The sequence below is a fragment of the Serratia sp. CY33525 genome (assembly GCF_052169115.1).
GTDB classification, from domain to species: Bacteria; Pseudomonadota; Gammaproteobacteria; order Enterobacterales; family Enterobacteriaceae; genus Serratia; species Serratia sarumanii.
On the sequence record NZ_JBJNLK010000013.1, the window covers coordinates 1 to 55,738 of the forward strand.

54 protein-coding genes and 2 rRNA genes (1 of these 56 cut by a window edge) are annotated in these 55,738 nt (G+C 59.4%); 26 read left to right on the forward strand and 30 right to left on the reverse strand.

Translation table 11 applies throughout. The annotated features are described in order from the left end of the window. Both ACJ8IM_RS22790 and rrf read left to right on the forward strand, forming a co-directional pair. A 23S ribosomal RNA gene (locus ACJ8IM_RS22790) occupies nt 1-89 on the forward strand; the annotation flags it as partial. Between the two features lie 104 nt (nt 90-193). Further along, nucleotides 194-309, forward strand: a 5S ribosomal RNA gene (rrf, locus tag ACJ8IM_RS22795). 72 nt (nt 310-381) lie between these two features. On the opposite strand, the gene mobB is transcribed toward rrf, so the two are convergent. Both mobB and mobA read right to left on the reverse strand, forming a co-directional pair. Then, the gene (gene mobB, locus ACJ8IM_RS22800; protein WP_033654511.1) at nt 382-900 is read right to left on the reverse strand and encodes a molybdopterin-guanine dinucleotide biosynthesis protein MobB; all 519 of its coding nucleotides are present in this window, start codon (nt 898-900) and stop codon (nt 382-384) included. Then, the gene (gene mobA, locus ACJ8IM_RS22805; protein ID WP_033649755.1) at nt 897-1,487 is read right to left on the reverse strand and encodes a molybdenum cofactor guanylyltransferase MobA; all 591 of its coding nucleotides are present in this window, start codon (nt 1,485-1,487) and stop codon (nt 897-899) included. The genes mobB and mobA overlap by 4 nt, the downstream gene beginning before the upstream one ends. Before the next feature lie 148 nt (nt 1,488-1,635). On the opposite strand from mobA, the gene ACJ8IM_RS22810 reads away from it, so the two are divergent. From ACJ8IM_RS22810 to dsbA, 3 genes are all read left to right on the forward strand, one after another. Next, the gene (locus ACJ8IM_RS22810; protein WP_033638631.1) at nt 1,636-1,905 is read left to right on the forward strand and encodes a YihD family protein; all 270 of its coding nucleotides are present in this window, start codon (nt 1,636-1,638) and stop codon (nt 1,903-1,905) included. A 98-nt stretch (nt 1,906-2,003) separates the two neighbouring features. Further along, nucleotides 2,004-2,990, forward strand: coding sequence for a serine/threonine protein kinase (locus tag ACJ8IM_RS22815; RefSeq protein WP_033654512.1), 987 nt, complete (start codon nt 2,004-2,006; stop codon nt 2,988-2,990). 29 nt (nt 2,991-3,019) lie between these two features. Beyond that, nucleotides 3,020-3,643: a thiol:disulfide interchange protein DsbA gene (gene dsbA, locus ACJ8IM_RS22820; RefSeq protein WP_004931264.1), complete on the forward strand. Its 624-nt coding sequence runs from the start codon at nt 3,020-3,022 to the stop codon at nt 3,641-3,643. A 47-nt stretch (nt 3,644-3,690) separates the two neighbouring features. On the opposite strand, the gene ACJ8IM_RS22825 is transcribed toward dsbA, so the two are convergent. Beyond that, nucleotides 3,691-4,587, reverse strand: coding sequence for an acyltransferase (locus ACJ8IM_RS22825; RefSeq protein WP_033636498.1), 897 nt, complete (start codon nt 4,585-4,587; stop codon nt 3,691-3,693). A 497-nt stretch (nt 4,588-5,084) separates the two neighbouring features. Here ACJ8IM_RS22825 and polA point away from each other — a divergent pair, with 497 nt between their 5' ends. Further along, the gene (gene polA / locus ACJ8IM_RS22830; RefSeq protein ID WP_033654513.1) at nt 5,085-7,889 is read left to right on the forward strand and encodes a DNA polymerase I; all 2,805 of its coding nucleotides are present in this window, start codon (nt 5,085-5,087) and stop codon (nt 7,887-7,889) included. 191 nt (nt 7,890-8,080) lie between these two features. Then, on the forward strand, nt 8,081-8,128 hold the full coding sequence (locus ACJ8IM_RS22835; RefSeq protein WP_071892919.1) for a spot 42 RNA, inhibition of DNA synthesis: 48 nt from the start codon (nt 8,081-8,083) through the stop codon (nt 8,126-8,128). Nucleotides 8,129-8,406: 278 nt separating this feature from the next. Here the strand turns inward: ACJ8IM_RS22835 and yihA are convergent, their stop codons facing one another. Beyond that, entirely contained in the window at nt 8,407-9,051 is a 645-nt protein-coding gene (yihA, locus tag ACJ8IM_RS22840) for a ribosome biogenesis GTP-binding protein YihA/YsxC (RefSeq protein ID WP_019452177.1), read from the reverse strand. Nucleotides 9,052-9,785: 734 nt separating this feature from the next. Between yihA and yihI the strand changes: the two genes are divergently transcribed. Further along, nucleotides 9,786-10,325: a Der GTPase-activating protein YihI gene (gene yihI, locus ACJ8IM_RS22845; RefSeq protein ID WP_049234118.1), complete on the forward strand. Its 540-nt coding sequence runs from the start codon at nt 9,786-9,788 to the stop codon at nt 10,323-10,325. Nucleotides 10,326-10,507: 182 nt separating this feature from the next. Next, a complete protein-coding gene (gene hemN / locus ACJ8IM_RS22850) occupies nt 10,508-11,881 on the forward strand; it encodes an oxygen-independent coproporphyrinogen III oxidase (protein WP_033654515.1) in 1,374 nt (457 codons plus the stop codon). Between the two features lie 34 nt (nt 11,882-11,915). Here the strand turns inward: hemN and ACJ8IM_RS22855 are convergent, their stop codons facing one another. From ACJ8IM_RS22855 to glnA, 4 genes are all read right to left on the reverse strand, one after another. Further along, nucleotides 11,916-12,038, reverse strand: coding sequence for a YshB family small membrane protein (locus ACJ8IM_RS22855; RefSeq protein WP_144337652.1), 123 nt, complete (start codon nt 12,036-12,038; stop codon nt 11,916-11,918). A gap of 113 nt (nt 12,039-12,151) precedes the next feature. Continuing rightward, entirely contained in the window at nt 12,152-13,564 is a 1,413-nt protein-coding gene (gene glnG, locus ACJ8IM_RS22860; RefSeq protein ID WP_015379452.1) for a nitrogen regulation protein NR(I), read from the reverse strand. Between the two features lie 8 nt (nt 13,565-13,572). Further along, nucleotides 13,573-14,622 carry a nitrogen regulation protein NR(II) gene (gene glnL, locus ACJ8IM_RS22865; protein WP_004931246.1) on the reverse strand — a complete coding sequence of 350 codons (1,050 nt, stop codon included), beginning with the start codon at nt 14,620-14,622 and terminating at the stop codon, nt 13,573-13,575. Between the two features lie 193 nt (nt 14,623-14,815). Next, entirely contained in the window at nt 14,816-16,225 is a 1,410-nt protein-coding gene (gene glnA / locus ACJ8IM_RS22870) for a glutamate--ammonia ligase (RefSeq protein WP_004931244.1), read from the reverse strand. Between the two features lie 370 nt (nt 16,226-16,595). On the opposite strand from glnA, the gene typA reads away from it, so the two are divergent. The 5 genes from typA to fabY all read left to right on the forward strand — a co-directional run bounded on the left by typA (nt 16,596) and on the right by fabY (nt 21,524). Beyond that, the gene (gene typA, locus ACJ8IM_RS22875) at nt 16,596-18,419 is read left to right on the forward strand and encodes a ribosome-dependent GTPase TypA (RefSeq protein ID WP_004931243.1); all 1,824 of its coding nucleotides are present in this window, start codon (nt 16,596-16,598) and stop codon (nt 18,417-18,419) included. A gap of 166 nt (nt 18,420-18,585) precedes the next feature. Continuing rightward, nucleotides 18,586-19,176 (forward strand): glucose-1-phosphatase, encoded by a 591-nt coding sequence (yihX, locus tag ACJ8IM_RS22880; RefSeq protein ID WP_033636494.1) that lies wholly within the window; start codon nt 18,586-18,588, stop codon nt 19,174-19,176. A gap of 51 nt (nt 19,177-19,227) precedes the next feature. Beyond that, entirely contained in the window at nt 19,228-20,121 is an 894-nt protein-coding gene (locus ACJ8IM_RS22885; protein WP_033636493.1) for a virulence factor BrkB family protein, read from the forward strand. Beyond that, nucleotides 20,118-20,555, forward strand: coding sequence for a D-aminoacyl-tRNA deacylase (gene dtd, locus ACJ8IM_RS22890; protein WP_033654516.1), 438 nt, complete (start codon nt 20,118-20,120; stop codon nt 20,553-20,555). Before ACJ8IM_RS22885 ends, dtd begins: the two co-directional genes overlap by 4 nt. 21 nt (nt 20,556-20,576) lie before the next feature. Further along, nucleotides 20,577-21,524 (forward strand): fatty acid biosynthesis protein FabY, encoded by a 948-nt coding sequence (gene fabY, locus ACJ8IM_RS22895; RefSeq protein WP_033636491.1) that lies wholly within the window; start codon nt 20,577-20,579, stop codon nt 21,522-21,524. A 34-nt stretch (nt 21,525-21,558) separates the two neighbouring features. Here the strand turns inward: fabY and ACJ8IM_RS22900 are convergent, their stop codons facing one another. Together ACJ8IM_RS22900 and ACJ8IM_RS22905 are read right to left on the reverse strand one after the other, a co-directional pair. Then, entirely contained in the window at nt 21,559-23,220 is a 1,662-nt protein-coding gene (locus ACJ8IM_RS22900; protein WP_033654517.1) for an AsmA family protein, read from the reverse strand. Between the two features lie 128 nt (nt 23,221-23,348). Then, the gene (locus tag ACJ8IM_RS22905; protein WP_019452186.1) at nt 23,349-24,749 is read right to left on the reverse strand and encodes a nucleobase:cation symporter-2 family protein; all 1,401 of its coding nucleotides are present in this window, start codon (nt 24,747-24,749) and stop codon (nt 23,349-23,351) included. A 240-nt stretch (nt 24,750-24,989) separates the two neighbouring features. On the opposite strand from ACJ8IM_RS22905, the gene gltS reads away from it, so the two are divergent. Beyond that, nucleotides 24,990-26,201, forward strand: a complete 1,212-nt coding sequence (gltS, locus tag ACJ8IM_RS22910; protein WP_033649747.1) for a sodium/glutamate symporter — start codon at nt 24,990-24,992, stop codon at nt 26,199-26,201. Nucleotides 26,202-26,243: 42 nt separating this feature from the next. On the opposite strand, the gene recG is transcribed toward gltS, so the two are convergent. The 6 genes from recG to ACJ8IM_RS22940 form a co-directional block, all read right to left on the reverse strand. Then, nucleotides 26,244-28,325 (reverse strand): ATP-dependent DNA helicase RecG, encoded by a 2,082-nt coding sequence (recG, locus tag ACJ8IM_RS22915; protein WP_033654518.1) that lies wholly within the window; start codon nt 28,323-28,325, stop codon nt 26,244-26,246. Next, nucleotides 28,322-29,017 carry a tRNA (guanosine(18)-2'-O)-methyltransferase TrmH gene (trmH, locus tag ACJ8IM_RS22920; RefSeq protein ID WP_033654519.1) on the reverse strand — a complete coding sequence of 232 codons (696 nt, stop codon included), beginning with the start codon at nt 29,015-29,017 and terminating at the stop codon, nt 28,322-28,324. The genes recG and trmH overlap by 4 nt, the downstream gene beginning before the upstream one ends. A 5-nt stretch (nt 29,018-29,022) precedes the next feature. After that, a complete protein-coding gene (gene spoT, locus ACJ8IM_RS22925; RefSeq protein ID WP_019452189.1) occupies nt 29,023-31,134 on the reverse strand; it encodes a bifunctional GTP diphosphokinase/guanosine-3',5'-bis pyrophosphate 3'-pyrophosphohydrolase in 2,112 nt (703 codons plus the stop codon). Between the two features lie 18 nt (nt 31,135-31,152). Beyond that, the gene (rpoZ, locus tag ACJ8IM_RS22930) at nt 31,153-31,428 is read right to left on the reverse strand and encodes a DNA-directed RNA polymerase subunit omega (RefSeq protein ID WP_004931221.1); all 276 of its coding nucleotides are present in this window, start codon (nt 31,426-31,428) and stop codon (nt 31,153-31,155) included. A 54-nt stretch (nt 31,429-31,482) separates the two neighbouring features. Then, the gene (gene gmk, locus ACJ8IM_RS22935) at nt 31,483-32,106 is read right to left on the reverse strand and encodes a guanylate kinase (protein WP_033636481.1); all 624 of its coding nucleotides are present in this window, start codon (nt 32,104-32,106) and stop codon (nt 31,483-31,485) included. 211 nt (nt 32,107-32,317) lie between these two features. Next, nucleotides 32,318-32,935, reverse strand: coding sequence for a trimeric intracellular cation channel family protein (locus ACJ8IM_RS22940; RefSeq protein ID WP_025304704.1), 618 nt, complete (start codon nt 32,933-32,935; stop codon nt 32,318-32,320). Between the two features lie 253 nt (nt 32,936-33,188). Here ACJ8IM_RS22940 and ACJ8IM_RS22945 point away from each other — a divergent pair, with 253 nt between their 5' ends. Beyond that, nucleotides 33,189-33,623, forward strand: coding sequence for a DUF3574 domain-containing protein (locus tag ACJ8IM_RS22945; RefSeq protein WP_033636480.1), 435 nt, complete (start codon nt 33,189-33,191; stop codon nt 33,621-33,623). A 34-nt stretch (nt 33,624-33,657) separates the two neighbouring features. On the opposite strand, the gene ACJ8IM_RS22950 is transcribed toward ACJ8IM_RS22945, so the two are convergent. Then, entirely contained in the window at nt 33,658-34,842 is a 1,185-nt protein-coding gene (locus ACJ8IM_RS22950) for a NupC/NupG family nucleoside CNT transporter (RefSeq protein WP_004931212.1), read from the reverse strand. A 361-nt stretch (nt 34,843-35,203) separates the two neighbouring features. On the opposite strand from ACJ8IM_RS22950, the gene ACJ8IM_RS22955 reads away from it, so the two are divergent. Continuing rightward, nucleotides 35,204-35,593: a hypothetical protein gene (locus ACJ8IM_RS22955; RefSeq protein ID WP_033654520.1), complete on the forward strand. Its 390-nt coding sequence runs from the start codon at nt 35,204-35,206 to the stop codon at nt 35,591-35,593. Between the two features lie 55 nt (nt 35,594-35,648). Here ACJ8IM_RS22955 and ACJ8IM_RS22960 read toward each other — a convergent pair whose 3' ends face one another. Continuing rightward, a complete protein-coding gene (locus ACJ8IM_RS22960) occupies nt 35,649-36,512 on the reverse strand; it encodes a YicC/YloC family endoribonuclease (protein ID WP_015379441.1) in 864 nt (287 codons plus the stop codon). Between the two features lie 126 nt (nt 36,513-36,638). Here ACJ8IM_RS22960 and rph point away from each other — a divergent pair, with 126 nt between their 5' ends. Together rph and pyrE are read left to right on the forward strand one after the other, a co-directional pair. Then, entirely contained in the window at nt 36,639-37,355 is a 717-nt protein-coding gene (gene rph, locus ACJ8IM_RS22965; protein WP_025160305.1) for a ribonuclease PH, read from the forward strand. Nucleotides 37,356-37,451: 96 nt separating this feature from the next. Then, nucleotides 37,452-38,093, forward strand: coding sequence for an orotate phosphoribosyltransferase (gene pyrE / locus ACJ8IM_RS22970; protein ID WP_004931204.1), 642 nt, complete (start codon nt 37,452-37,454; stop codon nt 38,091-38,093). Between the two features lie 31 nt (nt 38,094-38,124). Here pyrE and slmA read toward each other — a convergent pair whose 3' ends face one another. The 3 genes from slmA to coaBC form a co-directional block, all read right to left on the reverse strand. Next, a complete protein-coding gene (slmA, locus tag ACJ8IM_RS22975; RefSeq protein WP_004931203.1) occupies nt 38,125-38,721 on the reverse strand; it encodes a nucleoid occlusion factor SlmA in 597 nt (198 codons plus the stop codon). 250 nt (nt 38,722-38,971) lie between these two features. Next, on the reverse strand, nt 38,972-39,430 hold the full coding sequence (gene dut / locus ACJ8IM_RS22980) for a dUTP diphosphatase (protein ID WP_033636478.1): 459 nt from the start codon (nt 39,428-39,430) through the stop codon (nt 38,972-38,974). Then, nucleotides 39,408-40,625, reverse strand: a complete 1,218-nt coding sequence (gene coaBC / locus ACJ8IM_RS22985; RefSeq protein ID WP_033654544.1) for a bifunctional phosphopantothenoylcysteine decarboxylase/phosphopantothenate--cysteine ligase CoaBC — start codon at nt 40,623-40,625, stop codon at nt 39,408-39,410. The genes dut and coaBC overlap by 23 nt, the downstream gene beginning before the upstream one ends. A 183-nt stretch (nt 40,626-40,808) precedes the next feature. On the opposite strand from coaBC, the gene radC reads away from it, so the two are divergent. The 4 genes from radC to mutM all read left to right on the forward strand — a co-directional run bounded on the left by radC (nt 40,809) and on the right by mutM (nt 43,067). Further along, nucleotides 40,809-41,492, forward strand: coding sequence for a RadC family protein (gene radC / locus ACJ8IM_RS22990; protein ID WP_033654522.1), 684 nt, complete (start codon nt 40,809-40,811; stop codon nt 41,490-41,492). Between the two features lie 262 nt (nt 41,493-41,754). Next, nucleotides 41,755-41,991, forward strand: coding sequence for a 50S ribosomal protein L28 (gene rpmB, locus ACJ8IM_RS22995; RefSeq protein ID WP_004931195.1), 237 nt, complete (start codon nt 41,755-41,757; stop codon nt 41,989-41,991). An 11-nt stretch (nt 41,992-42,002) separates the two neighbouring features. Continuing rightward, a complete protein-coding gene (gene rpmG / locus ACJ8IM_RS23000; RefSeq protein WP_002442576.1) occupies nt 42,003-42,170 on the forward strand; it encodes a 50S ribosomal protein L33 in 168 nt (55 codons plus the stop codon). Between the two features lie 81 nt (nt 42,171-42,251). Then, entirely contained in the window at nt 42,252-43,067 is an 816-nt protein-coding gene (gene mutM / locus ACJ8IM_RS23005) for a bifunctional DNA-formamidopyrimidine glycosylase/DNA-(apurinic or apyrimidinic site) lyase (protein ID WP_033649742.1), read from the forward strand. Between the two features lie 3 nt (nt 43,068-43,070). Here mutM and coaD read toward each other — a convergent pair whose 3' ends face one another. From coaD to waaA, 3 genes are read right to left on the reverse strand one after another with little or no spacing between them, the layout of a single operon-like run. Next, a complete protein-coding gene (coaD, locus tag ACJ8IM_RS23010) occupies nt 43,071-43,556 on the reverse strand; it encodes a pantetheine-phosphate adenylyltransferase (protein WP_033631353.1) in 486 nt (161 codons plus the stop codon). Between the two features lie 3 nt (nt 43,557-43,559). Further along, nucleotides 43,560-44,333 carry a glycosyltransferase family 2 protein gene (locus ACJ8IM_RS23015; RefSeq protein WP_033654523.1) on the reverse strand — a complete coding sequence of 258 codons (774 nt, stop codon included), beginning with the start codon at nt 44,331-44,333 and terminating at the stop codon, nt 43,560-43,562. Beyond that, nucleotides 44,334-45,611: a lipid IV(A) 3-deoxy-D-manno-octulosonic acid transferase gene (gene waaA, locus ACJ8IM_RS23020; protein WP_025304695.1), complete on the reverse strand. Its 1,278-nt coding sequence runs from the start codon at nt 45,609-45,611 to the stop codon at nt 44,334-44,336. A gap of 125 nt (nt 45,612-45,736) precedes the next feature. Between waaA and ACJ8IM_RS23025 the strand changes: the two genes are divergently transcribed. Further along, the gene (locus tag ACJ8IM_RS23025; RefSeq protein ID WP_033654524.1) at nt 45,737-46,750 is read left to right on the forward strand and encodes a glycosyltransferase family 9 protein; all 1,014 of its coding nucleotides are present in this window, start codon (nt 45,737-45,739) and stop codon (nt 46,748-46,750) included. 44 nt (nt 46,751-46,794) lie between these two features. On the opposite strand, the gene ACJ8IM_RS23030 is transcribed toward ACJ8IM_RS23025, so the two are convergent. The 3 genes from ACJ8IM_RS23030 to rfaQ are packed head-to-tail and all read right to left on the reverse strand — an operon-like array spanning nt 46,795 to nt 50,104. After that, nucleotides 46,795-47,895: a glycosyltransferase gene (locus ACJ8IM_RS23030; RefSeq protein ID WP_033654525.1), complete on the reverse strand. Its 1,101-nt coding sequence runs from the start codon at nt 47,893-47,895 to the stop codon at nt 46,795-46,797. A 2-nt stretch (nt 47,896-47,897) separates the two neighbouring features. Then, nucleotides 47,898-49,025 carry a glycosyltransferase family 4 protein gene (locus tag ACJ8IM_RS23035; RefSeq protein WP_033649737.1) on the reverse strand — a complete coding sequence of 376 codons (1,128 nt, stop codon included), beginning with the start codon at nt 49,023-49,025 and terminating at the stop codon, nt 47,898-47,900. After that, nucleotides 49,022-50,104 carry a putative lipopolysaccharide heptosyltransferase III gene (rfaQ, locus tag ACJ8IM_RS23040; RefSeq protein ID WP_033649736.1) on the reverse strand — a complete coding sequence of 361 codons (1,083 nt, stop codon included), beginning with the start codon at nt 50,102-50,104 and terminating at the stop codon, nt 49,022-49,024. Before rfaQ ends, ACJ8IM_RS23035 begins: the two co-directional genes overlap by 4 nt. A gap of 210 nt (nt 50,105-50,314) precedes the next feature. On the opposite strand from rfaQ, the gene ACJ8IM_RS23045 reads away from it, so the two are divergent. Together ACJ8IM_RS23045 and ACJ8IM_RS23050 are read left to right on the forward strand one after the other, a co-directional pair. Next, nucleotides 50,315-51,271, forward strand: a complete 957-nt coding sequence (locus ACJ8IM_RS23045) for a polysaccharide deacetylase family protein (protein WP_033636469.1) — start codon at nt 50,315-50,317, stop codon at nt 51,269-51,271. An 8-nt stretch (nt 51,272-51,279) separates the two neighbouring features. Continuing rightward, complete coding sequence (locus tag ACJ8IM_RS23050; protein WP_033654526.1) at nt 51,280-52,374, forward strand: glycosyltransferase family 9 protein; 1,095 nt, start codon at nt 51,280-51,282, stop codon at nt 52,372-52,374. Between the two features lie 36 nt (nt 52,375-52,410). Here the strand turns inward: ACJ8IM_RS23050 and ACJ8IM_RS23055 are convergent, their stop codons facing one another. The 3 genes in view from ACJ8IM_RS23055 to ACJ8IM_RS23065 are tightly spaced (at most 28 nt apart) and all read right to left on the reverse strand, a layout consistent with a single transcriptional unit that may run on beyond the window. Further along, a complete protein-coding gene (locus ACJ8IM_RS23055; protein ID WP_033654527.1) occupies nt 52,411-53,388 on the reverse strand; it encodes a glycosyltransferase in 978 nt (325 codons plus the stop codon). After that, nucleotides 53,385-54,626 carry an O-antigen ligase family protein gene (locus ACJ8IM_RS23060; protein WP_033649733.1) on the reverse strand — a complete coding sequence of 414 codons (1,242 nt, stop codon included), beginning with the start codon at nt 54,624-54,626 and terminating at the stop codon, nt 53,385-53,387. The genes ACJ8IM_RS23055 and ACJ8IM_RS23060 overlap by 4 nt, the downstream gene beginning before the upstream one ends. Before the next feature lie 28 nt (nt 54,627-54,654). Further along, nucleotides 54,655-55,738, reverse strand: the 3' portion of a protein-coding gene (locus ACJ8IM_RS23065; protein WP_033654528.1) for a glycosyltransferase. 83 nt of this gene lie beyond the right edge of the window; the window shows 1,084 of its 1,167 coding nt (coding positions 84-1,167); the start codon falls outside the window, past its right edge; the stop codon is at nt 54,655-54,657.

Below are 55,738 nucleotides of genomic sequence, written 5' to 3' on the forward strand. Positions count from 1 at the left end.
GTTTAAGACTAAGACGTTGATAGGCTGGGTGTGTAAGTGCAGCGATGCATTGAGCTAACCAGTACTAATGATCCGTGAGGCTTAACCTTACAACACCGAAGGTGTTTTAGAGACGAAGAGATTTTCAGCGAAGTTCCGAGATTGGTTCTGATGGCGACACGAGAGTGAAGCGGTTGGAATGAAACAGAATTTGCCTGGCGGCAATAGCGCGGTGGTCCCACCTGACCCCATGCCGAACTCAGAAGTGAAACGCCGTAGCGCCGATGGTAGTGTGGGGTCTCCCCATGCGAGAGTAGGACACTGCCAGGCATCAAATAAAGCCGAAAGCCCTGAACTGACGTTCAGGGCTTTTTGCTATGCGTAAAACGCAAAAAAGCGCAGCTACGCTGCGCCTTTCAACCACTCGACAATAAAGTCGGCGATGCTTTCCGGTTGATTGAGATCCAACTGCTTAGCCGCGATGGATAGCGGCTGGTCGCTGGCTACCGCCACGACAAATTTATCCAGCATGTCTTCCAACGGTCTGCCGATCTCGGCCCGATAAAGCAGGATCTTGCTGACCGGTTCATGTTTGAACCCTTCCACCAGAATCAAATCGACCTTATCGGCGTCAAAACGCCCTGCCAGGTAGCGTAGATCCAAAGGTTGTTGCTCCGGCGTTTCGGTCATCAATGCCCAACGGCGATCGCTGGCGACCAGCGTTTGGTCGGCACCCGCTTTGCGCAGCTCATAGCTGTCTTTACCCGGCGTATCCACATCCATGTCGTGATGCGTATGCTTTATCAGCCCAACCCGCACCTGACGCTGTTTCAGCATTGGGATCAATTGCTTGAGCAGGGTGGTTTTCCCCGTCCCGCTGTAGGCGCCGATGGCCAGCAAAGGGGGCAATGAACGATTCATGTTTTTAGCTCTCGTGCTTGCTGCCAGTGCAGGCAGTCTTCCGGCGTATTCAGGTTATGAAATGCCGTTTGCTGCCCGCTGAACACCACGCGTTGTGCGTTAATCTGATGCAAGAACAGCATCAGCTTGCGTTCACCGCGCGCCAGATAGTCGGCCAGCTGCGGCGCTATTTGGGTATGCAATAATGCCAGCGTAGGGTGATCTCGTTCACCATCGCTGGCAAAGGCTGCTGGCGCCGCGCCTTTTTGCCGCCATAGCTGCGCGACTAAGTCGGCGGGAAAGTCGGGGACGTCACAAGGGACAAAAGCCACCCACTCGCTAGGAGATTGCTTGAGCCCGGCGAGCATCCCGGCCAACGGCCCGGCGAAATCGGGCGTCAGATCGCCAATCACCGGCAAACCGCTCGCCTGGTAACGTGCCTGATTGCGATTGGCGCTGATGGCGACGGAAGCCACTTGCGGCCGTAACCGAGCCAATACGTGTTGATAGAGTGCGATACCGGCAATTGACACCAGGCCTTTGTCTTCACCGCCCATACGCGTGGCCCGTCCGCCGGCCAAAATGACGCCGCTGATTTCTTTATGCATCTCGTTTATCCCGCCTTGTCGATGCGCTGATTGTAGCGCTAAAGCCGGCGCGACATCAGGATTTACCTTTATTGACAAGCCGGTTCTTTCACTGCGTGGGTAAGCCTGTTACTTTGTGAGTTTATTCATGCTATTGGACGATATTGAGATGAAAACGCATCGCGTAAACGAGTTGATCGAGCTGTTGCACCCGGCCTGGCAGGAAGATCCCGATCTCAATTTGATGCAGTTTTTGCAAAAGCTGGCGCAGGAAGCGGGCTTCCAAGGCGAGTTGTCCGAACTGAGCGACGACATTCTTATTTACCATCTGAAAATGCGCGGCAGCGCCGGCACGGATCAGATCCCGGGCCTGAAGAAAGATTACGAAGAAGATTTTAAAACGGCGCTGTTGCGCGCTCGCGGCGTTATCAAGGACTGATCCTCGCGCGGTGCGAGAAAGCATAGCTCGTGAAAGGCGCCATTAATGCTACTATTTCTCATTCCCGGCACCGTGCTGTCAGCGATCAAACGAACGTTATGAATAACTCTGCTTTTAATTTCGACACCCTGTCGCCCGATTTGATTATGGACGCGCTAGAAGGGGTTGGCCTGCGCGTCGATTCCGGCCTGACGGCGCTGAACAGCTATGAGAACCGCGTCTATCAGTTTATAGACGAAGATCGCCGGCGCTACGTAGTGAAGTTTTACCGCCCGGAGCGCTGGAGCGCCGCACAAATCGGTGAGGAACATCAGTTCGCTCTGGATCTGGCCAGCGCGGAAATTCCGGCGGTGGCGCCGCTGGCGCTGCAAGGCGCTACGCTGCATACGCACTGTGGATTCTTCTTTACCCTGTTTCCCAGCGTGGGCGGGCGCCAATATGAGATAGACAACCTGGATCAGTTGGAATGGGTGGGTCGTTTCCTGGGCCGTATCCATCAGGTCGGCGGCGAGCGTTTGTTCGCCGAACGGCCGACGATGGGGGTTGAAGAGTATCTCACCGCCCCGCGTCAGGTGTTGGCCGATTGCGGGCTGTTGCCGGCAGCACAGCGTGACGCGTTCCTGCTGGCAACGGACAACCTGATTGCGGCGATCAAGGCGCACTGGCATCTGGACTGGCAGCCGCGCCGTTTGCACGGTGATTGCCATCCGGGCAATATTCTGTGGCGCGACGGCCCGCTGTTCGTCGATCTTGATGACGCGCGTAACGGCCCGGCGGTGCAGGACTTGTGGATGCTGCTGCACGGTGAGCGGCGCGATCAATTGATGCAGCTGGACGTCTTGCTGGAAGCGTACGGCGAATTTGCCGAGTTCGACCAACGCGAGCTGGCGTTGATTGAGCCGCTGCGGGCGATGCGCATGGTGTATTACCTGGCTTGGGTCGCCCGCCGTTGGCAGGATCCGGCCTTCCCTAAGAGTTTTCCGTGGATGGCGGAGTCTGATTTCTGGTTGTCTCAGACTGCGGCCTTCACCGAACAGGTTAAGCTGTTGCAGGAGCCCCCTCTGCAGCTGACGCCAATGTATTGAAGCTTTAACACAATGGAGAGTTTAGTCTTATGAAAAAAATATGGTTGGCGCTCGTTGGCATGGTGATGGCCTTCAGTGCCTCGGCGGCACAGTTTAGCGATGGCGCTCAGTACGTGACCCTGGACAAGCCGGTGACCGGTGAGCCTCAGGTGCTGGAGTTCTTCTCCTTCTACTGCCCGCACTGCTACCAGTTCGAGCAGGTCTATCACGTGTCCGAGAACGTGAAGAAGGCGCTGCCTGCCGGCACCAAAATGACCAAGTACCACGTTGAGTTCCTGGGGCCGCTGGGCAAACAGCTGACTCAGGCATGGGCGGTGGCGATGGCGCTGGGCGTGGAAGACAAGGTAAGCCCGTTGATGTTTGAAGCGGTGCAGAAAACCCAGACCGTGCAAACGCCGGATGATATCCGTAACGTCTTCGTGAAAGCGGGCGTGACCGCCGCAGATTATGACGCGGCATGGAACAGCTTCGTGGTGAAATCTCTGGTGGTTCAACAGGAGAAAGCCGCGGAAGATCTGCAACTGCGCGGTGTGCCGGCGGTATTCGTGAACGGCAAATACATGGTTAAAAACGATGGCCTGGACACCAGCTCGATGGACGCTTACGTGAAGCAGTTCGCCGACGTGGTTAAATTCCTCAGCCAGCAGAAATAAGCCAGATTCAACATGAAAAACGCCGGCGTTCGTTGCCGGCGTTTTTTTTATCCGTATTGCCGCTTCAATTTATCCAGCAGCCGGTCTTTTTCCTGCCACAGCGTATTCAGCCACAGTTGGAAACGCCGCTTGAACTGCTTGTCGTTGAAATAGTCCCCGTGCAGGGTTTCATCGATCGGTAGCGTCTCTATTCTTACCACGATGCGCGTCAAACGACCGCACAGCATATCCAGAAAAGGCCGTTGGTTATTTTCCGGATAGAGCAGGGTGACGTTCAACACTTTGTCGAACTGATTGCCCAGCGCGCTAAGGGTAAACGCGATGCCGGCGGCTTTGGGCGCCAGCAAATTGCGATACGGCGAATTGCTTTTAATTTTCTTGGCTTCGGTGAAGCGCGAACCTTCGACGAAATTGACGATGGTGGTTGGACGTTGACGGAATTTTTCGCAGGAACGGCGCGTGGTTTCGATATCCTTGCCGCGCTTCTCCGGATGCTTGAGCAAATAGGCGCGGGAGTAACGCTTCATGAATGGCATATCCAGCGCCCAGCAGGCCAGGCCGACAAAAGGCACCCAGGCGAGCTGTTGCTTGAGGAAATACTTATTCATTGGAATATGATTTCTGAACAGCACGCACAACACGACAATGTCTGACCAGCTTTCGTGGTTGCTGATCAGCAGATACCAGTTTTTGCGATCCAGCCCTTCCAGCCCTTCAATATCCCAACGCAATTGCCCGTTAATGCGCAATAACAGCGCCAGCCCCTGACACCAACACCACATCATGAAATCGGCGAAAGCAGAGATATATCGCCAGACGGCGGGAATGGGCACCAGGAGTTTCACGATGCCGGCCAGCGTGATGGGGATAGAACACAACACCGTCACCAGAATGGTGAGTATGACGGAAATGATAAAGATAACAGGCGTTAACAATCTTGGCATGGTTATGGGCTGACGGTTGTTGGGAACATCGTTGCATGCCGAAGCGCATGAACAAAAGCCTATTTTAACAGAGAATGTCGGGGTAAAGCGCCGCTAAAAATCACTGTTTTTGGCCTCGCCGGATAACCATTTGCCGAGTTTTTGTGCAACTTGTCCAGCTTGTGCTAAGGTAATTGAGGCGCCGAATTTGATTAATAGTGCGATTAAAATCCGGCGAAAGTTATATCCACAAATCCAATAAAAGCCAGTAATAAAGCGTCGCCGGAATTCGTTCTTTTAACGCGGTGATTTAAATAGGAATTTTATTCGCCATTATAACGATAATCACAACGTTATAATTCGGTCTCTTTTCTATGCACAAAGTTATCCACAGGTAAGATCTTGCGGATCCTCGCGCACAATCTCATCATTTTCGTCCGCAATGCACGCTAAGGTTCGTCTCCGGCGGCCAGCTATGGCATGCTTACCCCTATGTCCGATCACGATAAAGAAACGCTATGGCCCAGATTGCAGAAAACCCACTAATCCTGGTTGACGGTTCCTCCTACCTCTACCGCGCTTATCACGCCTTCCCGCCGCTGACCAACTCGGCGGGCGAGCCGACCGGCGCGATGTACGGCGTGCTGAATATGCTGCGCAGCCTGCTGCTGCAGTATCAACCGAGCCACGTTGCCGTGGTGTTTGATGCCAAAGGTAAGACCTTCCGCGATGATCTCTTCGCCGAATACAAATCGCACCGGCCACCGATGCCGGACGATCTGCGTGCGCAGATCGAGCCGCTGCACAACATGGTCAAGGCGATGGGCCTGCCGCTGCTGGTGACGCCCGGCGTTGAGGCGGACGACGTCATCGGTACGCTGGCGCTGGAGGCCGAAAAAGCTGGCCACGCGGTGCTGATCAGCACCGGCGACAAAGACATGGCGCAGTTGGTGACGCCGAACGTCACCCTGATCAACACCATGAACAACACCATCCTCGGCCCGCAGGAAGTGTGCGACAAGTACGGTATTCCGCCGGAGCTGATCATCGACTTCCTGGCGCTGATGGGCGATTCATCGGACAACATTCCCGGCGTGCCGGGCGTGGGTGAGAAAACCGCTCAGGCGTTGCTGCAGGGTATCGGCGGGCTGGATGCGCTGTACGGCAATCTGGAGAATATCGCCACGCTGAGCTTCCGCGGCGCCAAAACCATGGCGGCCAAGCTGGAGCAGAACAAAGAGGTCGCGTACCTCTCCTATAAGCTGGCGACGATCAAAACCGACGTTGAGCTGGATCTGACCTGCGCGGATCTGACGGTCTCTGCACCGGATGTCGATACGCTGCAGCAGCTGTTCAAACAGTACGAATTCAAACGCTGGCTGGCGGACGTGGAAGCCGGCGTATGGCTGGAAAACAAGAAAGGCGCGGGAGCGAAAGCTGCCGGCGGCGCCAAACCGGCCGCCGCCGCCGCCGCGGAAGCGCCGAAGGCGCTGGCGGAGGCCAAGCTGTCCCAGGACGGTTATGTCACCATTCTGGATGAAGCGGCCTTTACCGACTGGCTGGCGCGGCTGAAAAAGGCCGATGTGTTTGCCTTCGATACCGAAACCGACGGTCTGGATACCCTGACCGCCAACCTGATCGGCCTGTCCTTCGCGATCGCGCCGGGCGAAGCGGCTTATTTGCCGGTGGCGCACGATTATCTGGACGCTCCGCCACAGTTGGACCGCGCCTACGTGCTGGAAGCGCTCAAGCCGCTGCTGGAGGACGATAAGGCGCTGAAGGTCGGGCAAAACCTGAAGTTCGACATGAGCCTGCTGGCGCGCTACGGCATTGAGATGCGCGGCATCGCCTACGACACCATGCTGGAGTCCTATGTGCTGGACAGCGTCGGCGGCCGTCACGATATGGACAGCCTGGCCGATCGTTATCTGAGCCATAAAACCATCACCTTCGAAGAGATCGCCGGCAAGGGCAAAAACCAGCTGACGTTCAATCAGATCGCGCTGGAGCAGGCGGCGCCTTACGCCGCCGAAGACGCCGATGTCACGCTGCAGTTGCACCTGGCGATGTGGCCGCAGTTGAAACAGAGCGCAGAGCTGCTGACGGTGTTCAACGAGATTGAAATGCCGCTGCTGCCGGTGCTGTCGCATATCGAACGCACCGGGGTGCTGATCGATCCGGCCATTTTGTCGGCCCACTCCCAGGAGCTGGCCAAGCGTCTGGCTGAGCTGGAGGCGCAGGCCCACGAGCTGGCGGAAGAGCCGTTCAACCTGGCATCGACCAAGCAGCTGCAGGCTATCTTGTACGAGAAACAAAAGTTGCCGGTGCTGAAGAAAACCCCAGGCGGTGCGCCGTCCACCAACGAAGAAGTGCTGGCCGAGCTGGCGCTGGATTACCCGCTGCCGAAGGTGATCCTGGAATACCGCGGCCTGGCGAAGCTGAAGACCACCTATACCGACAAGCTACCGCTGATGATCAACCCGGTCAGCGGCCGGGTACACACCTCGTACCATCAGGCGGTGACTGCGACCGGCCGTCTCTCCTCGAGCGATCCGAACCTGCAGAACATCCCGGTGCGCAACGAAGAAGGGCGGCGCATCCGCCAGGCTTTCATCGCGCCGGAAGGCTACCGCATCGTCGCGGCCGACTACTCGCAGATCGAGCTGCGCATCATGGCGCATCTGTCACAGGATGAAGGGCTGCTGAAGGCCTTCGCCGAAGGGAAAGACATTCACCGCGCCACGGCGTCGGAAGTCTTCGGTGTGCCGTTGGATAAAGTGACCGGCGAACAGCGCCGCAGCGCCAAGGCGATTAACTTTGGCCTGATTTACGGCATGAGCGCCTTCGGCCTGGCGCGCCAGTTGGGGATCCCGCGTGGGGAAGCCCAGCGCTATATGGATCTGTACTTCGAGCGTTACCCGGGCGTGCTGGACTACATGGAGCGCACCCGTCAACAGGCTTCCGAACAGGGCTATGTCAGCACGCTGGACGGGCGCCGCCTGTACCTGCCGGACGTCCGCTCCAGCAACGCCATGCGCCGCAAGGCGGCCGAGCGCGCCGCCATCAACGCCCCGATGCAGGGCACCGCGGCCGATATCATCAAGCGTGCGATGATCGAGGTCGACGCCTGGCTGCAAGGGCAGGAGAAGCCGTTGGTGCGCGCGATCATGCAGGTGCACGATGAATTGGTATTTGAGGTGCATGAGTCGGTGATCGAAGAAGCCAGCCAACGCATCCGCCAATTGATGGAAGGCAGCATGACTCTGGCGGTGCCGCTGAAGGTCGACGTGGGCGTCGGCATGAACTGGGATGAGGCGCACTGATTACCGGGTTATCGCCGGATGCGCTAACTGGCGATAACCTAAGCACTTTTCGTAATTAAGCTACAAGATGCGGCGATAGTTTCCCCAACTTCGCCGTTCTTGCGCCGCAAATTGTGTAAGTAAACTACAAAAAATTCTTTTGCCCTGCGAAAAAATAAGGTAGAGTTACAGGCGTAGGGTACAGAGGTAAGATGTTCTATCTTTCAGACCTTTTACTTCACGTAATCGGATTTGGCTGAATATTTAGCCGCCCCAGTCAGTATTGACTGGGGCGTTTTTTATTGTAAAAACAGCAGCAAACCATACGTTTTTCCTATCGCTCCGCACCGCTTTTCGTTCCTGCTTTCCTCCTTTCGACTCGCGTAATCCGGCGAGATAAGCCAGCCCTGGCGATAAGTTTTTATGATGGCTTTATTTCAGAACTGTAATTAGATAACAAAAAATCCCGCCTGCGGCTGAACTGCGGGTATAAAAAAGCCGATGCGGCGAGGCATCGGCTCTGGCGTTCGGCCTGGGCTTATTCGCCGGCTTCGTCTTCCGGCAGCACTTCCGGTGGGATCTCGTTAAACCAGGTGTCCAGCTTCTGGCGCAGCTTGTCGACGCCGATCTTCTTCAGCGACGAGAAGGCTTCAACCTGGATATCCCCCATAAACGGCAGCACCGCTTCACGCACCATATTGAGCTGCGCCTTGCGTGCGCCGGAGGCCAGCTTGTCGGCCTTGGTCAGCAGCACCAGCACCGGCGTGCCGACGTCGACCGCCCACTGGATCATCTGCTGGTCGAGATCTTTCAGCGGATGGCGAATATCCATCAGCACCACCAGGCCTTTCAGGCTGTTGCGCATCTGCAGGTATTCGCCCAGCGCGCGCTGCCATTTGCGCTTCATCTCTTCCGGCACTTCGGCGTAGCCGTAACCCGGCAGGTCGACCAGGCGGATGCCGTCTTCCACTTCGAACAGGTTGATCAGCTGGGTGCGCCCCGGCGTCTTACTGGTGCGCGCTAGGCTTTTTTGGTTGGTCAGCGTATTCAGCGCGCTGGATTTCCCGGCGTTGGAACGGCCGGCAAAGGCGACTTCAATTCCTGCATCCCCCGGCAGATGGCGAATATCGGGTGCGCTGGTGACGAAATGGGTCACATGATAGTTGTAGTTCTTGCTGGTCAAAATTTTTCGTCTCCGTGAGGATGGCTAACTGGTTGGCGATTATAACTGCATCAGCGGTAAAAATGGCGTGTTTCTCGGTTTTTAAGCGGCGGGACGCGATAAAACGACAGTTATGCCGCGCGTACGTTGTGAGACATTTGCCATTCGAATCGCGGGTAATGTCGCTTTATTCGAAAGTGATGTTTCTGTTTTTATTTTAAAAACAATATGTTGTTTTTTCGTTGTAGGGAAATGTCGTCCAAATCGGCGTCAGGTGCCTTGAGCCTTGGCAACAATAACGTAAAGTAGTCGTTAACGCAGGGTTGCGCAGGATTAAGGAACATCCGGGAAGGATGACAAATCTCAGGGAATGCACAGGGCGTGCAATGAGTGCCAGGATGAACGCAACAGGAAGTGACCCTTTCGCACCGGAACAGGCGGCAGGCACATCGGATGGTGAAGTATTGGCAGTTTGGATGCCGGCAGGAAGCTCGCTCGGGAAGAGCGGATGCGAATGGATTGCGCCATGGACGATTTTTCTTTCAGGATGAAGGACGTAGTGGCAGGGAATGCGGTTATAGCAGAAGGAAAAACCGGGATGTTGCATGTGCGCAAGGAGCGCGTAACTGGAATACCCTTCGCAAGAAGGTGCGAAATAGGCGGCAGGTTTAACCTGCCGCCTTTTTTCTTTGTCCGCTTTCTGCTAGATTCCGCCGCAATTCTATACTGAATCTACATACCTAAGAGCACACGCTATGAACCAGCCATCAAAAGCACCTCGCGGCAGCGCGGCGAAGTCAAAAACGAAAAAGAAAAGCCGTATGGAGCTCGATCAGGAAGCGCGCGAGCGCAAACGCCTGAAAAAGCGCCGCGGCCACGCTTCCGGTTCGCGCACCCAGGTCGAGTCCGGCAGCCAGAAGAACAAATCGGCGGCGGAAGCCAAAGATCCGCGTATCGGCAGTAAAGTGCCGGTAGCGCTGGTGGTCGACGAAACCAAAGTGAAGGCCAAACCGCAGCCGAAGCCAAAGGCCGAAGCGAAACCGCGCCTGTCGCCGGAAGAAGAGCTGGCGAAGCTGGAAAATGACGAACGCCTGAACGCGCTGCTGGATCGCATCGACGATGGCGAAACGCTGAACGCGGAAGAGCAGACCTATGTCGACAAAACGTTGGATCGCATCGATGTGCTGATGGACGTGTTGGGCATCGAACTGGGTGAAGACGACGAAGAAGAAGAAGAGAAGCAGGAAGATATTCTGAAGCTGCTGAAAGGCGGCAACCCGAAAGACGCTTTTTAACGCGCTATGTGGCTAATCCCGGCAATAGCCCTACTCTTGATGTGTTATCTGCTGTGGTTATTCGGTAAACTATGGCGGCTGTCTAAGCGCAAAGCGCGTTTTCGCAGCGCTTCCGTGGCCAGACAGCGCAGACAACCGCCTCTCTCCAGGCCCGGTAGAAAAAGATATCGGAAGGAGTGAGCATGTCAGAGCAGACGATTGTCTGGGATTTGGCCCTGATCCAAAAATATAACTACTCAGGGCCGCGTTATACTTCATACCCCACGGCGCTGGAGTTTAACCAGCGCTACGACGAAGCGGCGTTTCAACGCGCCGTTGCGCGTTACCCTGAGCGGCCGCTGTCGCTGTATGTGCATATCCCTTTCTGTCATAAGCTGTGTTACTTCTGCGGCTGCAACAAGCTGGTGACGCGCCAGACCCACAAGGCCGACGAGTACCTGAACGTTTTGGCGCAAGAGATCGCCAGCCGTGCGCCGCTGTTCGCCGGCCGCAAGGTCGGCCAGATGCACTGGGGCGGCGGTACGCCGACCTACCTGGATAAAGCGCAAATCAGCCGGTTGGTGGCGTTGCTGCGCGAACACTTTGATTTCCTGCCCGATGCGGAGATGTCGATCGAGGTCGATCCGCGCGAGATAGCGCTGGATGTGCTCGATCATTTACGCGTCGAAGGCTTTAACCGTCTGAGCATGGGGGTGCAGGATTTCAACAAGCAGGTGCAGCAGTTGGTCAACCGCGAGCAGGACGAAGCCTTTATCTTCGCCCTGATTGAGCGGGCCAAAGCGCTGGGCTTCCGCTCGACCAATATCGATCTGATCTATGGCCTGCCGAAACAGACGCCGGAAAGCTTCGCTTTCACGCTGCAGCGGGTGGCTGAACTGAATCCCGATCGCCTCAGCGTGTTCAACTACGCGCATATGCCAAACTTGTTCGCCGCCCAGCGCAAAATCAAAGACGCCGATCTGCCCAGCGCCCAGCAGAAGCTGGATATTCTGCAGCAGAGCATCGCTTTCCTGACCGGCGCCGGCTATCAGTTCATCGGCATGGATCACTTTGCGCGCCCGGACGACGAGCTGGCAATCGCCCAACGCGAAGGCAAGCTGCACCGCAATTTCCAGGGCTATACTACCCAGGGCGACAGCGATCTGCTGGGGCTGGGCGTGTCGGCCATCAGCATGCTCGGCGACAGCTATGCGCAGAACCAGAAAGAGCTGAAGCATTACTATGAGAGCGTACCGGCGCAGGGCAACGCCCTATGGCGCGGGCTGGCGCTGACGGACGACGATTGCCTGCGGCGCGATCTGATCAAAACCCTGATCTGCAATTTCCGGTTGGCGTATCAGCCGCTCGAACGGCAATACGGCATCGATTTCACCGCCTACTTCGCCGAAGACCTGCAGCTGCTGGCGCCGTTTGAACGCGATGGGCTGGTGGAGCGCGACGAGCAGGGCATTCGCGTCACGCCGCGCGGGCGCTTGCTGATCCGCAATATCTGCATGTGTTTCGACCGCTATCTGCGGCAACAGGCGCGCAGCCAGCAGTTCTCACGGGTGATCTGAGGATGAAAAAACAGCCGCTGATGCGGCTGTTTTTTTAACTGAAGAAGTTAATCAGCGCGGCGCACAATACCGCGGCAACCGCCGCCTGCGGGGTGTGGCTGGCGGCGGAGCCCAGCTCCGTGCCCTGAGAAATGAATACGATGAATGAGTCCAGCATCGTCAACCTCCAGAGTGTGCGACACGATCATACTGCGCCCGCACCGGCTGTAAAGCCTGCGGTTGGCGTTTTTTTGTGCGCCGGACGGCGTTTTTCATCATCCATCCCCGTTCCTATTCCATACCCAGCTCTTTGAGCTTGCGGGTCAGGGTATTGCGCCCCCAGCCCAGCAGGCGCGCGGCTTCCTGTTTGTGCCCTTGGGTGTGGCGCAGCGCGGTGGTGAGCAGCGTGCGCTCCATTTCCGGCTGTGCTTCCGACAGCAGGTTTTGATGACCGGAACGCAGCGCGCGATCGGCCCACTGCGCCAGCAGCGTGGCCCAGCTGTCCGGCAGACTGTGGCTGGGGCTTTCCGGCGCGGCGGTTTCGAACAGCTCACCCGGCAGATCCTGGATCAGCACTTCCTGCCCGGCGGCCATCACCGTCAGCCAGCGGCAGGTGTTCTCCAGCTGGCGCACGTTGCCCGGCCAGGGCAGGCGGGTCAGCGCGGTTTCGGTTTCCGGGTGCAGGTTCTTGGCCTCGACGCCTAACTCTTTGGCGGCGATCTGCAGGAAGTGGCGCGCCAGCCGCGGGATGTCTTCACGGCGCTCGCGCAGCGGCGGCAGGTGTACGCGGATCACGTTCAGGCGGTGGAACAGATCCTCGCGGAACTTGCCTTCCTGCACCCGCAGCTCCAGATTCTGGTGCGTGGCGGCGATGATGCGCACGTCGACCTTCACCGGCGCATAGCCGCCGACCCGGTAGAACTGGCCGTCCGCCAGCACCCGCAGCAGGCGCGTTTGCACGTCGAGCGGCATATCGCCGATCTCGTCGAGGAACAGCGTGCCGCCGTCAGCCTGTTCAAAACGGCCCTGACGAATTTGGTTCGCGCCGGTGAAGGCGCCTTTCTCGTGGCCGAACAGCTCGGACTCGATCAGATCCTTGGGGATGGCGGCCATGTTCAGGGCGATGAACGGCGACTTGGCGCGCGGGCTGTGGCGGTGCAGCGCATGCGCCACCAGCTCCTTGCCGGTGCCGGATTCGCCGTTGATCAGCACGCTGATCGACGAACGCGACAGCCGGCCGATGATGCGAAACACGTCCTGCATCGCCGGTGCCTCGCCGATGATGTCCGCCGCCGGATCGCTGGCCGGCTGGCTGCGCACCGGCTGCTGCTGCTCCTGATAATGGCTGATGGCGCGCTCGACCAGCGCCACCGCTTCGTCGATGTCGAACGGCTTCGGCAGGTAGTCGAAGGCCCCTTGCTGATAGGCGCTAACGGCGGCGTCCAAATCCGAATGCGCGGTCATGATGATCACCGGCAGCATCGGGTGGCGCTGTTTGATCTGTTTGAGCAGCGCCAGGCCGTCTATGCCCGGCATGCGGATATCGGACAGCAGCACGTCGGGGGTTTGCGTGGCCAAGGCTTCCAGCACGTCATTGCCGCCTTCGAAGGTGGCGCAGCTCAGGCCCGCGCCGGTGAGCGCGCGCTCAAGCACCCAGCGGATGGAGCTATCGTCATCGACGATCCAGACTATCCCTCGTTGCATAGCAAACCTCACTGACGAATGGGCAGGTAGACCGAGAATTCGGTATGACCTGGCCAACTGTTGAATTCAATTTTTCCGCAATGCTGATCGATAAGATTGCGGGCGATGGATAATCCCAGGCCGGTGCCGCCCTCGCGGCCGCTGACCATCGGGTAGAACAGCGTGTCCTGCAGCTGCGCCGGCACGCCGGGGCCGTCGTCTTCAACGTCGATGCGCGCCGCCAGCCGGTAGCGGGTGCCGTGCAGCGTAATCTGAAACGCGGTGCGGGTGCGCAGTGTGATGGTGCCGCCCGCTTCGCCCAGCGCCTGCAGCGCGTTGCGGGTAATGTTCAGCAGCACCTGTTCTATCTGATCCGGGTCGTGGGCCATTTCCGGCAGGCTCGGATCGTAATCGCGCACCAGCGTGACGTTATCCGGCATTTCCAGCGACACCAGTTGGCAGACGCGCTCCGCGACCTGATGGATGCTCTGGGTGATGTGCTGGCCGGGCCGCTGCGGGCCGAGCAGGCGATCCACCAGATTGCGCAGCCGATCGGCCTGCTCGATGATCACCTTGGTGTATTCGGTCAGCGCCGGATCGGGCAGCGCCTTGGCCAGCAGCTGTGCCGCGCCGCGCAGACCGCCCAGCGGATTTTTAATCTCGTGCGCCAAACCGCGCACCAGATCGCGGGCCGCCACCTGTTGGGCATGCTGCAGCTGTTCCTGGCTCAGGCGGCGCTGATTGTCCATCGGCGCCAGCTCGACCAGAATATAGCCTTCCGGCAGCGCCTGAGCGGTCAGGGAAAGGATATGCGCACGGCCGTCGACCACCAGGGTCACTTCGTTGTCGGTGAAGCCCTGACCGGCGCGCAGGCTTTCACGCATCAAAGAGACGTTCAGCGAAAAATAACCGAGCAAATCGGGCAGCGGCGTGCCGAACAGCTTGCGGGAGCTTTGCGCCAGCAATTGCTGTGCCGCAGGGTTGGCGTAGTGAACCGCCAGAGAGTCATCCAACAGCAGGATGCTGTTGATGAGTGAATTGAGGATCTGCCCAGCATCGGGCAGCTTGCCAGTTGCCATACAGCAGACTCCTGCACCTTTTTAGTGCATCTATCCTACTCCATCCGGGATCGGCGCGGTATGGAATAGTTTTGCAGAAAATACGGTGGAGAAAAAAACCCATCCGAAGATGGGCTGAAAGTTTCCACGGCAACAAAAAAGCGATAACAAAAATGTGGGCGCCGTCCGCCTGCGCAGACGGCGCGGGTAGGGCTTAGACGCTGTAGTACAGTTCGAACTCAACCGGGTGTGGCGTCATGCGAATGCGGTCCATCTCTTCTTTGCGCAGTTCGATGTAGGCATCGATCGCATCGTCGGTGAACACGCCGCCGCGGGTCAGGAACTCGCGGTCTTCGTTCAGTGCGGCCATCGCCTCGTCCAGCGAGCCGGCCACTTTTGGGATCTCGGCTTCTTCTTCCGGCGGCAGGTCGTACAGGTTTTTGTCCATGGCGTCGCCAGGGTGGATCTTGTTGATGATGCCGTCCAGGCCGGCCATCAGCAGCGCGGCGAAGCACAGGTATGGGTTAGCCGCCGGATCCGGGAAGCGGGCTTCGATGCGGCGCGCTTTCGGGCTGGCGACCACCGGGATGCGGATGGACGCGGAGCGGTTACGGGCGGAGTAAGCCAGCATCACCGGCGCTTCGTAACCCGGCACCAAACGTTTGTACGAGTTGGTGGTCGGGTTGGCCAGGGCGTTGATCGCCTTGGCGTGCTTGATGATGCCGCCGATGTAGAACAGCGCGGTTTCAGACAGGCCGCCGTATTTGTCGCCGGCGAACAGGTTGGTGCCGTTCTTGGACAGCGACATGTGGCAGTGCATGCCGGAACCGTTGTCGCCGAACATAGGCTTCGGCATGAAGGTCGCGGTTTTGCCGAAAGCGTGCGCCACGTTGTGCACCACGTATTTGTAGATCTGAATTTCGTCGGCTTTCTTGGTCATGGTGTTGAAGCGGGTTGCCACTTCGTTCTGACCGGCGGTCGCCACTTCGTGGTGGTGCGCTTCAACCACCAGGCCCATCTCTTCCATGGTCAAGCACATGGTGGAACGCAGATCCTGCGAAGAGTCGACCGGTGGAACCGGGAAGTAACCGCCTTTCACCGCCGGACGGTGGCCTTTGTTGCCGCCGTCGTATTTTGTACCGGAGTTCCAGGCGCCTTCGATGTCGTCGATGGCCACGTGGGAACCGCGGATGCTGCTGCCGAAGCGGATGTCGTCGAACAGGAAGAACTCAGGCTCTGGCCCGAACAGCACGGTATCCGCGATGCCGGAGGAGCGCAGGAAGTCTTCGGCGCGTTTGGAGATGGAGCGCGGGTCGCGATCGTAGCCTTGCATGGTGCCCGGCTCGAGAATGTCGCAGCGAATAATCAGGGTAGGTTCTTCGAAGAACGGATCCAGAACCGCCGTGCTGGCGTCCGGCATCAGCACCATGTCAGATTCGTTGATGCCCTTCCAACCACCGATAGAGGAGCCGTCAAACATTTTGCCTTCTTCGAAGAAGTCGGCGTTTACCTGGTGAGCCGGGATAGTCACGTGCTGTTCCTTACCCTTGGTGTCAGTGAAACGCAGGTCTACGAATTTCACTTCATGCTCATTCAGCATCGTCAAAACGTGTTCAGCGGACATACTTAACTCTCCCGGTTTATCATTGTCGTCGTCGTGGAACGAATCTGTGGAACTGGCTTTTTTTCGCCTTGAAAAGACTAAAGCGAAAAGCGTGCCAACTTTTTAAAAAGGCGTTCATCGCCTTTCTGCGCGGGTTTTACCCAGCCACAGTATGCACCATCAACGATAAATTGCACTTTTATGGTGCAATAAGGGTGGGCTCAGGCACCGAAATGGTGCAAAAGTGCAGCGATTGCGGCTTTTTGCACCGTGAAAGGGATCACAAACTGACCGGTACGCGGTTGTTTATAAGAGATGGTTGTGATCTTGTTTAGTCCCTCGCTTAATACGTGTACAATAGCGCGCTATTTCTAATGCCCGAGGCAAAGCTGTGATCGAAAATTTGCGTAACATCGCCATTATTGCCCACGTTGACCATGGTAAAACCACCCTGGTTGATAAGCTGCTGCAACAATCCGGTACTTTCGGAGAGCGTGCGGAAGCCACCGAACGCGTAATGGACTCCAACGATTTGGAGAAAGAGCGTGGGATTACCATCCTCGCAAAAAACACCGCCATTAATTGGAACGGTTACCGTATCAACATCGTGGATACCCCGGGACACGCCGACTTCGGCGGCGAGGTAGAACGCGTGATGTCGATGGTTGACTCGGTGCTGCTGGTTGTGGATGCAATGGATGGCCCTATGCCGCAAACCCGCTTCGTGACCAAGAAGGCCTTCGCCAACGGTCTGAAGCCGATCGTGGTCATCAACAAGGTTGACCGTCCTGGCGCGCGCCCTGACTGGGTTGTGGATCAGGTGTTCGACCTGTTCGTGAACCTCGACGCGACCGACGAGCAGCTCGACTTCCCGATCATCTACGCTTCTGCGCTGAACGGCATCGCCGGCGTCGACCACACCGACATGGCGGAAGACATGACCCCGCTGTATCAGGCGATCGTCGACCACGTGTCTGCGCCGCAGGTTGAGCTGGAAGCGCCATTCCAGATGCAGATCTCCCAGTTGGACTACAACAACTACCTGGGCGTTATCGGCATCGGCCGCATCAAGCGCGGTAAAGTGAAGCCGAACCAGCAGGTCACCATCATCGACAGCGAAGGTAAAACTCGCAACGGTAAAGTGGGCAAAGTGCTGGGCCACCTGGGTCTGGAGCGTATCGACAGCACCCTGGCGGAAGCGGGCGACATCATCGCCATCACCGGCCTGGGCGAGCTGAACATCTCCGACACCATCTGCGACACCAACGCCGTAGAAGCGCTGCCGGCGCTGTCCGTCGACGAACCGACCGTCACCATGTTCTTCAACGTCAACACCTCGCCGTTCTGCGGTAAAGAAGGCAAGTACGTGACGTCGCGTCAGATCCTTGACCGTCTGAACAAAGAGCTGGTGCACAACGTGGCGCTGCGCGTTGAAGAAACCGACGATGCGGACGCCTTCCGCGTTTCCGGCCGTGGCGAGCTGCACCTGTCGGTGCTGATCGAAAACATGCGTCGCGAAGGTTTCGAGCTGGCGGTTTCCCGTCCGAAAGTTATCTTCCGCGAAATCGATGGCCGCAAGCAGGAGCCATTCGAGAACGTGACGCTGGATATCGAAGAGCAGCATCAGGGTTCCGTGATGCAGGCGATGGGCGAGCGTAAAGCCGACCTGAAAAACATGGATCCGGACGGTAAGGGCCGCGTGCGTCTCGACTACGTGATCCCAAGCCGCGGTCTGATCGGCTTCCGTAACGAATTCATGACCATGACTTCGGGCACCGGTCTGCTGTACTCCACCTTCAGCCACTACGACGACGTGCGTCCGGGCGAAGTGGGCCAGCGTCAGAACGGCGTGTTGATCTCCAACGGCCAGGGCAAAGCAGTCGCGTTCGCGCTGTTCGGCCTGCAGGATCGCGGCAAGCTGTTCCTGGGCCACGGTGCGGAAGTGTATGAAGGCCAGATCATCGGTATTCACTCGCGTTCCAACGACCTGACCGTAAACTGCCTGACCGGTAAGAAGCTGACCAACATGCGTGCTTCCGGTACTGACGAAGCGACTACCCTGGTTCCGGCCATCAAAATGACCCTGGAGCAAGCTCTGGAGTTCATCGATGACGACGAACTGGTAGAAGTGACGCCAACCTCGATCCGTATCCGTAAGCGTCACCTGACGGAAAACGATCGTAAGCGTGCCAGCCGCGGTCCTAAAGACGCTTAATCGCTGATTGAGTGCCTCATGCTTAGGGCGCGGTTCTCGCGCCCTGAGTTTTTTCCTCTGTTGTTCCCCGTTTGTGCGGCGCGCTATGCGCTTTTCCGTTCGCTCCCTGTTCAGCTGTTCCTTTTCCCGCTACAGTGAAATCTCACCGGCCCATCAGGAGAGGACTATGCTGTATATCTTTGATTTAGGTAATGTGATCGTCGATATCGATTTCAAGCGTGTGCTGGGCGTGTGGAGCAATTTGAGCGGCACGCCGTTGGCGGTGCTGTCCGATCGTTTCACTATGGGTGAGGTGTTCCAGCAGCATGAGCGCGGTGAAATCAGCGACGAAGACTTCGCCGGCAAGCTGTGCGATGAAATGGGCATCGCGCTCAGCTTCGAGCAATTCGCCACCGGCTGGCAGGCGGTATTCGTCGCGCTGCGCCCGGAAGTGATCGACATCATGCAGCGCCTGCGCAACGAGGGCCACCGGGTGGTGGTGCTGTCGAACACCAACCGTCTGCACTGCAACTACTGGCCGCAGCACTATCCTGAAGTGGCCGCCGCCGCCGATCATCTCTATCTGTCGCAAGATCTCGGCATGCGCAAGCCGGAGGCCGAGATCTACCAGCATGTGCTGGCCGCGGAAAACACCGCCGCCGCCGACGCGGTGTTCTTCGACGATCACCCAGCGAACGTCCTCGCCGCGCAGGCGCTGGGGATCAAGACGGTGCACGTCACCGATCGCGACGTGGTGCCAGCCTATTTTGCTCAATGAGCGCAGGGCGCGTTAAGCTTAAGGCGTATCAACGGACATCAAGGAGTGACCATGTCGTTTTTCCGCCGAAAGAAGCTGCCCTCTGCGATTAAGCCCGGCGTCACCTTCGGACGGCTGCTGTACCAGCGTATCGATCACGATGGCCTGACGATGTTGGCGGGCCATCTCGCCTATGTTTCCCTGCTGTCGCTGGTGCCGCTGGTCACCGTGGTGTTCGCGCTGTTCGCCGCTTTCCCGATGTTTTCCGACATCAGCGAACAGCTGAAGAGCTTCATCTTTTCCAATTTCGTGCCGGCCGCCGGCAACGTCATACAGAACTACCTGGAACAGTTCGTCGCCAACTCCAACAAGATGACCGCCGTCGGCACCTGCGGGCTGATCGTCACCGCGCTGCTGTTGATCTCCTCGGTGGACAGCGTGCTGAACACCATCTGGCGCAGCAAGAACAAGCGGCCGATCGTCTTCTCCTTCGCCGTGTACTGGATGGTGCTGACGCTGGGGCCGCTGCTGGTGGGTGCCAGCATGGCCATCAGCTCCTACCTGCTGTCGCTCAACTGGCTGGCGCAGACCGGCGTCAACGGCCTGGTGGATCAGGTGCTGCGCATCTTCCCGCTGATTTTGTCGTGCGCTTCCTTCTGGCTGCTGTATTGCATCGTGCCGACGGTGCGGGTGCCGCCCAAAGACGCGCTGATTGGCGCGCTGGTGGCCGGATTGCTGTTCGAGCTGGGCAAGAAGGGATTCGCGCTGTACGTCACCATGTTCCCCTCCTATCAGCTGATTTACGGCGTGCTGGCGGTGATCCCGATTTTATTCCTGTGGGTCTACTGGAGCTGGTGTATCGTGTTACTCGGCGCGGAAATCACCGTGACCATCGGCGAATACCGCGACTACCGCCGGCAGAAGGCGGAGCAACAGGAACAGAAACCAGAAGGGCAGCAGGAATGATTGCGTTGATTCAACGGGTGTTAAACGCCAGCGTCACGGTGGGTGGCGAGACGGTAGGCAAGATTGGCCCCGGTTTGTTAGTGTTATTGGGCGTGGAGCAGGGCGATAACGAGCAAAAAGCGCAGCGCCTGTGCGAACGCGTGTTGGGATACCGCATTTTCGGCGACGAGAACGACAAGATGAATCTCAACGTCCAGCAGGCCGGGGGCAGCGTGCTGGTCGTTTCGCAGTTCACCCTGGCGGCGGACACCCAAAAGGGCATGCGGCCCAGCTTCTCGCGCGGCGCCGCACCTTTGGTCGCCGATCGGTTGTATCAATATTTTGTTGGCCAGTGCCGCGAACGCGGCGTAGAGACCCAGACCGGCGAATTCGCCGCCGACATGCAGGTGGCGCTGCTCAACGATGGTCCGGTGACATTCTGGCTACAGGTCTAAGCATTCGGAGAACAGGCGTCTATGTATCACCTACGAGTACCCGTAACAGAGCAAGAACTGAAGGAGTATTACCAGTTTCGCTGGGAAATGCTGCGCAAGCCGCTGCACCAGCCGGTGGGTTCGGAAAAGGATGCCTATGACGCCATGGCCCACCACCAAATGGTGGTGGACGAGGCCGGTAAAATCGTCGCCATCGGGCGGCTGTACATCAATGCCGACAACGAGGCGGCGATCCGTTTTCTGGCGGTAGATCCGACGCTGCAGGATAAAGGGCTGGGGACGCTGGTGGCGATGACGCTGGAGTCCGTCGCGCGGCAGGAGGGCGTGAAGCGGGTGGTGTGCAGCGCCCGTGAAGACGCGGTGGACTTCTTCGCCAAGCTGGGGTTCGTCAATCAGGGGGAGATCACTGCGCCGCAGACCACCCCGATCCGCCACTTTTTGATGATCAAACCGGTAGCGACGCTGGACGATATTCTGCATCGCCCCGACTGGTGCGGCCAATTGCAGCAGGCCTGGTATGAACACATCCCGCTGAGCGAAAAGATGGGCGTGCGCATCAGCCAATACACCGGCCAGCGCTTCGTCACCACCATGCCGGAGACCGGCAACCAGAATCCGCACCACACGCTGTTCGCCGGCAGCCTGTTCTCGCTGGCGACGCTGACCGCCTGGGGGCTGATTTGGCTGCTGCTGCGCGAGCGCCACCTCGGCGGCACCATCATTCTGGCGGACGCGCACATTCGCTACAGCAAACCGATTACCGGCAGGCCGCGAGCGGTGGCGGATCTCGGCTCGCTGAGCGGCGATTTGGCGCGTCTGGCGCGCGGCCGCCGCGCGCGCGTGCACGCCGAAGTGCATCTGTTCGGCGACGAGGATAAAGGTGCGGTGTTCGAAGGCACCTACATGGTGCTGCCGGCCGAGCCGGATGTGCCGCTGGATCAGGGCGGCTCTGAGGCGCTGGAAGAGTAAGACGGCGGCCTGCCTGAGGGCGCCGCGCAGGGCATTACGGCAGTTGCTGGTTCACCGCTTGGCCGTCGCCGGCGGTGGCCTGCAGATTTCCCTTCAACGAGGCTTTGAACGGCCCGTCGCTGTTCAGCAGCCCTTTCAACTGCAGCTCAAGGTTGCCGTCGCCCGTCAGCGGCACCGGCTGCCATCCCCATTGCTGCAAGGTGTTGATCGGTACCGAACGGCCGCGCAGCGTCAGCTGGAACGGCTTGCCCGGCAGCTGATCGACGGTCGCTTTGGCCTCAAGCAACCCATTAGGCATAAAGGCGCTGAGCTCGGTGACGTTAATCTGATTGGCGTCGGCGTTCAGCGCCAGCGAAGGGCGCCGCACGTCTATCTTGTTGAAGGTCGCCTCGCTGCCGTTCAGGTTGAGCGATCCGGACCATATGCCCCACTGGCGATCGCGCGCCAGCAGCAGGTTGCTGCCGTAGCCGTCCAGCGCGGTGATCTGGAACGGGAATGCCGGGTTGATATCGATGATCAGATTGCGGTTGGTGGTCAGCTTGGTGACGTACACCTCCGCCAGCCAGTCCGGCAGCGGTTTCAGCCACAGTTCGCGCCAGTCGCTCGGCAGGGTGTACTCCAGCGCCGCCATGGCCACTTCATCCAGCTGCAGGCGTTTGCCGGCGCGCAGCCAGTTGCCGGAGGTGCGCAGCAGCCCGCCTTCCCAGCGGGTGGTGAACTGTTGAATGGCGATGCCGGCGGAGGAGAGCCGCAGGGTGGCGATCGGATCGATCAGGTGGAAGCCGCCGTTGATCACGTCGCTGGCGTTGACGTTGAGCGAGCCGTCTTCGCTGCGCCAGTCGCCTTTTTCGACGCTGACGTTTTGCAGCGACAGATCGAGATCGTTAAACGCCCATGCCTTGCCTTCCAGGCGCGCGTCGATCAGATCGAAACGCTTGAGGGTGACCGGCGGCAGGGTGGTAAAGCGCTGCATGAATTCCGCCAGCGTCAGCGGGGTCTGCATGCGCACGCCGCTCAGCCGCAGGCGATCCACCTGCCAACTGCCGTCGGCGGCGCGGCTGGCCACGCCGGTCAGGTCGCCCTGCGCCAGATCGGCGCCGAAGTTGTTCAACAGCAGCTGGCCCTGCTTCTGCTCCCCCTGCACCAACACCTTCGAGGCGGGGATGCCGTTCAGCGTCATCGAACCGGCGCTGAACTGGAACTGGTTGTTATCCCCTAGCAGATGGCCGGCCAGCGGGCGCCACGGCGTGATGCCGGCAGTGACCTGCTGCGCGTTGAGCTGCCACTCGTTATCGTTGGACTGCAACGCCATGTTGCTCAGCTGCAGCACGTCGGCCTGTACAGGCAGCGCCGCCGCCTGCGGCTGCACGTTCAGCGTGCCGTCGCGCAGCGTGACGCTGTGAAAATAGCGCGGCTCGGTGATTTGGCGCAGGCTGAGGCCCAGATCGACGCGTTTGGCGACCAGCGCCTGCGGCTGGCCGTTGCGCGCCAGTTGCACGTCTTCCAGCTCAATCTGGTTCGGCTGGCTCCACGAATGGGTGATTTTTCCTATCGACAGGCGGTATTCGCTGTTGTCGCTGATCCAGGCGCTCAGGCGGCCTGCCGCCCAGCGGGTTTGCCCCACCAGGTACAGCACCACTGCCGCCAGTACGATCAGCAGCAGCAACGTCAGCAACAGCTTTCCGATAAATTTCATCGTCTACATCCGCATCGGTCAAAAAAGATACCCTGTTTATGCCGCAATTGGCCGGGCATCTCAAGGGCAATGGTCTGATAGACAATAAAAAACGGCCGCAAGCGGCCGTTTGAACGCCAATGGACGGGTTACTTCTTCTCGTGTTCCTGCGGGAACACCAGGTTCAGCACGATAGCGGTAATACCGCCGGCGGCGATGCCGGAAGAGAGCAGAGTTTTCAGCCAGTCCGGCGCGAACTGCAGGATCAGCGGCTGCTGGGAGACGCCCATGCCGACGGCCAGCGACAGCGCCATGATCATGATGGCGCGGCGATTCAGACGCTCGCGCGACACGATGCGCACGCCGGAGGCGGCGATCGTGCCGAACATCACGATGGTCGCGCCGCCCAGTACCGGTTCGGGGATGTGCTGCACGAAGCCGGCCACCGCCGGGAACAGCCCCAGCGCGATCAGCATCAGCGCCACCACGAAGCCGACGTAGCGGCTGGCGACGCCGGTCAGCTGGATCACGCCGTTGTTCTGACCGAAGCAGGAGTTGGGGAAGGTGTTGAACACCGCCGACAGCATCGAGTTCAGGCCGTTGGCCAGCACGCCGCCCTTCAGGCGCTTCATGTACAGCGGCCCGCTGACCGGCTGTTCGGAGACGTCGGAGGTGGCGGTGATGTCACCGATGGTCTCGAGCGAGGTGACCATAAAGATCAGCATCAGCGGCAGCAGCAGGTTCCAGTCGAAGCCCAGGCCGTAATAGAGCGGCGTGGGGATGGTGATTGCCGCCGTGGGGGCCGCCGGTGCGTCGGCGGGCAGCATGTCCATCGCCCAGGCCAACAGATAGCCGACCGCCATGGCGATCACCAGCGAAGCCACGCGCAGGTAAGGGTTGCGCTGGCGGTTCAGCAGGATGATTACCGCCAGCACCGCGCCGGCCAGCAGCAGGTTTTTCGGCGAGCCGAAGCTATGATCGTTCATCGCGGCGTAGCCGCCGCCGATCGAGGTCAGGCCGACCTGAATCAGCGACAGGCCGATGATCATCACCACGATGCCGGAAACCAGCGGGGTGATGATGCGGCGCGCCAGATGCAGCACGCGCGACAGCAGAATTTCGGTGCAGGAGGCGACCATCAGGGTACCGAACAGCGCGGCCATCATGGTCGGCACGTCGGCGCCGCCGTTTTTCAGCGCCAGACCGCCCATGATCAGCGGCGAAACGAAGTTGAAGCTGGTGCCCTGAATCGACAGCAGCCCGGAACCCACCGGCCCCCAGGTTTTGATTTGCAGAATGGAAGCCAGACCGGAGGCGAACAGCGACATGCTGATGATGTGCTGGGTATCCTGTGCCGGCAGACCCAGCGCCTGGCAGATCAGCAGGGCCGGGGTGATCACCGCGACGAACATCGCCAGCAGATGCTGGCCGGCGGCAAACAGCGTTTGCGGCAGCGGCGGGCGATCTTCCAGGCGATAAATCAGTTCACTGGCGCGGGGTTCTGAGGCGGCTTGGCGCGCGGCATCAAGCTCGGAGGATGACATGCTCATGGTGTGGCGTTTCCAGATACGGCAAAGCAGGCATTTTAATGCTCCGCCCCACAAAAGCAAACGGTTGCGCGTAAATATTATGTTGCCGACTTTCCTGTTTATGTCGCATTTTCATTCATTTTTTCTTGTCATCTCAGCGTTTTTTACTTCTAATCCTGCACTCATCAAGTTTAAAAACTCAGTGGTTTTCTATAACTTATTATTTTTATTTGGATCTTTTTCCTTACATGGAGTACCTGGATGTTTCATCTTGATACTTATGGCACGTTAGTCGCGGCGACGCTGGTTTTGCTCCTCGGGGGCAAGTGCGTCAGAACCATTCCTCTGCTGCGAAAATATACCATTCCCGCTCCCGTCGCCGGCGGTTTGCTGGTGGCCCTCCTGCTGTTAGCCCTGAAAAAGCTCGTCAACTGGGAAATCAGTTTTGACATGTCGCTGAAGGATCCGCTGATGCTGGCCTTCTTCGCCACCATCGGTCTGAACGCCAACCTGGCGCGTTTGCGCGCCGGCGGCAAGGTGCTGGTGGTGTTCCTGTTCGTGGTGCTGGGGCTGCTTATCGTGCAGAACGCCATCGGCATCGGCATGGCGAAAATGCTGGGGTTGGATCCGCTGATGGGCCTGATCGCCGGGTCGATCACCCTGTCGGGCGGCCACGGCACCGGGGCGGCCTGGAGCAAGCTATTCATCGAGCGCTACGGCTTCGAGAACGCCACGGAAGTCGCCATGGCCTGCGCCACCTTCGGCCTGGTGCTGGGCGGCCTGATCGGCGGCCCGGTGGCGCGCTATCTGGTCAAGCACTCCTCCACGCCGGAAGGCACCCCGGATGACAGCGTGCAGCCGAGCGGCTTCGAGAAGCCGGAAAGCGGCCGTCTGATCACCTCGCTGGTGATGATCGAAACCATCGCCATGATCGCCATCTGTCTGAGCCTGGGGCAGCTGATTGCCGGCCTGCTGAGCGGCACGGTGTTTGAACTGCCGAACTTCGTTTGCGTGCTGTTCGTCGGGGTGATCCTCAGCAACACGCTGGCCTTCACCGGTTTCTATACCGTGTTCGAGCGGGCGGTGTCGGTGCTGGGCAACGTCAGCCTGTCGCTGTTCCTGGCGATGGCACTGATGAGTCTGCGCCTGTGGGAGCTGGCCTCGCTGGCGCTGCCGATGCTGGCGATCCTGGCGGTGCAGACGCTGGTCATGGCGCTGTATGCGATCTTCGTTACCTATCGGGTGATGGGTAAAAACTACGACGCGGCGGTGCTGGCCGCCGGCCACTGCGGCTTCGGCATGGGCGCCACGCCGACGGCGATCGCCAACATGCAGGCGATCACCGATCGCTTCGGCCCGTCGCACGTGGCGTTTTTGGTGGTGCCGATGGTGGGGGCGTTCTTTATCGATATCGCCAATGCCATCGTCATCAAGCTGTATCTGCTGCTGCCGGTGTTCCCGGCGGTGGGGTGATATCGCGGGTCATCGCGAAAAGGGCGCCTGCGGCGCCCTTTTTTATGCGTTGGAGTAGCGCGCCTTCTCCGGCAGCCAGCGTTCGATCAGCGCCTGGGCGTGCTCCGGATAGTGCTGATGGAGATGGCGAGCGACGCGCTGCACTTCGGGGATCATCGCCTGATCGCGCAGCAGATCCGCCACCTTGAATTCGGCGCTGCCGGTCTGGCGGGTGCCCAGCAGCTCGCCCGGGCCGCGGATCTCCAGATCGCGCTGCGCGATGACGAAGCCATCGTTGCTGTCGCGCAGCACCTGCAGGCGCGTTTGCGCAGTCTTGCTCAGCGGCGTTTTGTACAGCATCACGCAGTGTGAGGCCACGGCGCCGCGCCCTACGCGGCCGCGCAGCTGGTGCAGCTGAGCCAGGCCCAGCCGCTCCGGGTTTTCGATGATCATCAGGCTGGCGTTCGGCACGTCGACGCCGACTTCGATCACCGTAGTGGCCACCAACAGCTGCAGCTCGCCCTGTTTAAACGCCTGCATCACCGCCTGCTTTTCCTGCGCTTTCATGCGGCCGTGCACCAGCGCTACCTTCAGCTCTGGCAGCGCGGTTTTCAGTTCTTCCCAGGTGGCTTCCGCCGCCTGCGCTTCCAGCAGCTCGGACTCTTCGATCAGCGTACATACCCAGTAAGCCTGCCGCCCCTCTTCCAGACAGGCGCTCTTCACCCGTTGAATGATGTCGGCGCGGCGGGTATCGGGGATGGCGACGGTGGTCACCGGCGTGCGGCCCGGCGGCAGCTCGTCGATGACCGAGGTATCGAGATCGGCATAGGCGGTCATCGCCAGCGTGCGCGGGATCGGCGTGGCGGTCATGATCAGCTGATGGGCGTGGAAGCCTTGCTCTTCGCCTTTCTCCCACAGCGCCAGCCGCTGATGCACCCCGAAGCGGTGCTGCTCATCAATGATCACCAGCGCCAGGCCGTTGAACTGCACCTGCTCCTGGAAGATGGCGTGGGTGCCGACCACCATCGACACCTGGCCGCTGGCGATAGCCTCCTGCTGCGCGATGCGCGCCTTGCCTTTCTGTTTGCCGGCCAGCCAGCCGACCTCCAGCCCCAGCGGTTCAAACCACTGACGGAAATTGTTGGCGTGCTGCTCGGCCAGTAGCTCGGTCGGCGCCATCAGCGCTACCTGCTTGCCGTGCGCGATGGCGCGCAGCGCCGCCAGCGCCGCCACCAGCGTTTTACCGGAGCCGACGTCGCCCTGCACCAGCCGCATCATCGGGAAGTCTTTTTGCATATCGGCTTCGATGTCGGCCACCACGCGCGTTTGCGCGCCGGTCGGCGAGAACGGCAGCTGGGCGAGAAAACGGTTTTTCAGCCGATCGTCCGGCAGCAGCGGCTGCGCCTGATAGCTCTGCGCGCCGGCGCGCACCGCCAGCATGCTGAGGTTATGCGCCAGCAGCTCTTCGAGGATCAGGCGTTTTTGCGCCGGGTGTTTGCCCAGCTCCAGATCCGCCAGCTGGATGTCCGGCGGCGGGCGATGCAGGGTGTGCAGCGCCTGCGGCAGGCTCATCAGGCCGCCGCTCAGCTCCGGCGGCAGCAGTTCGGCGATGGCGCAGGTATCCAGCAGCTCCAGCGCCTGATCGGTCAGCTTGCGCAGCGTGGCTTGCCGCACCCCTTCGGTGGTGGGGTAGACCGGCGTCAGCGACTCCTGCAGCTCGACTTCGCTGGCTTCGCCCTGAATGCGGTATTCCGGATGGATGATTTCCGCGCCGTGGTTGCCGCGCTTGATCTCGCCATAGGCGGTCACGCGGCGGCCGGTGGCCAGGCTGTTCTTCATCGCGGCGTTGAAGTTGAAGAACCGCATGGTGAGGATGCCGGTACCGTCGCTGATCTGGCAGGTCAGCATGCGGCGGCGGCCGAAGCTGATGTCGCTGCGCAGCACTTCCCCTTCTACCGTGGCGTAGATGCCCGGCAGCAGGTCATTGATCGGGTAGAGGCGGGTGCGGTCTTCGTAGCGCAGCGGCAGGTGCAGCAGCAGATCCTGAATGGTCTCGAGGCCGAGTTTGGCCAGTTTGCCCGCCTGGCTGGCGCCAACCCCGGAAAGCGTGGTGAGTGGGACAGCATCCAGCAGGCGGCCTTTCATTTGCGCACCGTCGCCTGCATGGCCGCCCACCATTCGGCGCTGGCGACCACCTGGCCCTGCTCGTCAATCTGCGGGCGTGGCAGCCCTTTGCGCTTGGCCACGTTGGCCAGCACCGGGTAACCGCCTTCGAACAGCAGACGCTGCTGCTCTTCTTCATCCAGCATGCTGTTGTCGCGGCGATACAGGCCGGCGTTCTGCCGCTGGCGCTGCGCTTCATACAGGATCAGCGCCGAGGCCACGGAGACGTTGAGCGATTGCACCATGCCGATCATCGGAATGACGATGTCCTGATCGGCCAGCGCCAGCGCTTCTTCGGTGATGCCGGTTTTTTCCTGGCCGAGCAGCACGCAGGTGGGCCGGGTGTAATCCACCTCGCGGAAATCGACCGCGCGCGCAGACAGATTGGTGGCCAGAATTTGCATGCCCCGCGCTTTCAGGTGACCGACCGCGTCGCCGATGGAACGATGGGTTTTGACGCTGACCCAGCTGTTGCTGCCGGCGGCGGAGGAAACCAGGGTGCGCATGCGGGTGGTGGGCCACACGGCGTGGACCTGATGCACGCCGACGGCGTCGGCGGTGCGGATAATGGCGGAGACGTTATGCGGTTTGTGCACTTGCTCCAGGCAGACCGTCAAATCCGGCTGCCGGGTCGCGAGCATTTCACAAATCCGCGCATAGCGTTCAGGACTCATAAGCGCTAGTTTCGGTTGCGGTTAACTTTGATCACATCCGGCATGATACGGATTTTACGCATAATGTTTGCCAAATGGATGCGATCGCGGGTGGTCAAGCGGATAAAGGCGCTATAAACCCGACCGTCTTTCTCTTCGGTGTTCAGGCTCTGAATATTGGACTCGGCCGCGTTGATCGCCGCCGTCAGGTTGGCCAACGCGCCCTGGTGGTTGAACATATCCACCTTGATCTCGGCGATGAACTCCTGCTCGGTCTCTTTATCCCACTCGACCGCCATGAACTTCTCAGGCTCTTTCTGATAGCCGCGAATATTGCGGCAGGACTCATGGTGGATCACCAGCCCTTTGCCCGGGCTGACGTGAGCGATAATCGGATCGCCCGGAATCGGGCGGCAGCACTTGGCGAAGGTGATCAACACCCCGTCGGCGCCCTTGATGGCCAGGTTGCGCACGCCGGAGGATGCGCCCAGGCTGGACTGATCGCCCTGCAGGTTCTTCGCCACCACCACGCTCATGGCGTTGCCGAGGCCGATTTCCGCCAGCAGATCGTCCAGCGTCGCCAGCTTCATACGGTCCAGCTCGTGCTGAATGTTTTCCTGCGGGATTTCGGCCAGCTTGCGGCTGCCGCCCAGCGCGTGGTTGAGCAGACGGCGGCCGAGGCCGACGGAGTCGTCGCGCTTGAGGTTCTTCAGCATCTGGCGAATTTTGGCGCGCGCTTTCGAGCTGACCACGAAGTTCAGCCAGGCGGCGTTGGGCCGCGCGCCCGGCGCGGTGATGATCTCGACGGTCTGGCCGCTGGTCAGCGACTGCGACAGCGGGTATGGCTGACGATCGACGCGCGCGCCGACGCAGGCATGGCCGATATCGGTATGCACCGCATAGGCGAAATCGACCGGCGTGGCGCCGGCGGGCAGCTCGACGATGCGGCCTTCCGGGGTGAAAACGTAAATCTCATCCGGGAACAGATCGGATTTGACGCTCTCGATAAACTCAAACGAACTACCGGCGCTTTGCTGCAGTTCCAGCAGGCTCTGCATCCAGCGCTGGGCGCGGATCTGCGCCGTGGTGCCGGTTTCGCCCTGTTCTCTTTCCTTGTAAGCCCAGTGCGCGGCTACCCCCATCTCAGCCATCTGGTCCATGTCTTCGGTGCGGATCTGCACTTCGACCGGCACGCCGTGCGGGCCGATCAGCGAGGTATGCAGCGATTGATAGCCGTTGGCCTTGGGAATGGCGATGTAATCTTTCACTCGCCCCGGGCGCGGTTTGTACAGGCTGTGCACCTGGCCGAGCACGCGGTAGCAGGTATCGACCTCTTTCACGATCACCCGGAACGCGTAGATATCCATGATGGAATGGAAACGCTGTTCTTTGAGATGCATCTTGAGGTAGATGGAGTAGAGGTGTTTTTCCCGCCCGCTGACGCGGCAGGCGATGCCGGCTTCGGTCAGTCGCCCTTCGATCTCGGAGAGGATTTTTTGAATCATCTCTTTGCGGTTGCCGCGTGCGGCTTTCACCACTTCCTTGATCACGCGATAACGGTTCGGGTACAGCGCCTCGAAGCCCAGCTCTTCCAGCTCGGTCTTCAGGTGATGAATACCCAGACGGTGGGCGAGCGGGCTGTAGATTTCCAGGGTTTCACGCGCGATGCGCCGGCGTTTGTCGGGGCGCAGCGAACCGAGGGTGCGCATGTTGTGCGTACGGTCGGCCAGCTTGATCAGCACGACGCGGATATCCTGCACCATCGCCATGATCATCTTGCGGAAGTTTTCCGCCTGCGCTTCTTTCTTGTCCTGGAACTTCAGCTTGTCGAGCTTGGAGACGCCCTCAACCAGTTCGGCGACGCTCTTGCCGAACAGCTGTTCCATATCTTGATAGGTGGCTGGGGTGTCTTCGATGACGTCGTGCAGCAATGCCGCCATCAGCGTCTCGTGATCGAGACGCATTTCCGCCAGGATGCAGGCCACGGCGACCGGGTGAGTAATGTAAGGCTCACCGCTGGAGCGTGTCTGGCCCTCGTGCGCGTCGCGCGCGACGAGGTATGCCTGTTTGAGGCGCTTAATCTGCTCCTCGGGCAGGTAACGTTGAATCAGCAGATTCAGGCTTTCAAACAGGTACAAGGCGGACTCGCAGTCTAATTAACGACGACCTTCAGCAATCGCGGTAACCGCTTGAATCTCTGCGGCTTCCTGCTCTTGCTGTTCCTGGCGCTCACGCACGTCGAGGATCTGGCTGGTGATCAGGCCTTCTTCGATTTCGCGCAGGGCGATAACGGTGTACTTGTCGTTCTCTTCCGGAACCAGTGCATCTTTGCCGCCGGTCTGGATCTGACGCGCCCGACGAGCAGCGACCAACACCAGGTCAAAACGGTTACCAATTTTCTCTACAGCGTCTTGAACAGTTACGCGTGCCATATTTGTGCTACTCCACAGGTGACGAAAAGACTGGGCATGATACTGAAACTGCCTTCAGTCTGCCAATAGTTTGCTGATTAAAGCGTCATGCCGCAGCAACTGGCGGCCCAAACGCAGGCGCTCGGCGCGAATGATGGTCTTCAGATCGGACAGCGCCAGATCGAAATCATCGTTCACGATCAGGTAATCGTACTCCGCGTAATGCGTCATTTCCGCCACGGCCTGAGCCATGCGCTTGGCGATCACCTCTTCGGAATCCTGCCCGCGCCCGCGCAGGCGGCGGCCCAGTTCTTCCTTCGACGGCGGCAGAATGAAGATGCTGCGCGCCTGCGGCATTTTGGCGCGGATTTGCTGCGCGCCCTGCCAGTCGATATCCAGAAACACGTCCACGCCGGTCGACAATACTTGTTCGATGGCGGCGCGCGAGGTGCCGTAATAGTTGCCGAACACTTCGGCGTGCTCAAGAAACGCGTCCTGCTCGATCATCCGGCGGAATTCGTCTTTCGAGACGAAGAAATAGTGCTCGCCGTGATTTTCACCCGGGCGGCTGTCGCGCGTGGTGTGCGAAACCGAAACCTGCGTGTCGTACAGCGGTTGCGTCTTTAACAAAGCCTGAATCAGACTTGATTTACCTGCGCCACTGGGAGCAGAGACAATATAAAGCGTGCCTTGAGCCATGATGATGTTCGTTGATAACGGTTGATATGCCAATAACAGCGGATGTGTATTTTCTCCGCACAGTATACACGGCTAACGCGCCGGGTGCAGCGTTAGCTCGCATTTTGCCCGCCGCTTTGCGCGGAAAAAGCGGCGAATGAGCGAATTTGCGCGTCGAAGGGCGACATTTCTGCAGTTTTGGCCTCGGCGGCGGCGCGTTGCCGCCCCGAGATCAGTGATCCGGATGCTGGTAGTTGAACACCGGCAGGCCGAGGCGGAAGCGCAGGGCGATCAGGCGCGCGCTCAGGCCGGCGACCAGCGTGAGGATCACCACCAGATTGTGCGGCAGGCTGAGGTGCTGCAGGCCGATATACAGCCAGGCGGCGCTGAAGGAGATGCCGGCGTAGATCTCTTTCTGGAAAACCAGCGGGATACGGTTGCAGAACATGTCGCGCAGCACCCCGCCGAAGACGCCGGTGATCACTGCGGCGATGGCGGCGATAATGGCGCTGTGTCCCATATCCAGGGCCACCTGCGCGCCGATGATCGAGAAGACGATCAGGCCGACGGCGTCGAGCACCAGGAACAGGCGGCGCAAATGGCGCATCAGGGGAGCCACCCAGGTGGTGACGATCGCCGCTATCGCGACGATGACGATGTATTCCGGGTGTTTGACCCAGCCCAATGGAAAATGCCCGAGCAGCATATCGCGCACCGACCCGCCGCCGATCGCCGTGACCGAAGCGATGATGATCACGCCGAACATGTCCATTTGGCGGCGGCCGGCCGCCAGCGCGCCGGTCATGGCTTCGGCGGTGATGCCGATGATATAAAGGATGCTCAGTAACATAAGGGATTCACAGCGTACTTGCGTCAGAATGATGGCCGGCAGGGTAATCGCCGCCGATGGCGCGCGCCACTGAGTTTTTTTCACTGATGGCGTTTCGGATTAATTTAGCTAATCCAAACTCCGTTTTTATTGCCGATAACCAGCCTTTTTTAACATCTGGCTGTTGATGAAAGCATTAGAAATTTCGCGCTGGTTTCCATCGCTGACTATGCTTTTTGCAGCGAATCCTTCAACCGATAAACCGAGACTGCAGATGAAAAACTCCCCGAGATTGGCCGCCGGCGCCGTGGTGGCCGCCCTGCTGCTGAGCGGCTGCGTGGCGCCAGGCCACCAGGCTGTGCCACCCGCCCCGGCTTGCCGCACCGGCGATCCGCTGGTGCAGACAACGCTCTACTTCGGCCTGAATCGCCCGGCGGGGCCGGCGATCACCGCCGCCGAGTGGCAAACCTTCGTCGATAGCCAGGTGACGCCGCGCTTTAAAGACGGGCTGACGGTCTTTGATGCCAAAGGGCAGTGGCTGGGCCACGATGGCAAGCTGGCGCGCGAGAACAGCAAGGCGCTGCTGCTGATCCATGCACCGGGCAAAGAGAGCGAGATGAATATCGAGGCGCTGCGCAGCGGCTACAAGCAGCAGTTTGCGCAGGATTCGGTAATGCGGGTGGATGCGCCGGTGTGCGTGGCGTTTTAAAGCGAACTCCCGGCCCTGCGGCCGGGAGTGGGGATTACAGCACCAGGCCGGCGATGGCCGCCGACAGCAGGCTCACCAGCGTCGAGCCGTAAACCAGCTTCAGGCCAAAACGGGAAACCACGTTGCCTTGCTGCTCGTTCAGTCCCTTGATGGCGCCGGCGACGATGCCGATGGAGGCGAAGTTGGCGAACGACACCAGGAACACCGACAGAATGCCCAGCCCGCGCGGCGACAGCTCCGCCGCGATTTTCTTCAGCTCAATCATCGCCACGAATTCGTTGGCCACCAGTTTGGTCGCCATGATGCTGCCCGCCTTCAGAGCCTCTTCCGCCGGGATACCGATCAGCCAGGCCAGCGGATAGAACACATAGCCGAGGATCTGCTGGAAGCTGATGCCGAGCACCGCGGAGAACAGCGCATTGACGGCGGAGATCAGCGCGATAAAGCCGATCAGCATCGCCGCGATGATCATCGCAATCTTGAAGCCGGCCAGAATGTATTCGCCCAACATTTCGAAGAAACTCTGATCTTCATGCAGTTTGTTCAGCTTCAGCTCCGGCTCGTCTTCGACCTGATACGGGTTGATGATCGACAGAATGATGAAGGTGCTGAACATGTTAAGGATCAATGCCGCCACCACGTACTGCGCGTCGATCATCGACATGTAGGCGCCGACGATGGAGAGCGATACCGTCGACATGGCGGTCGCGGCCATGGTGTACATGCGGCGCGGCGAGATATCGCCGATGATGCCTTTATAGGCGATGAAGTTCTCCGACTGCCCCAGCACCAGCGTGCTGACGGCGTTGAACGATTCCAGCTTGCCCATGCCGTTGACCTTGGACAGCAAGGTGCCGACCAGGCGAATGATCAGCGGCAGGATGCGGAAATGCTGCAAAATGCCGATCAGGGCGGAAATAAAGATGATAGGGCACAAAACGCCGAGGAAGATGAATGCCAGACCATCCTTGCTCATGCCGCCGAACACGAACTCCGATCCTTGGGCGGCGTAGGCGAGCAGGGTGTCGAAGAAGCCGGCGACGTGTTTGATCACGCTGAGCCCGCTGGCGGAGTGCAGGAAGAAATAGGCCAGCGCGCCTTCGATCACCAGCAGCTGGATGATATAGCGCAGGCGGATTTTCTTGCGATTATTGCTAACCAGCAGCGCCAGGGCGATGATCACCACCAGAGCCATAATAAATTGCAGAATTTGTGGCATAAACGGTCCGTACGGTTCACGGGCAGGAAAAAAACACATTTAGCCACAGCATCGCCGCCCTTTCATTACCTTGCGTGATAATTAGAACAAAATACTTATGGCGTGCGGGATATCTTGCCGATTGTCATCCGCACGCGCTGCTCGGCAGTTTTTCATAAGCTTCCCGGTGGCCGGTTGCCCAGAGGCCTGCCGGCTCGCAACCTGATGCAATCGCCGTCACTCGCGTGCAAACGCCTGGAATCTGGCTCGCAACTGGCGCTTTTTCATGGCGTAAAGCGTGGTTTTCTCGAGAGAGGCAGAGAAAAATGCCTGAACAAGGCGCCACGACCGGCGCGTATTCTCTCGGACAAGGAGGCGAACGATGAATACCGGCACGTTGCTCAGGGCGCTGGCCAACGGCGTTAATCCCGACACCGGCGAGCTGTTGAGACCGGCTTCGGCGGCCTGTGCGCCGGAGGCTATCCGCCTGCTGTTCGCGTTGGCCAACGAGTTCGACGGTGAAGTCGAACTGCAGAAAAAAGCCCGGCTGACGCCGGAGGAGAAGCGGCAGAAGAATCTGGCCGAGGGCCGGCCAGCCAATGCCTACTTCCCTTGGCCGGAAGAAGAAAAACTGCGGCTGCGTGAGAGCCATGCGGCCGGGGCGACGCTGGAAGCGCTGAGCGATGAGTTCGAGCGCTCAACCTGGAGCATTGCGGTGCAGCTGCAGAAAATGGGGCTGATTGATGAAGAGCAGGCGGCCGCCCATCGCTGATCTGCAGCCATAAAAAAGCCCGCTTGGCGCGGGCTTGATGGCATGCGGGGCAGGATCACTCGATGTTCTGGATCTGCTCGCGCATTTGCTCAATCAGCACTTTCAGCTCGATGGCGGAAGCGGTGACGTCGGCATTGATCGACTTGGAGGCCAGGGTGTTCGATTCGCGGTTGAACTCCTGCATCATAAAGTCGAGGCGGCGGCCGACGGCTTCTTTCTTCTTCAGAATGTTGTGCGTCTCTTTCACGTGCGCTTCCAGACGGTCCAGCTCTTCGGCGACGTCGATGCGCTGCGCCATCAGCACCAGCTCCTGCTCCAGGCGGGTGTTTTCCAGCTGTACCTGTGCCTCTTCCAACTTGCTGACCAGGCGCTCGCGCTGCCATTGCAGGATGTTCGGCATCTGGGCGCGCACTTTGACCACTTCGGCGCTGACGCCGTCGAGGCGCTGTTCGATCAGCGTTTTCAGCGCGGCACCTTCGCTTTCGCGTGCGACGATGAAGTCATCCAGCGCGCCGTCCAGCGCCTGCATCAGCTCGGCGCTGATGGCGTCCAGATCCTGCTCCTGCGCGGACATCACGCCCGGCCAGCGCAGCACGTCGATCGGGTTGATTTCACCTTCGTCGCTCTGCATTTTCACCCAGTTGGCGGCTTCGACCAGCTGTTTGGCCAGTTTTTCGTTCAGGATCAGCGAGCTTTGCGCGCTTGGATCCAGCTCGAAACGCAGGTTGCATTCGACTTTGCCGCGGGTCAGGCGGCCACGGATACGTTCACGGATCACCGGCTCCAGGCTGCGGAATTGTTCCGGCAGGCGGATGTAGGTTTCTAAGTAGCGCTGGTTAACGGAACGCAGCTCCCAGGCTGCGCTGCCCCATTCACCCTTGATTTCACGCCGGGCGTAGGCGGTCATGCTGCGGATCATTGATGCGTACCCGTAATAGGAAAAGATGGGGCGATTATAGCGTCGCGGCTGCGGGCAGGATAGGCATTACGTCACGAAGCCCGTATAATGCGCAGCCAATAGTTGATTTGAAGCCGGAGAGAGCCCATGCGTCCTGCAGGCAGAGCACCACAGCAAGTTCGCCCCCTGACACTGACCCGTCACTATACCAAACACGCTGAAGGTTCAGTGCTGGTTGAGTTTGGCGATACAAAAGTCTTGTGCACCGCCACGGTAGAAGAGGGCGTTCCGCGCTTCCTGAAAGGCCAGGGGCAAGGTTGGATCACCGCCGAGTACGGCATGCTGCCGCGCTCCACCCACAGCCGCAACGCTCGTGAAGCCGCCAAAGGCAAACAGGGTGGCCGCACGCTGGAGATCCAGCGCCTGATCGCCCGCTCGCTGCGCGCCGCGGTAGACCTGAAAAAGCTCGGTGAATTCACCATCACCCTCGACTGCGACGTACTGCAGGCCGACGGCGGTACCCGAACTGCCTCGATCTCCGGCGCCTGCGTGGCGCTGGCCGATGCGTTGAACACGCTGGTGGCCAACGGCAAGCTGAAAGCCAACCCGATGAAGGGCATGGTGGCGGCGGTTTCGGTCGGCATCGTCAATGGCGAAGCGCTGTGCGATCTGGAGTATGTGGAGGACTCCGCGGCGGAAACCGACATGAACGTGGTGATGATGGAAGATGGCCGCATGATTGAGGTGCAGGGCACCGCCGAAGGCGAGCCGTTCAGCCACGATGAGCTGTTGGCGCTATTGGCGCTGGCCCGAGGGGGCATCGAAACCATCTTCCAGGCGCAGAAAGCGGCGCTGGCGGACTGATTTTTTAAGGCGACTGAGAAGTCGCCTTTTTTATGCCCGGCGATCGGGCGGCAGTAATAACAAGACCTAAGCAGATTCAGACGAGGAGAAGCAGTAATGAAAGCCTATCAGCGCCAGTTTATCGAGTTCGCGCTTAACAAGCAGGTATTGAAATTCGGCGAGTTCACCCTGAAATCCGGCCGCACCAGCCCGTATTTCTTCAACGCCGGCCTGTTTAATACCGGGCGCGATCTTGCGCTGTTGGGGCGCTTCTACGCCGAAGCCCTGATGGACTCCGGCATCGATTTCGACCTGCTGTTTGGCCCGGCCTATAAAGGCATTCCTATTGCCACCACTACGGCGGTGGCGTTGGCGGAACACCATGAGCGCGACGTGCCTTACTGCTTTAACCGTAAGGAAGCCAAGACCCACGGCGAAGGCGGTTCGCTGGTAGGCAGCCCGCTGCAGGGGCGAGTGATGTTGGTGGACGATGTGATCACCGCCGGCACCGCGATCCGCGAGTCGATGGAAATCATCGGCGCCAGCGGCGCTTCGCTGGCGGGCGTGCTGATTTCCCTCGACCGTCAGGAACGCGGCCGCGCGGATATCTCCGCCATTCAGGAAGTGGAACGCGACTATCACTGCAAGGTGATTTCGATCGTGACGCTGAAGGACCTGATCGCCTATCTGGAAGAGAAGCCGGAAATGGCGGACCACCTGGCGGCGGTGCGCGCTTACCGCGAGCAGTACGGGGTGTAAGTAAAAACGCCGGGCATGCCCGGCGTTATCTTTATTGCAGCTGGGCCGCCAACAGCGGCCAGCGGGCGTCGAATTCCTGCGTTGGGCGATAGCGGAATTCCGAACGCACATAGCGCGACAACATGCCTTCGCAGAAGGCCAGCAGCTGGCTGGCCAGCAGCGTTTCATCGACGATAAAGCCTTTGCCTTCGCGCAATTTGCGCTCTTTCAGCACCTGTCGCAGCTGCGCCTCGATGCGTTCGAACAGCTGGTTGATGCGGCCCTGCAGGCGATCCTGTTCAAACATCAGCGCGTGGCCGGTCATGATGCGCGTCAGCCCCGGGTTGCGTTCCGCAAAGCCCAGAATCAGCAGTAAAATCAGGCGCAGACGATTAAACGTCTCTTTCTCGTCCTGCAAGATCAGGTTGATGCGGGTGATCAGGCTGTCTTCGATAAACTCGATCAGGCTGTCGAACATCCGTGTCTTGCTGGGGAAATGCCGGTACAGCGCAGCTTCAGAAACACCCACGTTCGCGGCGAGCTTGGCGGTGGTGATGCGTTGGCTGCCGTCGCTGGACTCCAGCATCTGGGCTAACGCCTGCAATATTTCCTCGCGCCGATTCCTTTTCGTCTTTTCTTTTTCTGCCATGTCTGATTAGACCCTTGCTAAAACTTAACTGACGGAAACCCGGGCACCGGCCGCTGCAGAGCAGGCTCTGTGCGGCTTATGTGATAGCTTTTTTACGATGCTGGGGTCAGCGGCCTTAACGGCCTTTTCCGCGCTGCCTGGTGTGCGCTGCAATTGTCGCGGTAAAACCTTGCCGCAGAGACATCCTTCTCCCCGGAAAGGCAAGGTTCAGGCGACGTTTCCCTGCCGGCCCTCGTGCCTTGGGTGGCGCTTAGTGGCGCCCCGAGTGGCCGAAGCCGCCTTCGCCGCGCTCGCTGCCGTCGAATTCTTCCACCAGGTTGAATTCTGCCTGCACCACCGGCACGAAGACCATCTGCGCGATGCGTTCACCCGGCTCTATGGTGAAGTGCTTCTGGCCGCGGTTCCAAACGGACACCATCAGCTGGCCCTGATAATCGGAGTCGATCAGGCCGACCAGGTTGCCCAGCACGACGCCGTGCTTATGGCCCAGGCCTGAGCGCGGCAGGATCACCGCCGCCAGGCTTGCGTCGGCGATATGGATCGCGAGGCCGGTAGGCAGCAGCGTGGTTTCACCCGGCGCCAGCTCTACCGCGCTGTCCAGGCAGGCGCGCAGGTCGAGACCGGCGGAGCCCGGGGTGGCGTAGGTCGGTAGCGGGAAATCCTGACCGATGCGCGGGTCGAGGATCTTAACGTCGATTTTTTTCATCATAACGGCTGACTATCTCGTCTATTAAACGTTGGCCAAGGAGTGCCTTGTCGCTCAGCGCCAGGCGTTTCTCTCCATCCTGCCAAAAAAGGTGCAGGGCATTGGTGTCGCTGTTGAACCCGTGCTCTGCAAGCGATACATCGTTAGCGCAAATCAAATCCAGCTTCTTACGCGCCAGTTTTTGCCGCGCGTATTCTTCCACATTCTGGGTTTCGGCGGCAAACCCCACGACAAACGGTCGATTTTTGGTCATCGCCGCCACGCCGGCGACGATGTCGGGGTTTTTTACCATCTTGAGGATGATTTCATCACCCTGTTTTTTTATTTTTTCATCGGCGATCCGCTCGGGGCGGTAGTCGGCCACGGCGGCGCAGGAGATGAAAATCTGCTGCTGCGCGGCGCGCTGTTGCACCGCCTGCTCCATCTCCAGCGCGCTGGTGACGTCCACTCGGGTGACCGATGGCGGCGTCGGCAGGCTGACCGGCCCGGCGATCAGCGTCACCTGCGCGCCGCGGGCGGCGGCGGCGCGGGCGATGGCGAAGCCCATTTTGCCGGAGCTGTGGTTGCTGATGAAACGCACCGGATCCAGCGCTTCACGCGTCGGGCCGGCGGTGATCATAACCTGCAAATGTTGCAGATCCTGCGGGGCGGAAAAATGCGCGTTCGCCAGGTCGACGATGTTCAGCGGATCCAACATGCGGCCCGGGCCGACGTCGCCGCAGGCCTGGCTGCCGCTGTCCGGCCCCCAAAGCAGCATGCCGCGCGCCTGCAGCGTTTGCAGGTTGGCCTGCGTGGCGGCGGCGCGATACATCTGCTGGTTCATGGCGGGCGCGGCGGCGATGGGGGCATCGGTCGCCAGGCAGACGGTGGTCAGCAGATCGTTGGCCATGCCGGCGGCCACGCGCGCCAGCAGATCGGCGGTCGCCGGCGCCAGAATAACCAGATCCGCCCACTTGCCGAGTTCGATGTGGCCCATGGCGGCTTCGGCGGCGGGATCCAACAGATCGTCGGACACCGGGTAGCCGGAAACGGCCTGCAGCGTCAGTGGCGTAATGAACGCCTTGGCGGCGTGGGTCATCACCACGCGCACTTCCGCGCCCCTGTCGCGCAGGCGGCGCACCAGCTCTGGGCATTTGTAGGCGGCGATGCCGCCGCTGATGCCAAGCACAATATGTTTGCCGGAAAGTCCCGTCATCATCATTGTCCGATTGAAAGCCGAAAGATGCGCCATTTTAGCATATCCGCCGTTCAGGTGAGCGATTCCGCAATGGCTGCAGGGCGTTACATTGTGCTTTGCGAAACACTTCGCAATGTTATCAAACACCTGTCGAACGCGCCGGGTGGCACATGGCATGCTGTAGCCCTTTCAGGGAGGAACACGATGAGCAACTCGATTGTGGCGTGCTGGCCGGGCGCGCTGGCACCGCGTGAAAAGCTGTTGATGCAGGGGGCGGCGGCGCTGTCCGACGCAGAGCTGTTGGCCATTTTCTTGCGCACCGGGTTGCCCGGCGTGCACGTGATGCAGCTGGCGGAGCAGCTGCTGCGCCGGTTCGGCTCGCTTTATCACCTGATGTCGGCCGATCATCAGGCTTTTTGCAGCCAAAAAGGCCTGGGGGACGCCAGCTATACGCAGCTGCAGGCGATTGCCGAGCTGGCGCTGCGCTTCTTTTCCAGCCATTTGTCGCAGGAAAACGCCATGCTCAATCCGCGCGTCACTCAGCATTATCTGCAAAGCCTGCTGGCGCATCGCGAGCGGGAGGTCTTTTTGGTATTGTTTTTAGACAATCAGCACCGGGTTATTCGCCATCAGGAGATGTTTGCTGGTACCATCAGCAGCGTCGTCGTCTACCCGAGAGAAATTGTGCGCGAAGCGTTGAAGGCTAATGCCGCCGCGCTGATTCTCGCGCATAATCACCCTTCGGGTAAGGCTGAACCCAGTCATGCCGACCGCTTGATAACGGAACAGGTGGTGAAAGCCTGTCAGTTATTGGAGATCCGAGTGCTTGATCATTTGGTGATCGGTCGGGGTGAATGCGTCTCTTTTGCCGAGCGCGGATGGCTTTAAGCGATTTTTTCGCGATCCTTGTGGGATCTTTAGCTGTTCGGGACTTGAGCACTTACGCTTCAGAGCGTATACTACGCCACCTTTGAGAATCTTGGGTTTGGCGCAAGAGCCTATCTCAGCAGGTTTCTGACCTGATGTGTGGTTTCTACCTGATGACGAGAGTCTCCTCAGTATGAAGTTTGCTGAGATGGGCTCTAAAAGCCTGACGAGGCGGCCATACCCTATACGAAGCTCGAGCTGATTTGATTTTTGGAGAATAGACATGTCCCGAGTCTGCCAAGTTACTGGCAAGCGCCCGGTGAGCGGTAACAACCGTTCCCACGCAATGAACGCGACCAAACGCCGTTTTCTGCCTAACCTGCACTCACACCGTTTTTGGGTTGAGGCTGAGAAGCGCTTTGTAACTCTGCGTGTATCTGCTAAAGGTATGCGTGTTATCGATAAGAAGGGTATTGAGACGGTTCTGGCCGATCTGCGTGCCCGTGGTGAGAAGTATTAAGGAACTGAATCATGGCTAAAGGTGTTCGCGAGAAGATCAAGCTGGTTTCTTCTGCTGGTACTGGTCACTTCTATACCACCACGAAGAACAAGCGTACTAAGCCGGAAAAATTGGAACTGAAGAAATTCGATCCAGTTGTCCGTCAGCACGTAGTATACAAAGAAGCTAAAATTAAATAATTTTAGTGGATTAATGAAAAACCCGGCCTTGGCCGGGTTTTTTGTTTTATAAAGGGTAGAAAACGTCGGAGGGGAAGCCAGATGCCTGAATTACCGGAAGTTGAGACGAGCAGACGCGGTATAGAGCCTTATCTTGTCGGCCACAGCATTCAGTATGCGGTGGTGCGCAACGCGCGCCTGCGCTGGCCGGTTTCCGAGCAGATCCTGACGCTGAGCGATCGGCCGGTGCTCAGCGTGCAGCGCCGGGCCAAATACCTGCTGATCGAGCTGGAGAACGGTTGGATTATCGTGCACCTGGGCATGTCGGGCAGCCTGCGCATGCTGCGTGAGGAAAACGAAGACGAAGCCGGCAAACACGACCACGTCGATCTGGTGATCAGCAACGGCATGATCCTACGCTATACCGATCCGCGCCGTTTCGGCGCCTGGCTGTGGTGCGAAGATTTGGCGACCAGCAGCGTGTTGGCGCATCTGGGGCCGGAACCGCTAAGCGAAGCGTTCAACGGCGACTACCTGTATGAAAAATCACGCAATAAGCGCACGCTGATCAAACCGTGGCTGATGGATAATAAGCTGGTGGTCGGGGTCGGCAATATTTACGCCAGCGAATCGCTGTTCAGCGCCGGGATCCTGCCCGATCGTCCCGCGGGATCGTTGAGCAAAGCCGAAGCGGCGCTGCTGGCGCAGACCATCAAGGCGGTGTTGCAGCGCTCTATCGAGCAGGGCGGCACGACATTGCGCGACTTTTTGCAGTCTGACGGCAAACCGGGATATTTCGCGCAGGAACTGCAGGTTTACGGTCGGGCGGGAGAACCCTGCCGCGCGTGCGGCACGCCGATCGAATCCGCCAAGCACGGGCAGCGCAGCACCTTCTTTTGCCGCCGCTGCCAGCGCTGAGCATTACTCGGCGGCGAGCTTCGCCATCAGCGCCTGGGTGACCACATCCGGCAGGAAAGGCGCGATATCGCCGCCGTGACGGGCGACCTCCTTCACCAGTGAGGAGGAGATGAACGACCACTCTTCGGAAGGCATCAGGAACACGCTTTCCAGCGTCGGCATCAAATGGCGGTTCATGTTCGCCAGCTGCAATTCGTATTCAAAGTCAGACACTGCACGCAGGCCGCGCACCAGGATATTGGCATTTTGGTGAGCGGCAAAGTGCGCCATCAGCTCGCTGAAGCCCAGCACTTCCACATTGCCCAGATGCGAGGTGACCTGCGTCGCCAACGCCACGCGTTCATCCAGGCTGAACAGCGGCTTTTTACTCGGGCTGGCGGCGATGGCCAGAATCACGTGATCGAACATCAGTGATGCGCGCGTCACTAAATCCAGATGGCCGTTGGTCATGGGATCGAAGGTCCCGGGATAGATGGCTTTGCTGGTCATGATTCACTTCTCTGAGTAGTTGCGGCCCAATGCCCATAATGCGGCATATTTATTGAAGGTATATTGCGCGTTGACCACCGCTAACAGCAACCCCTGTTTACCGTCGAGGAAGCCGGCCCGCAGCAGCCAGGTTTTGACGAAGGCGCCGAGCGTGTGGGTCAGGATAGACAGGTAGCCGCAACGCTTGCCGGCCCGGTGGCGTTGCGTCGCCCACTCTTCGGCGTAGCGCAGCTGTTTGCGCTGGAAGGCGAAGAAATCGCGGCAGGTCAGGTGCAGCATATCGCCGCTGAGGGGGATCACTTTGGCGCCGCCGATGTTCAGCGATTCGTGCACCAGATCGTCGTTATAGCGATAGCGTCGGTTGGCGTACAGGCGGTTGACGCGGTCGGGATACCAGCCGCTGTGGCGCATGAAGCGGCCAAGGAACAGATTGCGCCGCGCACAGCTGTAGACGGCGCCGTCGTCCGGCGCGTTCAACACCCGTTCGATGGATTGCCGCAGCTCGGGCGTGACGCGTTCGTCGGCGTCGATCATCAAAACGTAGTCATGGCTGGCGTAGCTTTGTGCCAGTTGACGCTGCTTGCCGAACCCTTGCCAGTCGGTGTGCGTGAAGACTTTGGCGCCCAGGCTTTCGGCGATGGCGACGCTGTCGTCCTCGCTGCCGGAGTCCAGCACGATGATTTCATCGGCCCACTCGACCGAGCGCAGACAGTCCGGCAACAGCCCGGCTTCGTTTTTGGCGATCATCACCACCGACAGGCTTTTGCGGCTGTTCATTCAGTGGCTCCGGGGCGGCAGGTGCGGTTCCAGCAGCTGCAGCAGGCGCTGCAGCGCTCCCTGATTCTGATACAGCACTTCCACCGCATGGCGGCCGTAGTAGCGGCGGTAGTCTTCGTCGGTCAGCAGGGTTTCCACTTCCTTCACCAGCGAATCCACGTCGGTCACGGTGATCAGGCCTTCGGCCTGCGAAAGCTTGGCGCAGATGTCTTTGAAGTTGAAGGTATGCGGGCCCATCAACACCGGGATGGCATGCGCGGCGGCTTCCAGCGGGTTATGTCCGCCGCGTTCCACCAGGCTGCCGCCGACAAAGGCCAGATCGGCGATGCCGTACAGCAGCATCAGCTCGCCCATGGTATCGCCGATCACCACCTGGGTGCTGCCGGACGGGATTTCGCCGCTGCTGCGCAGGGTGTAGCTGAAGCCGGCTTTCTGCACCAGCTCCTTGGCGGTCGGGAAGCGCTCCGGGTGACGCGGCACCAGGATCAGCAGCAGATCGGGGTGTTTTTCCAGCAGTTTGCGGTGCGCTTCCAGCAGGATGGTTTCTTCCCCGTCATGGGTACTGGTGGCGATCCACACCGGGCGGCGCGGCGCCCATTGGCGGCGCAGCGTAACGGCGCGGGCGGCCAGCTCCGGGGTGACGGAGATATCGAACTTCAGGCTGCCGGTCACGGCCAGCTGAGAGCGCTTCAGGCCCAGCTCGATAAACCGATCGCCGTCTTCCTGGTTTTGGGCGGCGATCAGCGTGATGCGGCGCAGCATATCGCGCATGAATCCGCCAATTTTCTTATAGCCGGCGGCGGAGCGGGCCGACAGGCGCGCATTGGCGATCACCAGGGGGATCTGCCGCTGATGCAGCGCGTTGATCAGGTTGGGCCACAGCTCGGTTTCCATGATGATCACCAGCTTGGGATTCACCTGATCGAGGAAGCGGTTCATGGAGCCGGGCAGATCGTAGGGCAGATAGACATGATGCACGTCTTTGCCGAAAGCGGACTGGACGCGTTCTGAACCTGTTGGGGTCATTGTGGTCACAGTTATCGGCAAAGCGGGGTAACGATGGCGCAGCGCCCGCACCAGCGGGATGGCCGCCAGCGTTTCGCCGACGGAGACGGAATGCAGCATGATGCCGCCTGGCACGACTTTCCCGGCGCAGAAGCCATAGCGTTCCGCCCAGCGTTTACGGTAGGCTGGAGCTTTGCGGCTGCGCAGCAGTAAGCGGAGCCAGATCAGGGGTTGGATGAGGTAGAGTAGTACCTGATATAAACGCAGCAACATTCTATCAATTTCATTTATATGGGTTATTCGGAATAGTACCATAACTGGAAGGGAAAGGCGCTAATTTGGTAACCTTGGGTGTCAGTTTCAGACAACCGGCGAGCGATTTCGCCGACAGGCTCGGAATGAAGAATATTTTAATTATTCGCCGCGATAACATCGGCGATCTTGTTTGCACCACGCCCTTGATTGAAGGGGTGAAAATTGCCTATCCGGACGCAAAAGTTTATCTGCTGATCAATAAAGTCAGCCAAGACGTCGTTAAAAACAACCCTCATCTCGAGAAAGTCTTTGTCTATAAAAAGGCCAAGCACAAGGCGAAAAATGAGACTACGCTGGGCGTTTATTTCGAGCGTCTGATGATCTTCCTGAAGCTGCGCAAAATAAAATTCGATGCGGTCATTCTGGCCAACCCGGTGCCTTGCAAATACAGTTTGCGTTTAGCGAAAATGGCCGGCGCCACCCATATCATCGGCGCCGATTTGGGCACGAAAGATATTCATCGCCCGTTCCGCAAGGACGATTTCCGCGGTCAACATCAGGTCGAACATACCTACAGCTATTTATCGGCGATAACCGATCAATCCATTCCGATCCCGCCGGTGCGGGTGTTTCTGACGCCTGAAGAGCGGCAATTGGCGGCGCAACGGATGCAGGAGCGTCTGCCGCCGGTCGAACGGGTATGCGCCGTGCATATCAGCAGCCGCAGCCCGAAAAGGCGTTGGCCGGTTGAACGCTATGCCGAAATCATCAACCGTCTGGTTGCCGATCCCCACACCGGCGTGCTGATCTTCTGGTCGCCGCAGGGCACCCTGGCGCCGGACGACATCGGCGACCAGCAGCGCGCCGAACAGCTGCTGGCGCTGTGTCAAAACGAACGCGTCGCGCTTTATCCGACGGCGTCGGTGCGTGAGCTGTTGGGCGGGTTTGATTTATGCGACCGGGTGCTGTGCAGCGACGGTGGGCAGATGCATCTTGCCGCCGCGTTGAATAAGGACATGGTGGTGTTCTTTGGCGATACCGATAAAACGTCCTGGCATCCATGGACCGGCCGTCATCATATTTTGCAGAGTGAGTCGGGGCACTGTGAGGATGTTTCTGTCGATGAGGTTTGGCAGAAAATGCAGGCGCTCAGCTAGCGAAGAAAATAAGGCAGGCATCCCCTGCCTTATTTCATTCTTTATTATTTTCTTTCCAGTTCCAGATATTGGCGGCAAATAGGCTCAAGCCCATAGCTCAGCAATTGCTGTTGATTTATCTGCGGCGGATTGGCGTAAATCTCCGCCATTTTTTCTGCCAGCGACGCTTCGTTTAATTCCGCCAGCGCGTTAGCCATGCCGGCTTTTTCCAGAATTTCCGCAGGGCCACCCGGACAACGGGTGCTGACCACCGGTGTGCCGCACAGCAGCGATTCTACCAGCACGTTGCCAAACCCTTCGCTGTCGGAGCTGAGCACCAGCAGCGAGGCATGGCGAATAAACGGGTAGGGATTAGCCTGGAAACCGAGAAACAGCACGCGCTCTGCAATGCCCAGGTCTGTCGCCAGACGTTTGACCTCGGCGACTCTGGCGTCGTCCCCGGCGCCGATCAAGGCCAGCGGCGCCTGAATGCCGGAGTGCGCATAGGCTTTCAGCAGGCGGTCATGCCGCTTGGTGGCGTGAAAGCGGCCGACGTGCACCAGATAGTCCTGGCCGGCCAGTTCGCAAGGCATCGCCGCCTGTTGCTGGATGGCGTCGATATCGAACGGGTTGTTGATGACCGCCAGCCGGCGCGGGCGGATCGGCAAGTTCTGCTGCAGATCGTCGCCGACCGCCCGTGAAACGGCGACGATGTTTCTTCCCTGGTAAACGTTGGCGATTTTGCGTTGCTTCAGCCAGCGATCCAGGCCCTTGCGGTGGCCGAGGTAGGAGGTGGAGAGAATGCCGTGAATGCAGAACCACAGGCGATCCGCGGCCAACCGCTTGCTGCGGCTGACGATGCGATCGGTTTTATGCAGGTTGGAGAACACCAGATCGAACGCGCCGTGTTGGCGTTCGTGTTCGGCTATCGTCCGATCCAGCGCGCCGGCGCGGCGCGACAGCTCGGTCAGCTTGCGCCAGGGGGCGCGGCTGCGATCGGCCACCACCTGATAATCAATGCCCGGCGGGATAGGGTAATTGCAGACGTCGCGCAGCGAGATCAGACTGACGTCATGCCCCTGTTGCTGCATGCCCTGGCACAGGGTCAGCACCACTTTTTCCGCGCCGCCTCCCGGCAGGCCGTCGATGATCATCAGAATACGCATAGCTAATCCAGTAACCGGTTATAGAGGGAAATAAGCTGTTCGGACAGATGCGCCGGCGTAGCCGGCATAATACGCAATCTTGCCGCTTCGCCCATGGATGATCCCAGCGCCTGGCGCGGCAGCGCGCGAATGGCCTCCGCGATGGCCGGTACGTCGAGCGCATCGGTCACGAAGCCGTTCTGGCCGGGGGTGATAAACTCGGCGCCGCCGCAGGTGGTGCTGGTGATAACCGGCAGGCCGCACGACATCGCTTCCAGAATCACATTCGGGAACGGATCGTACAGCGTCGGCAGCAGCAGCGCATCTGCGGCCTGATAAAACGGCAAGGTCTGCTTCTGCACGCCCATAAAGTGAACCCGATCGCTGCAGCCCAGCGACTGTGCCAGCGCCCGGTAGCGTTTTTCGGCCTTGTCTTTGCCGACCACCAACAGGTGGCTGTCGGTCGCTGCCACGGCGCGGATGGCGGCCGCCAGCCCTTTGCGCTCAAAGCCGGAACCGACGAAAATCAGGCAGTGCGCCTGTTGCGGGATCTGATACTGCTCGCGCAGACGTTGGCGCAGGGCCTCGTCGGCGGGCGGGAACTTTTGATTATCGATGGCGTTATAGATCACCGTGATTTTTTCGGCGGGCACGCCAAAGTCCGCGATGATTTCCTGCTTGATCATCTCGGCGTTGCAGATGACGGCTTTCAGCTCCGGTGCGGCGTACATGGCGCGTTCGGCGCACATCACATAGCGGTGATAACGGTTGGAGAACAGCCATTTGCGGCGCCATTCCGGCAGCAGACGCGCGCGTTGCAGCAGCCAGCGGCGGTGTACGCCGTCGCCGGCGCGGTAGATGTCGCAGCCGGGAATGCGCTCGTGGCTTTGCACCAGATCAAAATGCTCTTTCTGCCACAGCGCCCTGGCCGCCACGGCGAAGCCCCGTTCGCGGCTGATGCGGCCGAGTTTTAGCGGGTTGCACAGGTGGATATGCCAGTTGGGATTGGCGTCACCCTGCCATTCGCGGGTGATGACGTTCAGATCGAGATCCTGTTGCTCCAGCGCCTCTAGGGCGCGGGAAACGAAACGTTCGGCTCCGCCGTCCGGGCGGTATTTTTGGCGAACGATCGCCAAACGAAATGCTTTCATGCCAGCGTGCTCCGCGCGGCTGCAATCACCGCGTCTGTAGGAATAAGGTCGAGATACCGTTCGTCGGTGCCGGTATCGATGGCGTCCGGATCGGGCAGTTCGCCGAAGTCGCCGGCCCAGATCACGGCGCCGGTAGCCTGCCACGGCCGCCAGAAAGTCAGTTTGGAAGGGCCGAACAGCGCCACGCACGGCGTGTGCAGTGCGGCGGCCATGTGCATCGGCACCGAATCCACGCCGATAAACAGCTTGGCGTGGTCGATCAGGGCGGCCAGCTGGCGCAGCGTCAGCTGGCCGGCTAACGAAATCACGCCCTGCGGCGGGCAGAGCGCCAAAATGCGCTCTACCATGGCTTGTTCTCTAGCGTCGGGGCCGGAGGTGATCACCAGCTGGTGGCCGTCGGCCTGCAAGGCGGTGAGGGTGGCGGCCATTTTCTCTTCGCTCCAGCATTTGAAGAACCAGCGCGAGGTGGGCTGCACCACAATATAACTGCCGGTGACGCCCTGTTTCTGCAACCGTTGCTCACATGCCTGCCAATCCTGCGGATCGTAACTCATGGTCACATGATCACTGAGCGCGGGCAGGTTCAGCGGCGCCAGCAGCGAGAGGTTTTGTTCGACGGTATGCAGGTGGGCGTGATTGTCGACCGGCACCAGCTGCGTGTGGCAGTGGCGCCACAGGAAGCCGCGGCGTTTGGGGAAATCGAAGCCCAGACGGATGCGCGCGCCGGTCAGGCGCGTGAGGATGGCGCTGCGCCACTGATCGGCCAGGTTGACCACCAGATCGTAGCGCTGCGCCTTCAGGCGGCGCAGCAGCGCCAGTTCGTGCCCCAGATGCGCGCGGGCGCCCTGTTTTTTCCATTGGCGGTCGATGGCGAACAGCGTCGACAGTTCCGGATTACTGGCCAGCATCTCCTGCGTTTCCTGATACAGCAGCACATCGATCTGCGCCTGCGGGTAGTTTTGCCGCAGGCTGCTGATGACCGGCGTGACCAGCAGCATATCGCCGTGATGGCGCAGTTTTATGATCAAAATACGCTGTACGGATGGGGCGGAAGTTGGGGCTGGCGCGTCGTTCATCATGAGTCGCTTTCTGGGAAACCAATCTTTGATTCTAAATGACCCGATCGCATGTGGCTACTGTTGCAAGGTTTTCTTGCCGGGCCGCAAAAAAATCGCCGAGCCGGGGACGAATGCGTTTCAATGTTGTCCAAACCAGGCAGCAAAGTCGTTTGCCCTGGCGAAACGGGCTGCGTAACATAGTGCATTCTGTTGATATCAGGCTCGATATTCATGACTAAACCGGCGTTTCTCATCACCATTGATACCGAAGGCGATAATCTGTGGCAAAACCACGATCGCATCGCGACCGAAAACACGCGTTTCTTGCCGCGCTTTCAGGCATTGTGCGAAAAATACGCCTTCAAACCGGTTTATCTCACCAACTATGAAATGGCGATGGATCCGGCTTACGTCGAGTTCGCGCGCGACGTGATCGCCCGCGGCGCGGGTGAAGTCGGCATGCACCTGCACGCCTGGAACAGCCCGCCGCTAACGCCGCTCACCGACGACGACTGGCGCCACAAACCGTATTTGATCGAGTATCCCGCCGATCAGATCCGCGCCAAGGTCGATCACATGACCAAGCTGCTGGAAGATGCCTTCCAGACCAAAATGCTCAGCCACCGCGCCGGCCGCTGGGCGTTCAACGAATATTATGCCTCGCTGCTGCTGGAGTATGGCTATCAGGTGGACTGTTCGGTGACGCCGCGCGTCAACTGGCAGTTTTCGCCGGGCAATCCGCAGGGCAACGGCGGCACCGATTACAGCCGGTTCCCGTCGCAGGCCTATTTCATCGATCCGCAGAACATTGCCAAACCGGGCGCTTCGGCGCTGCTGGAAGTGCCGATGAGCATTCAGTACAAGCACTCGGCGCTGATGAACGCGTTCAAGCAAGGTTATGATCGGCTGCGCGGCAAGCGGCGTTCGCCGTCCGTCAACTGGCTGCGGCCAAGTGGCGGCAACGTGGCCAAGATGATAAGCGTGGCTGAAGCGTCGCTGGCGCAGGGGCATGACTACGTCGAGTTTATGCTGCACTCCTCCGAGTTCATGCCGGGCGGCAGCCCGACGTTCAAAACCGAGCAGGATATCGAAGTGCTGTACCGCGATCTGGAACAGCTGTTTGACTGGCTGCAGCAGCGCACGGTGGGCATGACGCTGGCCGAGTATTATCAACTTAAAGCGAATTAAGCACGCACATGTCGAAAAAATGGAAAATCAAGGTTGCCGACTGGTTCTTGCGGCGCTATACGGCGAAGTACGGTCGTTTTCAGGATAAGACGACGTTCGACGGCGCCCAGCAGTTTGACAATATCGTCATCTATTCCACCACGGCGTTGGGCGACTTCATGTTCAACACGCCGGCATTGAGGGCGATGCGGGAACGCTACCCCAACGCACACATCACACTGGTGGTGCACAAGAAAAACCGCGAGCTGGTGGAAAACGGCCGCTATTACGATCGCGTGGTGTATTGGGACAGCAAGATCAAGACGATCCGCCCGTTGCTGAAATCGCTGCGCGAACATCAGCCGGATTTGGCGCTGATTCTGCACTCCCACCTGCCTTATGACATCATCAGCGCCGTACTGGCCGGGGCGAAGTACATTATCCGCGATAACTACAGTTCGGGCATTTGCGGGCTGGAGCCTTGGCTGACCAACTATGTCTTCCATTATTACGGCCACTTCGTGCGCCGCAAGCTGGAGCTGATTTCCATTTTGGGCTGCCGCAGCGACGATCCGACGATGGAAATTCCCGTGGATTATCAGCGCGGCGTCAAAAGCAGCGAGCATCCCACCATCGGTTTTCAGCTGGGGGCGTCAACAGAGTCGCGTTGCTGGCCGGTTTCGCACTATGCGCGGCTGGCCGATGAGCTGGTGGCGAAGCACCCTGATGTACGCATCGTGCTGATTGGCGCACCGTTTGACGACGGCAAGGCCAAACAGTTTATGAGCCTGATCGGCCCGCAAACGCAGGCCTGCGTGGATAACCAGATCGGTAAAACGGGGCTGCAAGGCTTGCTGACGTTGATCGACAGTTTCCATGTTCTGGTCACCGGCGATACCGGGCCGCTGCACCTGGCGGTGGCGTTGAAGGTGAAAACCATCAGCCTGTTCGTGACCGCCGACTCACGCTCCACCGGGCCGATTCAGGATGCTGAACTGCACCGCATCATTCAGGTGTCGCGTACCGGTTATACGATGCCGCTGGAGGCGGAAAGCCCGATGGGGGTCATCCAACCGCAGCGGATTTATGACGAGCTGGTCGCACACGTGCCTTTAGCGCGCTAAAGGCGAGACGACCCATCGGCCGCCAGGCCGATGCGGTTAGCGCGGCCTGCGCCCGCGCAGCTTAGAAAGAAAGGTATCCACTCGCGCATAGCGCATCTGGCGGACTTTTTTGCCCGGCACGTCGCTGTTGCGGCAGACGTCGGCGGCGCGGCGCAGGATGTGCAGCGTTGCCGGCGCGTAATGGTAATAGCCGTAGACCGCCTTCGACATGCTTTTCACCTCGGAAAAGCAGTTGGCCAGCATCAGGGCGGCCAACCGGCGCAGCGGCTCATCCCCGGGATGCTGCGCCACAAAACGCAGCATCTTCTCCATGGCGAACAGCAAATCTTCAATATCTTTGGGTTTGATATTGCGAGTGATGCCCTGGCTGTTGTCCCGATAGAAGTAGAGATCGCCGTCAAGATGGGCGATGCGGCGAGTTTTGAAATACTGAAAAGGCGTAAAAATCACGTCTTCGTAGCGCCTGCCTTCTTCGAACGCTTCCCCAGCCAGCAGCGTGCGTTTATATACCCGGCTCCAGAGATGCCACATCGAGCGTGCAAACAGCGGTTGCAGGCTACCCAGTCCCAATTGTGAAAAGTCGTAGGCTACGGGCCGCGCCGCGCGGTTATCCGGTGTCGGCGGATGCTCGGTGAACTTCTGATAATTAAAATCGATCAGGTCATATTCACCGGCGGTAAGCTGGGGGCGCAGGAGCGCCAGATAGTCGTCGCTCAGCAGATCGTCGCCGTCGAGGAAGGTGATATAGCGTCCGGTGGCCAGACGTAAGCCGACGTTGCGGGCGTGCGCAATGCCGCCGTTGGCCTGTGAAGTAAAGACCACGCGCGGGTGCCGCCGCTGCGCCAGATATTGGCTGACCAGCGCGCCGGAGGCGTCGGTGGAGCCATCGTCGATGATCACCACCTCGATATCGTCGCTAATCTGTGCAAATAACGAATCCAGCGCAGCGATAACGAACGCTTCGTTATTATAAAACGGCACGATAACGCTGAGCAGCGGCTGCTGAGGATTCACGGGGTGGGCTCCTGAACAGGGGGCTGTTTCGTGACGGAAAGAACGGCGGCGATCAGCGCCAGGCCGAACATGGCGGTACCTTCCGTGCTGAAGAAGATGACGTCGCTCAGGCCGTAAACGAACAGGCTGGCGCTGACGCTCAGCAGCAGCGCGTTGCGCTGTGGCCGGAAGGAAGAGAAAAACAGGCTGACATACAGCGCCAGCAGCAGCAGTACGCCCCAGACGCCCTTGAGCGAGTAAGTTTCCAGCAGCTCGTTGTGCAGGTGGACGTTGATGTAGGGCATGACGCCAGACAGGCGGGGTTGCTGTGCGACCATCGCACGGATCTCTTCGCCGCGCTGTTCGGCGGATTGGCCCCACGGGGCTTGTGACCCGGTATGCCATGCCAGCGTTTGCATCGACAGCCGGGAAATGATGGAGTTTTCAGTCTGCGGCTGGTCCATCAGGCGCATGTCGGTCTCAAAAGCCTGAATGCGTTCTTCTATCTGCGGTTTAAACACCAGGCCGCAGGCTACGAGCAGCAGCGGTACCGAGGCCACCAACGCAAGCTTGTGTTTTCTGGAAACCAACTGCTTGGTGGCCAGCAGCGACAGGCAGACCGCCACCGGATAGACCAACATGGCCGCGCGCGTGCCGGTGAGCACCAGCGCAGAGAAGGACAGCAGGAATGCCGCAATGTACAACACCAGGCGGTAGCGGGTGCGCAGCATCAGGATGGCTTGCATCATGACCAGATCGATGGCGGTCATCAGATAGGCGGCGACCGTGGCGCGATCGAAGTTGAGCTCTACGCGCGGGATATCCAGACGCAGCCCCTGATAGAGGGAATAACCGTTGATCGCCAGACCGGTGGCGAGAGCCACAACGATCAGCAGGCGCTGTACGCACAACCGCTCATTGAGCGCAATCAGCAAGATGAAAGCGGTCGCGAGCTGCAGTTTGCCGGTCGACATATAAGAGCGATAAATATTGATGTACTCACCCGGCTGTTTGAAGTGATGCATCCAGAGGATGGTTCCCATGCCCACGCTGAACATCAGCGCGGGCAGCAGCAGGTTTCTAACGTTGCTGAAGTAGTAGCGCGGGTACAGGCAAACGGCGATAAAGGCGATGTAGCTGGAAACGTAAAACAGATTGCGTCCGGTCGCGGAACCGAAAGGAATGGTGCAAAAAGCGATGGCGCACCCCAGATAGATCAGATAGCTGAAGGCAGGGTGCGGCGTTCTGTGTTTTAGCATCGGGCGTATTTTCCGGCTCACGTTTCAATTAAGCGATAAAGGATCGCAGCGTGTCGTCGAATTCAACTTTGAACTGAGCATAGTTAAAATGTTCCGCAGGATAGCGCTGCGCATTTCGGCTCAGAGTCTGGTAGGTTTCTCGCTCCAGCAATTTCTCAACGGCATCCGCACAATCGATATGCGACAGCAGCTTGGGCGCGACCAGGCTGTCGGTCAACGGATCGTAGACCTCATGCGGGAAGTCGACCTCGATATCGGTGAGCTGCCGGTGTTGTTCGATGGTGACCGACGGCGTCAGGCCAATGCCGCAGACCCCGTCTTTCACCGCTTCCGGCTGGCCGTCGACCTGCGGGAAGATGACCGGCACGCCGAAATAGAGCGATTCCATGCAGGACAAGCCGAACGGCTCGGTGATCGGCGTGCTCATGTAGATGTGCGTGCGATTGAAGAAGCCGGCGACGTCATCCTGATAACCGCTGAAGGTGACGCGATCGCCGAGCTGTAGCCGGGCCGCCAGCGCCTCGAACGCCGCGCGATCCGGCCCTTTGCCGGCCACTTCCAGCGTGACGTCATGCCCGCGCCGCAGCAGTTCCTGCATCATCAATAATGACACGCTGATGCCTTTCAGGCTGACCAGGCGTGAGGCAGTGCCGATCCTGACCGGCTGCGACAGGGTTTTCGGCGCAGTGTCGATCCCCGCCGGCGTTTTGATGCGGTTGATCACCACGTGATTTGGGCAAGGCAGATTAAAGCGCAGCTCCATCACCCGCTTCGACGCGTGTGAGGCGGAAATGACGCCGTCCAGCATGGCGAAGAAACGCAGCGTCTTTTTATTCTTGGGGTAACGCCAGGAGCAGCCGTGATCGTAGTAAACCAGCTTGCCGCGCTTGGGTTTGGCCGCCAGCCCCGGCACCAGGTCCCAGACGATCACCACGTCGGCGTTCGCCCGCTCGATTTTCCACTTCAGCAAAAATTTGCGCAGGAACTGCGGGCAGCGCAACGGCAGCGCATTGATCAGGCGGTTGGCGAAGGTGACGGGCTGATGCGCAGGCAACTGGCGGCGGATTTCTTCGCCAATGTCGCCGCTGATGCACAAGACCTGGTTGCTGCCG

Coding starts and splice junctions, on each gene's coding strand:
- rph (WP_025160305.1), top strand. CDS start 36,639: ATGCGTCCTGCAGGCAGAGCACCACAGCAAGTTCGCCCCCTGACACTG.
- ACJ8IM_RS23050 (WP_033654526.1), top strand. CDS start 51,280: ATGTCGAAAAAATGGAAAATCAAGGTTGCCGACTGGTTCTTGCGGCGC.
- mobB (WP_033654511.1), bottom strand. CDS start 900: ATGAATCGTTCATTGCCCCCTTTGCTGGCCATCGGCGCCTACAGCGGG.
- dtd (WP_033654516.1), top strand. CDS start 20,118: ATGATTGCGTTGATTCAACGGGTGTTAAACGCCAGCGTCACGGTGGGT.
- rpmG (WP_002442576.1), top strand. CDS start 42,003: ATGGCTAAAGGTGTTCGCGAGAAGATCAAGCTGGTTTCTTCTGCTGGT.
- pyrE (WP_004931204.1), top strand. CDS start 37,452: ATGAAAGCCTATCAGCGCCAGTTTATCGAGTTCGCGCTTAACAAGCAG.
- rpmB (WP_004931195.1), top strand. CDS start 41,755: ATGTCCCGAGTCTGCCAAGTTACTGGCAAGCGCCCGGTGAGCGGTAAC.
- ACJ8IM_RS22810 (WP_033638631.1), top strand. CDS start 1,636: ATGAAAACGCATCGCGTAAACGAGTTGATCGAGCTGTTGCACCCGGCC.
- mutM (WP_033649742.1), top strand. CDS start 42,252: ATGCCTGAATTACCGGAAGTTGAGACGAGCAGACGCGGTATAGAGCCT.
- glnG (WP_015379452.1), bottom strand. CDS start 13,564: ATGCAACGAGGGATAGTCTGGATCGTCGATGACGATAGCTCCATCCGC.
- coaBC (WP_033654544.1), bottom strand. CDS start 40,625: ATGATGACGGGACTTTCCGGCAAACATATTGTGCTTGGCATCAGCGGC.
- ACJ8IM_RS22905 (WP_019452186.1), bottom strand. CDS start 24,749: ATGAGCATGTCATCCTCCGAGCTTGATGCCGCGCGCCAAGCCGCCTCA.
- radC (WP_033654522.1), top strand. CDS start 40,809: ATGAGCAACTCGATTGTGGCGTGCTGGCCGGGCGCGCTGGCACCGCGT.
- rpoZ (WP_004931221.1), bottom strand. CDS start 31,428: ATGGCACGCGTAACTGTTCAAGACGCTGTAGAGAAAATTGGTAACCGT.
- glnA (WP_004931244.1), bottom strand. CDS start 16,225: ATGTCCGCTGAACACGTTTTGACGATGCTGAATGAGCATGAAGTGAAA.
- ACJ8IM_RS22885 (WP_033636493.1), top strand. CDS start 19,228: ATGTCGTTTTTCCGCCGAAAGAAGCTGCCCTCTGCGATTAAGCCCGGC.
- fabY (WP_033636491.1), top strand. CDS start 20,577: ATGTATCACCTACGAGTACCCGTAACAGAGCAAGAACTGAAGGAGTAT.
- ACJ8IM_RS23025 (WP_033654524.1), top strand. CDS start 45,737: ATGAAGAATATTTTAATTATTCGCCGCGATAACATCGGCGATCTTGTT.
- ACJ8IM_RS22950 (WP_004931212.1), bottom strand. CDS start 34,842: ATGCCACAAATTCTGCAATTTATTATGGCTCTGGTGGTGATCATCGCC.
- slmA (WP_004931203.1), bottom strand. CDS start 38,721: ATGGCAGAAAAAGAAAAGACGAAAAGGAATCGGCGCGAGGAAATATTG.
- gmk (WP_033636481.1), bottom strand. CDS start 32,106: ATGGCTCAAGGCACGCTTTATATTGTCTCTGCTCCCAGTGGCGCAGGT.
- ACJ8IM_RS22955 (WP_033654520.1), top strand. CDS start 35,204: ATGAATACCGGCACGTTGCTCAGGGCGCTGGCCAACGGCGTTAATCCC.
- ACJ8IM_RS23035 (WP_033649737.1), bottom strand. CDS start 49,025: ATGAAAGCATTTCGTTTGGCGATCGTTCGCCAAAAATACCGCCCGGAC.
- dsbA (WP_004931264.1), top strand. CDS start 3,020: ATGAAAAAAATATGGTTGGCGCTCGTTGGCATGGTGATGGCCTTCAGT.
- dut (WP_033636478.1), bottom strand. CDS start 39,430: ATGATGAAAAAAATCGACGTTAAGATCCTCGACCCGCGCATCGGTCAG.
- rfaQ (WP_033649736.1), bottom strand. CDS start 50,104: ATGATGAACGACGCGCCAGCCCCAACTTCCGCCCCATCCGTACAGCGT.
- waaA (WP_025304695.1), bottom strand. CDS start 45,611: ATGTTGCTGCGTTTATATCAGGTACTACTCTACCTCATCCAACCCCTG.
- polA (WP_033654513.1), top strand. CDS start 5,085: ATGGCCCAGATTGCAGAAAACCCACTAATCCTGGTTGACGGTTCCTCC.
- yihX (WP_033636494.1), top strand. CDS start 18,586: ATGCTGTATATCTTTGATTTAGGTAATGTGATCGTCGATATCGATTTC.
- ACJ8IM_RS23045 (WP_033636469.1), top strand. CDS start 50,315: ATGACTAAACCGGCGTTTCTCATCACCATTGATACCGAAGGCGATAAT.
- trmH (WP_033654519.1), bottom strand. CDS start 29,017: ATGAGTCCTGAACGCTATGCGCGGATTTGTGAAATGCTCGCGACCCGG.
- ACJ8IM_RS22960 (WP_015379441.1), bottom strand. CDS start 36,512: ATGATCCGCAGCATGACCGCCTACGCCCGGCGTGAAATCAAGGGTGAA.
- ACJ8IM_RS22940 (WP_025304704.1), bottom strand. CDS start 32,935: ATGTTACTGAGCATCCTTTATATCATCGGCATCACCGCCGAAGCCATG.
- ACJ8IM_RS22945 (WP_033636480.1), top strand. CDS start 33,189: ATGAAAAACTCCCCGAGATTGGCCGCCGGCGCCGTGGTGGCCGCCCTG.
- ACJ8IM_RS22900 (WP_033654517.1), bottom strand. CDS start 23,220: ATGAAATTTATCGGAAAGCTGTTGCTGACGTTGCTGCTGCTGATCGTA.
- coaD (WP_033631353.1), bottom strand. CDS start 43,556: ATGACCAGCAAAGCCATCTATCCCGGGACCTTCGATCCCATGACCAAC.
- yihI (WP_049234118.1), top strand. CDS start 9,786: ATGAACCAGCCATCAAAAGCACCTCGCGGCAGCGCGGCGAAGTCAAAA.
- recG (WP_033654518.1), bottom strand. CDS start 28,325: ATGAAAGGCCGCCTGCTGGATGCTGTCCCACTCACCACGCTTTCCGGG.
- ACJ8IM_RS23030 (WP_033654525.1), bottom strand. CDS start 47,895: ATGCGTATTCTGATGATCATCGACGGCCTGCCGGGAGGCGGCGCGGAA.
- ACJ8IM_RS22825 (WP_033636498.1), bottom strand. CDS start 4,587: ATGCCAAGATTGTTAACGCCTGTTATCTTTATCATTTCCGTCATACTC.
- ACJ8IM_RS23060 (WP_033649733.1), bottom strand. CDS start 54,626: ATGCTAAAACACAGAACGCCGCACCCTGCCTTCAGCTATCTGATCTAT.
- ACJ8IM_RS22855 (WP_144337652.1), bottom strand. CDS start 12,038: ATGCTGGACTCATTCATCGTATTCATTTCTCAGGGCACGGAGCTGGGC.
- hemN (WP_033654515.1), top strand. CDS start 10,508: ATGTCAGAGCAGACGATTGTCTGGGATTTGGCCCTGATCCAAAAATAT.
- ACJ8IM_RS23015 (WP_033654523.1), bottom strand. CDS start 44,333: ATGAACAGCCGCAAAAGCCTGTCGGTGGTGATGATCGCCAAAAACGAA.
- ACJ8IM_RS22815 (WP_033654512.1), top strand. CDS start 2,004: ATGAATAACTCTGCTTTTAATTTCGACACCCTGTCGCCCGATTTGATT.
- mobA (WP_033649755.1), bottom strand. CDS start 1,487: ATGCATAAAGAAATCAGCGGCGTCATTTTGGCCGGCGGACGGGCCACG.
- glnL (WP_004931246.1), bottom strand. CDS start 14,622: ATGGCAACTGGCAAGCTGCCCGATGCTGGGCAGATCCTCAATTCACTC.
- gltS (WP_033649747.1), top strand. CDS start 24,990: ATGTTTCATCTTGATACTTATGGCACGTTAGTCGCGGCGACGCTGGTT.